Genomic DNA, 47,325 nt, shown 5'->3' on the forward strand with positions numbered 1-47,325 from the left:
TGGAGGGAGAAGGATTCGAACCTTCGAAGGCAGAGCCGTCAGATTTACAGTCTGATCCCTTTGGCCGCTCGGGAACCCCTCCCCAAGTGCGAGGCGCATACTAACAGATCTGTCGCGCTTGTGAACCCCTCTGCCGGGATTTTTAATGCTTAAAGGATCGGGTTGATGGCCGATAAGCAATGAAACCTTCATTTCCAAGATTTATCTCATGCTGCCCAGTGCGATTCGTGACCGCTTGCTCGTGGATGAGGCCCAGTTGGGCCAACGGCTCAACCAGGATCTCCGTGCGGGGGACCGTGCCGACTTCAGGCTGCATCTGGCGCTGCTGACTGATGCAGTGGAAGAGCAGCCCTGGTTTGATGCCCCGCCCAAGCCTGCGTCGGGTGAGATGGATTGGCGCTCCCGTTTCGGTCTGATGCCCCGGGCGTCCCTGCAAGGCGGGGTGGAAGAGAGCGATGCCACCAGCCTCAACGAGCGTCTGCAACAGGGCGGGTGCATGACGGATGTGAGACTCTGGCTGGCGCTGCGCTCCCCGCCACTGGTGAGCCGAACGCCCGCGCTGGATCCCGCGGTGTATGACAACCTCTCGGCACTGGGTCGCGAGCGATGGCAGGCCCGCCCTATGGGCGCTAACCCCAGGGAGGAGGCTCCGCTGATGATGCTGCCGCTGCTCGATGAGCTTGCGCATGGGGTGGATGCCAGGCTGCGCTGGCTGGGGTGACGGCACGGTAGAATGCAAAAAGGCGGGATAACCCGCCTTTTGCTTTATGAGTGGTGAACCTTGTCAGGCGTCTGCTTCGTCCGGTTGGGGCACTTCCTTGCCGGCGGCACGACGGGCGATGGGTTTTTCCGTGTGACGGTTGAGCTGGCGTTCCAGCTTCTGGCCCAGGTCCGTGATGGCAGCATAGAGATCCTCGTGCTCTGCCTGCGCAAACAGTTTGCCGTTGGGAATGCCGATAGTGGCTTCGACGATATACATCAAACGCTCTTTGGAGATGATCACATGGGGTGTGATGAGAGGCACCTGAAGACGCTCGAGCTTTTCAAAACGGGATTCAATGCGCTCGCGGATGGCTGGGGTGATGTCGATGATTTTACTGGTCATTTCGATTTTCATAATGGCCCCCTTCGGGTCGTCTTGCTTGTGTCTTCACCTCCAGATTACCCATGTCGCCAAATCAAAATGTGATCTATATCACGAAAAATGCCCTTGGGAATCCCGCTGTCCATAAATTGTGAGCTTTTCCCGTTTCATGCCAAAAACCGCTTGAGCTCAGTGAAACAGGCAGGCAGTATCAGCAAATAGGATCGTTTCTGTCCCCCCTCGGCAGCGCCTTGTGTCGACCCGATGTTTGGTTTTTGCCGCATAGTCTCGAATTTTCTCCACCCACATCGCCTCATCGCATCGCAAAATCATTGCCATGCGCCGGTGGAGATATGCGCGCAAACGGATATGCTTTTCTGCAGGAATCGGGGTGGATAACGTGGTTGTAGTGGTTGGAGTCGTAGATGAAGCAGCAAGCCACCCAGATGATGTGGTTTTATGATCGGCAGCATGGGCAATGGAGCCTGTCTGATCATGTCTCTTGTGAACCCTGGGCAGGGGAGGGAACCCACCCCTGGGCCACCCAACTTGAGCGGGAAGATGAAGCGGGTTTCGCCGATTTTCTTGCAAGACTCCACGATTCCTGCCAGCCAGGCCAGTTCATCGGTCACCTGCGCGATGAGGACGGCAAGGTACACCACGCGCTCTGGTACGGTCAGTATGTGCCTGCACAGGGGCTCTGTTGTGGCTGGCTTGCCCCCCTCGAAATGATGCATCGCGAGATGGATCGCGCCAACTCCCCCGCAGGCGTGACACCGCCGCTTCCCATGTTGCAGGCCCCCTTGCTGGCCAAGCTGGCGCAGGCGCTTTCCGCCAAGACGGGGCTCGATTTTTGCCAGACCCTGGTCAACGAGCTGGCCCATATCCTGGGAGCCACTGCCGTCTGGCTGACGGAGCGGGTTGGTCTCGACAGGCTGAGAGTGCTGGCGAGCCACGGCATCGACGTCAAGGAGTATGCCCTCTGTGACATGCCCTGCCAGCAGCTCTATCGCCAGGGGTCCTCCTGCGCGGTCCCCGTGAGTGAACCCCTGACCGGGTATCCCGACCTGCCCCCGTGCCAGCACTATTACGCCCAGCCGCTGCTCGATCGCAACGGTCAGATCCTGGGTCATCTCGCCCTGCTGTTCCCGAGCCAGACCCGGACCACGGATCTGGACTCTGTCCTGACCATCTTCTCGGTGCGCATGGTGGCCGAGCTGGAGCGCCTGCAAAGCGATGCCCTGATGCGGCTGTCTGCGGTGGCCTTTGAAACTCACGAAGGGATCATCATCACGGATCCCGAGTTCAAGATCCTGCGGGTCAATTACGCCTTCAGCCAGATCACCGGCTTTGACAACCAGGGGGTGATTGGTTTGCATCTTGGTAACGATCTCTGGTCGGGGTTGGGAGGGCTGGGTTACGAGCTCAACGCCCTGGATCGCTGGCAGGGGGAAACCCTGCGCCTGCACGCCGACGGTCACGCCTATCCCCAGTGGGAGATCGTCACGCCGGTGCAGGATGAGAAGGGGGGGATCAGCCACTATGTCATCTTCTTCGAGGATATTTCCGAGCGCAAGGCGGCGGAGCGCCGCATTCAGGATCTCGCCTTCTATGACGAGCTGACCGGCCTGCCCAATCGCCGTCAGCTGCACGAAACCCTGACCCAGGCGTTCACCGATGCAAATCGCAGTCACCTCATCGGGGCCCTGCTGTTCATCGATCTCGACCACTTCAAGACCATCAATGATTCCCTGGGTCACGCCACCGGCGACTGGCTGCTCAAGGAGGTGGCCAGCCGTCTCAAGCGGCTGGTGCGCCAGGGGGATTGTCTGGCCCGTCTCGGCGGCGACGAGTTCGTGTTGTTGCTGCCAGCGCTCTCCATCAGCCCGCCCCAGGCGGAGATGCAGGCCGATCTCATCGCGGAGCGGCTGATCGGGGAGATCGCCGCCCCCTATGATTTCAGAGGCCAGGTGCTGCACATCGGCGCCAGTGTCGGCATCACCCTCTTCCCCGGTCGGGAGCAGGAGGCGGGGGATCTGCTCAAGCAGGCTGACACCGCCATGTATCAGGCGAAATCGGCGGGCCGCAAGACCCGGCGCTTCTTTGATGCCTCCATGCAGTTGCAGGCCGACCGGCGTCTGCACATTCACAACGAGCTGCGCAGTGCCCTCGACAATGGGGAGCTGACTCTCCACTACCAGCCCCAGCACATGGTGGCGGAGGGAGAGATCATCGGTGTCGAGGCGCTGATCCGCTGGCAACCCCCCGGGCGTGCCCTGGTGTCGCCTGCCGAGTTCATCCCCATTGCCGAGGAGACGGATCTCATTGTCGACATCGGCAACTGGGTATTGCACGAAGCCTGTACCCAGTACGTCTCCTGGGAGGAGAACGGGATCCACGTCCCCCAGCTCTCGGTCAACGTGAGCGCCAAACAGTTCCATGCTCCCGACTTTGTCGATCGCATTCACGATGTGCTGGCGGCCACCGGCATGGATCCCGCCTGCCTCAACCTGGAGATCACCGAGTCGGTGGTGCTGGGTCATGCGGAAGACACCATCAGCAAGATGGCGGAACTCAAGACCCTGGGCATCAGCTTTGCCATCGACGACTTCGGGGCGGGGTACTCTTCCCTGAGCTACCTCAAGCGGCTGCCGGCTGACGAACTCAAGATCGACCGCTCTTTCATCCAGGACATTCCCAAGGATGGTGACAACATGGCTATCGTCGAGGCCGTGATCGCCATGGCCCGCCACATGGGGTTCAACGTGACGGCGGAGGGGGTGGAGTCCCGCCAGCAACTGGAGTTTCTGCAGGCGCAGGGCTGCCATTTCTTCCAGGGATACCTCGCCTCCAAGCCGCTCCCTGTTCCCTACCTTGAACGCTATGTCAGCCGCCAGGTACGCGGTGATCGCCCCGTCTGCACCGATAAAAATAGTGTGGCGTAGCCCCCGTGCTTAGCGGGTAGAATGAAGGTATGTCACCACCGCCCTTTGGCGGTGGTTATGCCTTCAAGGGGAGAATGCCATTCGTGAAAGTCGTGCAGGGAATCATCTTGTCTGCGCTCTGGATGCCGGGGCTGTTGGCTCCTACCTTCGCGCAGACCATGGAGCAGTCTCTCTATCGCCAGGCCCATGAGGCCGTGCGTGCCAATGATCAGGTCAAATTCAGCCAGCTTCGGGCACGCCTGATCCACTATCCACTGCTGCCCTATCTGGATTACTACCAGCTTGCGTTCCGTCCCGGGGCGGCAGACTACAACGATGTGACCCGCTTCATCCGCCAGCACGGGGACACCCCCCAGTCCAACCGGCTCGAGCGCAGCTATCTCACCTATCTTGCCCAGAGCCAGCAGTGGTCCCAGTTCCTGCGCTTCTATCCGGCCAAGCCAAGCTCCACCGATCTGCTCTGTCAGCACTATCAGGCCCGCTACTACACGGGGCACCAGAGTGAAGCCCTGCAGGAGGCAGGCAAGCTCTGGTTAAGCGGTCAATCCAGGCCTGATGCCTGCGATCCCCTGTTCCAGCTCTGGCAGCAGGCGGGTCTGCGCACTCAGGAGAAGATCTGGGAGCGCATGAACCTGGCTTTCGAGGCCCAGAACCCCAACCTCATTCGCCACCTCGGGGCCCAGCTCGGCAGCGGCATGAAGGGGTATGGCGATCAGATGATCGCCCTGTATGACCAACCCGTGCGGGCGATGAATCCGGCCAACTTCACGGCGGCGCCCCCGTCGCGGCATCTGCTCTCCCTGGGGCTGGCCCGCTACGCCAACCAGGAGCCCGACGCGGTTCTGCGCCAGCTGGGGGAGATGACCCGTCGCTTCGGCCTGAACCATGCCGAGGTGAGTCGGGTGGAGAAGGCGGCCGCCCGCCGCCTGTTACTGGACCGCTCTTCTGACCAGCGCGCCTGGCTGGATACGGCCCTGGTGCGGCTCAAGGATCCGGAGCTGGTGGAGCTGCGGGCCCGTCTTGCCATCTGGGAGCAGGATTGGCACGGTCTCGAAGGCTGGGTCAAGCGGATGCCCATGGGGCTGCAAAAAGAGGATCGCTGGCGTTACTGGATGGCGCGCTCGCTGGAGAAACAGGGGCGGCAGAAACCGGCGCGGGACCTCTATCTCGAGACTGCGAACCTGCGCGGCTTCTACGGCTTCATGGCGGCCCAGCGCACCGGTGTGCCCTATCGCATGAAGAACCAGAGCGTGGCGCACAAGGTGCCGGACTGGCAAAGTGCCAGCCGCCGCTGGCCCTTCCTGCTGCGGGTGCGTGAACTGCTGGCGATGAACGAGATCACGGCGGCCCGCTCTGAGTGGATCCACAACATGGATCGCAACAGCGTGGCCCAGCGCCTGGAGTTTGGCCACATCGCCCTCAACCAGGGCTGGCACGAGCTGGCGATCCTCTCCAGCATCCGTGCCGAGGCCTGGGATGCGCTGGACCTGCGCTTCCCACTGCCCCTCAAGCGCACCTTCTCCCAGATGGCACAAGAGCGCACCATGAACACCAGTCTGCTCTACGCCATCTCCCGTCAGGAGAGCGCACTCTATCCCCTGGCCCAGTCACCGGTCGGGGCGAGGGGGTTGATGCAGCTGATGCCTGCCACCGCGAAAGAGACGGCCGGCAAGCTTGGGGTGCCCTATCGCAACGAGCAGCAACTGTTCGACCCGGCCATGAACATTCGTCTTGGCAGCGCCTACCTCAAGCGCCTGCTGGATGTGTATGACGGCAACCGGATCCTTGCGGCGGCGGCTTACAATGCGGGTCCTGGCCGGGTCAAGCGCTGGCGCGAGCAGAGCGACAACAAGCCGATGGATGTCTGGGTGGAGAGCATCCCCTATCGGGAGACGCGCAACTATGTCCAGAACGTGCTCTCTTTCGATCTCATCTATCAACACAAGCTGCAGCAGCCTTTGCGTTTTATGTCGGAACGCGAGCTGAATCACGCCTATTGAGTTCGGGGGGCAGTCGTTGTGGCGGCGGCCTCCCATTCTTGCCCCAAAATGGTTATCATCCCTTAAGCTTTGTTACAAAAGGAAACCTGCCAGGTGATCGGGCGCCGCGTCTTGGTCTGTCAGGTTCGATACAATGCCCGATAATCACTGACAGGCTTTTCCAACAAAGGAATCGAGAGTGGCAACGATCAAAGATGTGTCTCAGCTGGCGAATGTCTCCATTTCGACAGTGTCTCGAGTGATCAACAACACGGCGCAGGTGGCGCCCGAGAAGCGCGAGGCTGTCCTCGCGGCCATGAAGGAGCTCAGCTTTCGTCCAAACAGCTTCGCCCAGGCCCTGGTGAGCAAGCGCTCCAACTGTATCGGTGTGCTGGTGGGGGATCTGTGTGGCGGCCCCTTCTTCGCCCAGATGATGCGCGGCATCGAAAGCATGGTCGACAAGGCGAACAAGTTCACCATCGTGGTGTCCGGCAACCACGACGCGACCCGTGAGCGGCACGCCATCCAGGCGCTGCTGCAGCGCCAGTGTGATGCCCTTATCCTTCACAGCAAGGCGCTGCCTGACGAAGAGCTCAGCGAGCTGGCGTCGGGCACGACCCCCATCGTCTTCATCAACCGTCAGGTGCCAGGCTGCGAGGATCGCTGCGTCTGGCTGGACAACCAGGCCGGCATCACCACGGCTTGCCAGCATCTGCTGGACGCGGGACATCGCAAGATTGCCTTCGTCACCTCCGATGACGAGGAGTTTGTGGATGGTCAGCAGCGGATGGCCGGCTATCGCTTCGCCCTGCAACGGGCAGGTATCGAGCTGGATCCTGCCCTCATCGGCCGTGCCTATGCCGACGAAAAAGGTGGCTATGTGGCCATGAGCGAGCTGCTGGCGCGCGGCGTCGAGTTCAGCGCTGTGCTGGGTTTCAACGATGCCATGGTGGCGGGGGCCATCTCCTGTCTGCTGGAGCGGGGTTACAAAATACCCCAGCAGGTCTCTGTGGTCGGTTTTGATGACATTCCCTATGCCCGATACATCTATCCCAAGCTCACCACGGTACGTTACCCCATCGAGGAGATGGGAGAGCGGGCCGCTGAGCTGGCCCTGAGGCTGCTGGATCACAAGCCGGTAGAGGGGCTGGCGCTCAAATTCGAAGCCGAACTGGTACGGCGGGAATCTGTGGCCTGAGTCATGAAGTTGGCCCCGTGCGGGTCGACTTTTTTGCAAAACAGTGAAAGCGCTTTCAGAAATCCTTTTCAACTGTGATCCGCTTCAAAGCTTTTTGACCGCGCTGCCACTAGGATAGGCCCACGAATTAGGAGCGTGCGCTCCCGATTTTCCCGCTGTGGGAGGTAACCGGTTAGTCCGGCTATTTCCTTCGTTACTTTCGACGGTCATCATTGGATGGCCGTTTTTTTTTTGTCAGGATCCGGGTATGACGAACGAATTTGAGTATCAGACGGGTATCGTGGGCGCCGGCTGGCTGGGGTTGCCCCTGGTCAGGGCATTGCAAGAGCAGGGGCAATCTATCGCGGTGACGGTCAGTACGGCCGAAAAGGCTGAACGGCTGCGGGGGGAGGGTATTGCCGCCTGGCCGCTGTTGCTCACCCCTGACATGGGGCCACTGCCTTTTCGTTGTCATGACCTAGTGATCTGCGTGCCCCCCAGCAAGACCGGTGATTACCCGGCGTCCGTGGCCAGCCTGTGTCGACAGGCGAGGGAGGCGGGTGTTCAGAGGGTTCTGTTTATCAGCGCGACTTCGGTCTGGGGGGCCGGACAGGGGGAGGATGATACGCCCGCTCCAGCCCATGACAGAGGCTTGCGGATGCGGGCGGCCGAGCTTGCCGTGCTGGAAGGGCATGTTGACTGCGCCATGATCTTGCGCCCGGCCGGACTCTATGGTCCTGACCGTCACCCCGGCCGTTTTCTGGCGGGCAAGACGCTGGCCGGGGGAGGCCAGGCTGTGAACCTGGTGCATCTGGACGACGTGGTGGCCGCCTGTGAGCTGATGCTGGCCCGGGGGCAGGATGGGGATGCCTACAATCTGAGTGCCCCCGTTCACCCACGCCGGGAGCAGCTCTACCCCTTCGCGAGCCGCCTGCTCGGGCTGGTGCCGCCGCAGTTCGTCGAGCCGGCGGGGGAGTTTGCTCCCATCGAAGGTCAGCGCATCTGCCAGCAGCTTGGTTTCGTCTATCGCTGGCCGGATCCGGCCCACTGGTTTGCGGACGGTGCGGCCTTGAAGGGCTGAACGGGTCGTCGCCATCCGGGCCCCGGAGTCGGTCATCTGGCGTGCAAACCAGATACGGCGCGCGCTCCGGGACAATTGAGGTTTGCCAAGGGGGGGATCGCCCCCTATCATGCCGCCATCCATGATAAAGAGAGCGGTAATGATGGAAGAGACCAAGCGCCACCCCGATGGGGAGCTGTTGCTGAGAACCCTGGCAATGCCAGCCGATACCAACCCCAATGGCGATATCTTCGGCGGGTGGATCATGTCCCAGATGGATATAGGTGGGGGCATCATGGCCAAGGAGCTGGCAAAAGGGCGCATCTGTACCGTCTCGGTGGAGGGGATGACCTTCCACAGCCCGGTCAAGGTGGGTGACGTGGTGTGCTGTTACGGTCGCTGCCTCAAGATTGGTCGCAGCTCCATGCGACTCAAACTGGAGGTCTGGGTCAAGCCGGTATTGCGGGAGAACGAAGCCCAGCGGTACTGCGTGACCGAGGGCGTCTTCACCTATGTGGCCATCGACGATCAGGGCAAATCTCGCCCCGTGCCGGTCTGAGTCTGCTCAGATGAGCCGGGCATTGATGATGGATATTTCCTGCTCAAGCCCGGTTTTTTGCCGTATCATGCGCTCCAGCATCTCTTCCGACCCCACGCACTGCCGGGTGTCGAACAGACAGAGATCACATTGGGGATCCCGCCTGATTTGATAGACGGTGGAAAGCTCCACTTGATGACAGGTTCCCTGTTGATCGTAAAATGTCACGCGGTACTGGTGCTGTCTCGCCATCGTTGAACTCCTTCTGGATGAGTCGGGCCGGACACGAATAATGAGACTAGTCGGCGACCGTGGCCTGTGTGAGGGCCATGTCGTCTTGCAGAGGCAGGTGATTGTTAGCCAATGAAAAATAGTTATCGGATTCTGGGAACGTCCCTGCTGACGTTGGGGCTGGTCGGTTGCTTCGAGGTACCGGATCAAGATCATCTGGTGACTGCGGCAGGTATCATACCTGGCGCAAGCTGTGACAGACCACCTCTGGTGGCGCTCGCCTCCACGGCCTTGCCGAGGGAATTTGGCATCACCGTCTGGAACCTCTACAAGGGACAACGCAAGAACTGGCGGGAAGGGCTGGATGAGTATGCCAAGTCCCAGGATCTGGTGCTGCTGCAAGAGTCGGCGACCCGGCCCGAGATGCTGGACTGGCTGAAGAGAGGCGATTTCCAATGGCAGCAGTTGCAGGCCTTCACCCAGGGAGGTGTCTCCTTTGGCGTGATGACAGTGGCGAAAACGCCGCAGGCGTTTGTCTGTGGCGTCCGTTCCCCCGAACCCCTGCTGCGTATCCCCAAGTCAGGTCTGGTCAGTCTCTATCCCTTGCAGGGGGATCCTGACGGCGTGCTGGTGGTGAATCTCCATGCGGTCAATTTCGAACTGGGCATGGCGACCTTCCGCGAGCAGCTCAACGATCTGACTGCGTTGATCCATCGCCACCAGGGGCCGGTCATCCTGGGCGGCGATTTCAACACCTGGAGCGACAAGCGCGCGTTCTGGTTGAACAAGCTGGTGGGCGAGCTTGGCCTGCAGGAGGCCATACCTGTGCCTGATCTGCGTCGCACCGCTTTTGGCCGCCCGCTGGATCACCTCTACTATCGCAATCTGGATCTGGTGGAGGTGAGTTCACCGGCTACCGATGCCTCTGACCACAACCCCATTCTGGCGCGCTTTGCGGCCCAGGCCATCACTCCCTGAGTCATCCCTCAGGGGAGAGCGGCGTCGCCGCTGGTTCATGCAGACAAAAAAATACCCCGCATCAAGCGGGGTATTTTTTGGATTGCGACGAGCGATCAGCTGTTGTTCTTCACGAACAGGGTCAACTCCTGACCCGGCTTGAGATAGTCACTCTTGCCGAGCTGGTTCCAGCGCATCACATCGTTGACGGCGACCTGGAAGCGGGCTGCGATGGAGGAGAGGGAATCACCGCGGCGCACCTGATAGACCATGGACTTGTTGCTGCTCTTGCCCTGCTTGGGCCAGACCACCAGCTTCATGCCAGGCTTGAGGGCCGACTTGGCGTTCAGGCCGTTCCACTTGGCCAGGTCGGCGTGGGTGACCCCGTGTGCCTGGCTGATGCTCCACAGGTTGTCACCGGAGCGCACCTGATAGTTCACCTTGCCACCACTGCGGCTGGCGAGCTGCTGTGGCTTGCTCTGGGCAACCTGGGTTGCGCGCCCGCCATTGGGGATGATCAGGCTCTGGCCACGGCGCAGGTTGTTGCCGCGCATGTTGTTGGCCAGCTTGAGCTGTTGCACGGTCACCCCGTGATTCTGGGCGATCCGTGACAGCGTATCACCACTGGTGACCTGATAGGAGCGCACGCCACGGGTACGTTCACGCTGGGGCAGATCGGCCAGGGCCAGCTCCAGGGTGTCGGCGTACTCGACGGGGACCAGCAGGTTGTAAGGGCCCTGCGGTGAGGTCATGCCACGCTTGAGCGCAGGATTAAGCGCCTTGAGCTGGGAGGCGGAAACGCCAGCCAGCTGGGCGGCCACGTTCAAATCAATCTGACCACCGGTATTGATGGTTCGCAATTGCGGCTTGTTGGCCAGCACCGGCAGGGTGACATTGTATTTGTCCGCATTGCGGATCATGTCGGCCATGGCCAGGATCTTGGGCACATACATCCGGGTTTCGCGGGGCAGGTCCAGCGACCAGTAGTCGGTCGGACGACCAGCCCGTTCGTTGCGGGTGATGGCGTTGCGCACCCGACCTTCACCGGCATTGTAAGCGGCCAGGGTCTGCAGCCAGTCACCGTCGAAGAACCGGTTCAGGTACTCCAGGTAATCCAGTGCAGCATTGGTGGATGCCAGGACATCGCGTCGACCGTCGTACCAGTTGTCGTGGCGCAGGCCGAAATTCTTGCCGGTTGCAGGAACGAACTGCCAAAGACCGACCGCATTGCTGCGGGAGCGGGCATTGGGATCGAACATGCTCTCGATCATGGGGATGGTAATAAGCTCCATTGGCAGCTCACGCCGTTCGATTTCCTCTACCATCAGATACAGGTAGGGCTCAGCCCGGCTGGCAATGGTCGCCATATGCTTATCATTGCGCAACAACCAATCACGCTGTTGGCGAACCCGGGCATTATCGTGCGAGTCCAGCTGCATATCATCGCTGATACGCACCCACAGGTTATCAGTGTCATCCAGCTCTTCTATCTGTTCGTCGCCGAACAGCATCCGCGAAGAGTGTTTTTTGTACGTTTTCTTGCTGACTTGGGGGGATTTGATCGGCTCGATTGCCGTTACCGCCCGGTCATCCTGATGGCTCAGGTTTTGACAGCCGCTGAGAAACAGCGCTGCCAATAAGGCCGTTCGTAGCTTCATCTCGCTCAGGTCATCTGTGGAAAAACAGCTCGCATCATAAGGGGCAATGCCCCCCTGATCAAGGTTTGTTCAAAAAACGTCCTTCCAGGCCCGCAGAACAGCGAAGGTATCCTCTGGATTTTCCAAGCATTTAAGGGCGTATTTCTCAGCATAAAATTTTACCGAGTCCTGCTCGCAGCGCAGAAAAACATTGAAATTCCGCTCATCTCCCAGCCGGGAGGGGAGACTCGGGAGGCCCTGCTGACGCAGTTTGCTGATCACGCCGATCTGCCGCTGGATCGCCAGGTTGTCGGGCTCGACCGCATGGGCGAAACGCAGGTTGGAGAGGGTGTATTCATGGGCACAATAAAGGAGGGTCTCATCGGGCAGTGCCGCGAGCCGTTGCAGGGAAGTGTGCATCTGTGCCGGGGTACCTTCGAACAGACGGCCGCAACCGGCGCTGAAGAGGGTATCGCCACAAAACAGCATGCCCTGGCCGTAATAGGCGATGTGCCCCAGGGTATGACCGGGTACATGGAGGACATCCAGACTCAGGCCATGCCAGTTGATCTGATCCCCGTCGTCGAGCCACTGGCCGTGATGGTCCGGCATGGGGTCATGCTTGGGGCCATAGAGACGAGCGTGGGGGAAGTGTTGCAGCAACTCGGATACGCCCCCGACGTGATCGCGGTGGTGATGGGTCAGGAGGATGGCATCCAGCACCAGATCCAGCGCAGCCAGCCGTTCCAGCACGGGAGCGGCCTCGCCCGGATCGACGACCAGGCAGTGATTTTCATGACGGATCAACCAGATGTAGTTGTCGCTGAAGGCGGGAACTGTGATGACGGTATACATGGGTCGAGGTCTCTTGTGTTCTCTTTAAGGAAGGGATCTTATATAACTGGATGGCATTCGCCCCGAGTTGGTCCCATTATGCAACTGGCACGTACCGAACAACAGATCGCGCTTCCGACCAGTTGGTCCGCACTGCCCATGGGGGACTGGGTGGCCGCCGAGCTTCAGGAGCGCCTCGACAACTGGTGCCCCCACCTCTTTGGCTATCACTTGCTCAAGATAGGAGCCCTGAGCGCCGAACTCTCCTGCGGCTGTTCCACCATTCGCCATCAAATAGGTGTCGCTCCCGGCGGACGGCTGCTGGACATCCAGGGGGATCCGCTCGCCTTGCCGGTGCGATCGGGGAGCGTGGATGCCTGCCTGCTGGCTCACTGCCTCGATTTCTCGCCGGATCCTCATCAGGTGCTGCGGGAGGCAGAACGGGTGCTGACCGACGATGGCTGGCTCATTGTCAGCGGTTACAACCCGCTCAGCCTGGTGGGGTTGGGCCACTATCTGCCCTTCATGCGGCGGCATCTGCCCTGGTCTGCCCGCATGTTCACGCCCGCACGGGTGACCGACTGGCTGCAACTGCTCGGCTGCGAGGTGATGTTCGACGAGCGGTTCGGTTTCTCCTTCATGGGCAGGCAGAGCAAGATCGGCTGGTGGCGGGAGAGTCTGGGGCGGGACTATTGCCGCTCCCTGGCGTCTGTTTACGTGATTGCCGCCCGCAAGCGGCGTTTCCCCGTTACTCCGGTGCGTCGCCGCTGGCGGCTGCCGGAGTCGATGGCCGCGCCAGGAATGGCGCGCCAGGGCGGCTAGCGGGCATCAGGGCTGGTAGCCGCTGTCTTCGGCAAGCTGCTTGCCGCTGGCGGCCTCACGGGCAAGCTCGTCACAGCGTTCGTTTTCCGGGTGGCCCGAGTGTCCTTTCACCCAGAGCCATTCGATCTGGTGACGGGCCACTTCCGCATCCAGGGCCTGCCAGAGATCGACGTTCTTGACCGGCTGACGGTTGGCGGTCATCCAGCCCTTCTTCTTCCAGCCGATGATCCATTGGGTGATCCCCTGGCGCACATACTGGCTGTCGGTGGTAAGCCGCACCTGGCAGGGTTCGTTCAGGGTCCGCAGCCCCATGATGGCGGCCATCAGCTCCATCCGGTTATTGGTGGTCAATCGAAAACCTGCGGAGATCTCCTTGCGATGCTTGCCATAGACCATGACGGCACCATAGCCGCCGGGGCCCGGGTTGCCTAAGCAGGAGCCATCCGTGAATAAATCAATCTGTTTCAACATGAGCAATCAATCTGTTTTAGCGAGAGGCTTGGGGTAAACTAGCGAGTAAAACCGAAGTTTGACATGGATTTGATCATGAGCACACCCCAACTGAATCGCCAGATCATTCTGGATACCGAAACCACCGGCATGAACACCGCGGGCGGCCCTGTCTATCTTGGGCACCGCATCATCGAGATCGGCTGTGTGGAGGTGATCAACCGCAAACTCACCGGCAACCATTTCCACGTCTACATCAAGCCGGATCGGCTGGTGGACCCCGAGGCCATCGCCGTGCACGGCATCACGGATGCTTTCCTGGCTGACAAGCCCTCTTTCAACCAGATAGCGGACGATTTCATCGAGTTCATTCGCGGCGCCGAGCTCATCGCCCACAACGCCCCCTTTGACGTGAGCTTCATGGACTATGAGTTCAGCAAGCTCGGTCTGAACTTCAAGACGGCGGATATCTGCGGCATCACGGATACCCTGGCGATGGCGCGGGATCTCTTCCCGGGCAAGCGCAACAACCTGGACGTGTTGTGCGATCGCTACGGCATCGACAACTCTCACCGTACCCTGCACGGCGCCTTGCTTGATGCGGAGATCCTGGCGGACGTCTACCTCCTGATGACGGGTGGCCAGACCAAACTCAATCTGGCGAGCGAAACCAGCGAGAGCGAGACCAGCCAGGATACCGGCATTCGTCGTCTGGAGAGCAATCGCCCGCCGCTCAGGGTGGTTCGCGCGAGCGACGAGGTGGCGGCTGTCCATGAAGCGAGGCTGGATCTGGTACAGAAAAAAGGAGGTGCCTGCCTGTGGCGGCAATGAGATCGCTTTGGGGGCTGCTGCTGCTGGCCTCCCTCCCGGCCGCGGCCAACGAGGTGTTTGCGCCTTCCGACATTCCTCTGCTCGACAACCGCTTTCGCATCGATTACGGCGTGAAGGAGATCACCTTCATCATCAAGCGCAAGCCGGGGACGCCTTCGGTGATCTTGGTGCGGCCCGATGGCAGCAAGCTCTATGTGGGCAAGGTCAAGCCGCCCGACGTGGGCTGGTTGCCCCTCAAGGATCAGGATCTCATCACCATCCGCGACCCCATACCCGGCCCCTGGCAGGCGATCGGAGAGGTGGACCCCGACAATCGGGTGCGCCTGCTCACCGACATCCAGGTCGAGAGCGAGCCGCTGCCGGCCCGCCTCTATCAGGGTGAGCGTGTCAAACTGCAATCCCGTCTGCTGATCGATGGCGCGGCGCCTGGGGCGGGTTACTACCTCACCGATCTGGGCATGACCGTCAAGCTGCAGCAGTTCAACGATGCCAGCCAGAGTAGCGATCCCGTGTTCGAGGAGACCCTGGGACGCTACATGGATGATGGCAAGGGGGTGGACGAAGTGCCGGGGGACGGTATCTTGACCGCCGAGGCGGTACTGGACGTCCCTGCGGGAAAATACCGAGCCCTCTTCAGCACCGGCAATGAGGTCTTCTCACGAGCCCAGTCACAGCAGGTGCTGCTCTACCCCTGGCCGGTCAGCTATTCCCTGAATCCCCCCTCCGGGGAGGGGGGAGCCAAGCTCTCTCTGGTCATCGATGTGGATGAACTGGATCCCGCCTCCGTGGTCATCCAGGGCAAGGCCATCGACGGCGGCGGCAGTAGCATGACGTTCAACGAGGTGGCGACAGCACCGCGTTTTGGCGTGGATCTCTCCGCCCTCAAGGCGGCAGGGCAGTACAAGGTGGAGGCCACCCTCTTTGGAACAACCCGGCTCGGTCGCGAGGTGCAACTGCAATTGCCGGCCAAGTCGTTCACCATAGCAACGCCTCCCCCCCCTCCCGCACCCTCTGCGGCCATGCCCGCATCCGCCGCCACCCCCGACCGGTTCGAGGAGCGGGAGAGTCCGGTCTGGCTGCCCTGGGCGCTGGGGGGAGGTGGCGTGTTGCTGCTCTTGCTGGGGGCGGGTGGTTTCATTCTGCTGCAAAAGCGCCGCACTCTGCACAAGGCGATGGCGGCGCAGAAGGCGCAACTTGAAGAGACGCCAGCAACCCCCAAACTGGATCTCAATCTGCCGGAGCAATAATTCCGCGCACATTGCAAAGAAGCCGCCCAATGGGCGGCTTCTTCATGGTGGCAAGTGGATGGGGTGCATCCGATATCAGTGAGCGCCGATATAGATGTCTTTGTACTGCTCGCGAATATCGAGGAACTTCTCCAGATTGGCCAGCATCAGGTCCACCAGGAGGGGGTCGAAGTGCTCTCCTTTCTCCTCCTTGATCAGCGCCAGCACCTGATCCAGCGGCCAGGCCTGCTTGTAGCAACGATCGGAGCCCAGAGCATCGAACACATCCGCCAGGGCGACGATGCGTCCTTCCAGCGGAATGTCCTCTCCCTTCAACCCGCGGGGATAGCCGCTGCCATTCCACTTCTCGTGATGGTTGCCCGCGATGGTGGCGCCTATCTGGAACAGGGCCAGGTCACTGCCGGAGAGCATGTCCTGCCCAAGCTGGGCGTGGGTTTTCATGATCTCCCACTCCTCGGGAGTGAGTTTGCCAGGTTTGTGCAAGATGGCGTCCGGGATCCCCACCTTGCCGATGTCGTGCAGGGGAGAGGCCCGTTTGATGAGCTCGCACCTGTCCTCATTCATGCCGAGCAGCTTGCAGAACAGTTCGGTGTAGAGGGCCACCCGCTTGACGTGCAAGCCGGACTCCTTCGAGCGGCTCTCCACCAGTTCGCCGATGCGATAGATGATCTCTCGCTGGTTGTCACCGATCACCTCGTTGAGCCGGATATTCTCCAGCGCCACTATGATGTTTTCGGTGAACAGGCTCAGCAGCCCGGTATCCATCTGGCTGAGCGGGCGAGTGGTCTCGATGTGGAACAGCAGGTGATGACGGGCATTCTGGCAATAGAGCACCATCTGGTTGCCATCGTAGACATTGGCTCCCTTGGCCATGGCACAGCGCAGGATTTCCGGCGCATCGACGAGGCGCAGCATGGGACCATCGCTGAGCAGAGGCTCGAGCACCTGATCCCGCACCTCATACGCCAAGTGCTTCACATCGTAAATCTGGGACTCTTCCAGATTGAGCAGGGCGCTGAGCTGGGTCTGGGCTCCTTCGACGAACTGGCGCAGGGCACGCTGCTCGAAGATCCCCTTGGACGCCTCGATGACCTTCTCCAGCCCTGTCGATTGCTCTCAAGGGTTCGGATGTCCCGGTAAGAGCGCAGGCTGGCGCGCAGCAGGGTGCGCAGTTTCTGGGAGGTGAGCTCGGTCTTGTCTTTGTAGTCGTTGATGTCGTAGTTTGTCACCACGTCATCTTCCGGGGCCTGGCCGGGCTGACCGGTTCGCAGCACGATGCGCACCATCTTGTTTTGCAGCTCGTCGCGCACGAACTTGACCACCTCGAGACCGGCATGGTCGACCTCCATGACGACGTCGAGCAGCAGCAGGGCGACATCCGGGGTGAGGGCGAGCAAGGCTTTGGCTTCAGCCGCAGAGTAGGCGTGCAGAAAATCGATCGGCTTGCCGTCGAATTCAAACTTGTTCAGGGTGATTTTGGTGATGCGATGCACTTCGGGTTCATCGTCCACTATCATCACCTTCCAGCCGGCGGGACGCGGTGCTGATTGGGGAAGATCTTCATCATCAATAATCAGGATTTGATCATCCATTATGCAATCCTGTGTGTGATCCTGTGCTTACCTTAACCGCTTCATTCAATATAGGAAACGGATTGATATCCAAAATATGATCCAGTCGGTTTCTCTTTCTTCGTATCGAATGCCATCCACCAGCCCTTTCATGAAAAACGCCTCCACAAGGGAGGCGTTCTGGCATCAGAGGCATCAAGCTGCCCTGTGATAGGCGGAGGCTTCAAACAGTGCCTTGTTGGCCACCAGGTCGACGGGATCGAAGTCATCGACGTTGATGGTGCGAAGGCGACTCTCCTCGGCGCGCCGCAGCAGGTCCGCTTCGGCCTGGTTGATGACACCGAGGCTCAGGCCCGCCTCTGCCACCTTGTCGAGCTGGGTGAAGGGGCGTTTGCTCCCTTCGGCTTTGCACACCTTGTCAAACAGCGGCTCTGCGGTCAGCACATCGTCCAGCGCCTGTTCCAGCAGCCCGAAGGGGTTGCCCTCCTCGCGCGTCAGATATTGGCCCTCGGCCAGACGGCTGCGAGTGGCACTTGGCACCTGGAGCAGGCGGGCCACCTGGCTGTCGAGCTTGTCGGAGGGACGCTTCAGGTCGCGACCAAGGGGCAGCACGATGGCGCGCAGGGCCAGACCAATCCAGCGGTTCGGGAAGTTGCGCAGCAACTCGTCGATCGCTTCCTGAGCCTTGAACAGGGCGTCTTGCAGTGCCCAGTGCAGCAGCGGCAGGTCGGCCTGCTGGCGTCCTTCATCCTGATAGCGCTTGAGGGCGCTGGAGGCCAGATAGAGCTGGCTCAGCACATCGCCAAGGCGGGCAGAGACCCGCTCTTTGCGCTTGAGCTCGCCACCCAGGGTGCCCATCGCCATGTCTGACAGGAAGGCCAGGTTGGCGGAGAGGCGGGATAGTTGCTGATAGTAGCCCTTGGTCTGATCCTTGTAGGGCGCGGCGGCGAAGCGGGCACTGGTCAGCCCCAGCCAGAAGCTGCGCACCAGGTTGCTGATGGCAAAGCCCACGTGGCTGAACATCGCCTTGTCGAAATCTTTCAGCGCCTGCTCTTTGTCGGGGTGGCTGGCTGCCAGCATCTCCGGCAACACGTAGGGGTGGCAACGGATGGCTCCCTGACCGTAAATGATCATGCTGCGGGTCAGGATATTGGCTCCTTCGACGGTCACGGCGATGGGCGCCCCCTGATAGCCACGGGCCAGATAGTTGTTCGGCCCCATGCAGATGGCCTTGCCGCCATGGATATCCATGGCATCAATGATGCACTTCTGGGCGCGGTCGGTGAGGTGGTACTTGACGATGGCGGAGATGACCGAGGGTTTTTCACCGAGATCGATGCCGGTGACCGTCAGTTTGGCGGCGGCGCCCATGATGTAGGCGTTGCCACCCAGGCGTGCCAGCGGCTCTTCAATCCCTTCCATCTTGCCTATCGGCAGCTTGAACTGGCGACGGATGCGGCTGTAGGCTCCGGTGGCCAGGGCCAGCATCTTGACGCCGCCCGTGCTGTTGGAGGGCAGGGTGATGCCGCGGCCGACGGAGAGACACTCCACCAGCATGCGCCAGCCCTGACCGGCCATGGCCGGACCGCCGATGATGAAGTCGAGCGGTACAAACACGTCCTTGCCGCGGGTCGGGCCGTTCTGGAACGGCACGTTGAGCGGGAAGTGGCGACGGCCGATGTCGACCCCCTTGATGTGGGTCGGAATGAGGGCGCAGGTAATGCCGAGCTCTTCTTCCTCACCCAGCAGGTGGTCAGGGTCACGCAGCTTGAAGGCGAGGCCGAGTACGGTGGCGATGGGAGCCAGGGTAATGTAGCGCTTGTTCCAGGTCAGGCGCATGCCGAGCACCTCTTCCCCTTCCCACTCGCCTTTGCAGACGATGCCGAAGTCGGGAATCGAGCCCGCATCAGAACCCGCTTCCGGGCTGGTCAGGGCGAAACAGGGGATCTCCTTGCCGACAGCCAGACGGGGCAGGTAGTAATCCTTCTGCTCGTCAGTACCGTAGTGTTGCAGCAGCTCACCCGGCCCTAAGGAGTTGGGAACGCCGACGGTGGAGGCGAGCACGGCGCTGGCGCCGCACAGCTTTTGCAGCACGCAGGACTGGGCGTAGGCGGAGAACTCCAGCCCGCCATATTTCTTCTTGATGATCATGGCGAAGAACTTGTTGTCCTTCAGGTATTGCCACACCTCGGGAGAGAGATCGGCACGCTCGTGGGTCACTTCCCAGTCGTTGACCATGCGGCACACTTCTTCAACCGGGCCGTCCATGAAGGCCTGCTCCTCGGCGCTGAGGGTGCTCACCGGAATGGCGTGCAGCTTCTTCCAGTCAGGGTTGCCGGCAAACAGATCCGCTTCCCACCAGGTCGTCCCCGCTTCGATTGCTTCCTTCTCGGTTCGGGACATCTCCGGCATGATGGACTTGTAGATCTTGAACAGCGGCTTGGTCAGCTGGTTACGGCGAAACTCCACCAGATTGAGGGGCAGGGCTATCACCGCGAACAGCGCCCACACCAGCAGGGGTACATGGCCATAGAAGGTGCCGGCGACCAGGGCGGCGGCCGTGGCAAGCGTGGCGGTGAACAGGGACGCACGGCGATAGGCCATGGCGCCGATCACCAGGATCACCCCGAGCAGAGTGAGGGTCGTCGTCATTGTTTGCTCCTTGCATGAATTGCCGAGGTTGGGAAATTGGCGTTAACTGATCCAGAGGTCTGACCTGTTGGATATGGCCCCTGTTGTAATTCATACGCACAAACTTATCAAGCTGTTTACAAGCCTGTTACCTTGGCTCTGTGATCTCCATAACGCGCTGCCCGCCCCATCTTGGCGGGCGGGGGGCGACGATTGGACTGGCTTGTGCGACAATGCCGCCACCCTATGTTGGACGACGAGATTTCAAGAACCATGTACCAAGAACTGATCCGCAACGAGTTGACCGAGGCTGCCAGCGTGCTTCAGGCGTTCCTGGCAGATGAGCAAAATCTGAAAAACATCGAGGCGGCGGCCAGGCTGCTCGCCGACTCCTTCAAGCAGGAAGGCAAGGTACTCTCCTGCGGCAACGGCGGCTCCCACTGCGATGCCATGCACTTTGCCGAAGAGCTGACCGGTCGTTATCGCGAGAACCGCCCAGGCTATGCCGGCATCGCCATCTCCGATCCCAGCCACCTCTCCTGCGTCTCCAACGACTTTGGCTATGACTATGTCTTCTCCCGCTATGTGGAGGCCGTCGGCCGCCGTGGTGACGTGCTGCTCGGCATCTCCACCAGCGGCAACTCCGGCAACATCCTCAAAGCCATCGAGGCGGCCCGTGCCAAAGGGATGAAGGTGATTGCCCTGACCGGCAAGGACGGCGGCAAGATGGCTGGTCTGGCCGATGTGGAGATCCGTGTGCCGCACTTCGGTTATGCCGACCGCATCCAGGAAGTGCACATCAAGGTGATCCACATCCTGATCCAGCTGGTTGAAAAAGAGATGGCCAAGTAATCAACGATCCGGGATTGAGAGGGGGGATGGGTGACCATACCGGCCCTCTCGTCCAGCCGTGACGGTTGATTGACGAAACCAGAGTCAAGACATTCAGGGAGTGGATGGTATATGTGCGAACTGCTCGGCATGAGTGCCAATGTGCCGACCGACATCTGCTTCAGCTTTACCGGGCTGATGCTGCGGGGAGGCAAGACAGGTCCCCACAAGGATGGCTGGGGGATCACCTTCTATGAGGGGCGGGGTTTTCGCACCTTCAAGGATCCCGAACCCAGTGCCCAGTCTCCCATCGCCAAGCTGGTCCAGGCACTGCCCATCAAGAGCCGTGCCGTGGTCAGCCATATCCGGCAGGCGAACCGGGGGTGTGTCTCCCTGGAAAACACCCACCCCTTTACCCGCGAACTGTGGGGCCGTTACTGGACCTTTGCCCACAATGGCCAGTTGACCGGTTACAAGAGGCTGCCCACGGGGCGGCACCGCCCGGTAGGCGACACCGACAGCGAGCACGCCTTCTGCTGGCTGCTCGACAGGCTGGAGCACAAGTACCCCAAACGGCCGGCAAATTTCCCCGCCATGTTCCGCTACCTCGCGACCCTGTGCGACGAGCTGCGCGGGCTCGGGGTGTTCAACATGCTGCTGTCGGACGGAGAGTTCGTGATGACCTATTGCAGCAACAACCTTTACTGGTTGACGCGCAGGGCTCCCTTTGGCGAAGCCCGTCTGCTGGATGAGGATGTGGCCATCGACTTTCAGAGTGAAACCACGCCGAACGATGTGGTGACCCTGATCGCCACCCGGCCGCTCACCGGCAACGAGAATTGGGTGAAGATGGTGCCCGGGGAGTTCTGCCTGTTCAGGCTGGGCGAGCTGGAATATGGCAATGCAGCCAACTTGTTGAACCAGAAATAAAAAATACCAGGGTAGATGTCTACCCTGGTTCTTCGCAGCAGCCATACAGGCAAAAAGGGATGAGAGAGGTGTTGCTGAGCCGCATCATTCTCATGGGTTGCATTGTTACTTTAATGTTAATTTTGTGACAACCTTTATCTCTCTCCATTCTGACTGACATACCGATAACTTGAAGCTGCTCACATTCTGGTGTCCCAAGAGCATCCGGAGCGATACGGGCATGCCCGAAGGGCGGGTGACAGCGGGGCTGTGGGTCCGCTATATTGTGGTCTGTTTGAATACCATCATAGGGAAGAGAAGATGGAGTGGCTGGATCAGAAAGTGCTGCGACAACTGGCAGATGACATCGGTCACGAGATGATGCCGGTCGTCATCTCGGTGTTTGTCGAAGAGGTAGGCGAGCAGTTGGCCCAATTAAGACCGCTTTTTGAGCAGCGGGACTGGTCAGCCCTGGCGCGTCTTGCCCACAGCATGAAATCGTCCTGTGGCAGCTATGGCGCCAAACCCAGCTATCAGCAGGTGATGGATCTGGAGTCCGCCTGTCGCCGGGAAGATGAGCAAGAGGCCGGCAGACTGCTGGCTGAGCTGGAGCACTCCCTGCCTCAGGTCTTCACCCATCTGGCCCAGTTTCACTGATCCAGAGGGGCATCAGCCCGCCATGTCGCGCTCGCCAAGCCTGCTCAGGATCACGGTGTCGAGTGCCAGACGCAGCTTGAGGCGGTCGTGGCGGTGGGGGAGGGCCGCTTCACCCAGCTCGGCCCGAACGAGGCAGTGCTGCAACTCGGGTACCTGGGGGCCCTCGGGAGCCAGAATGGCATCGATCCGGCCGCTGCCTATCCGCTCTTCCAGCCAACGATGTTGACTGGACAGTGACAACTGGCCTGCCGGACCCTCTTCGTCCACCAGATTGCTGATGAACACGACGATGGCGCGGCTGCTGCGGATCGCCTCCGCAATCTCGCGCAGCAGCAGAGGAGGCATGATGGAGGTGAGGAAGCTGCCCGGCCCCAGGATGATCATGTCGGCCTGGCTCAGCGCCTCGACCGCTTCGCGCGTGGCGGGCACGACCGGTTTCAGGCTCAGGGCCCGTGGCGGTGTGGTGAGCTGATCGATGGAGACCTCTCCCAGGATCTGATCGCCACAGACGGTGTGGGCGCACAGATCGGTGGGATGCTCGGACATGGGCAGCAGATTGGGTTCAATTTCCAGCATGTCGCTGATGAGCCGGATGGCATCCAGGGGGCGCACGCAGAGGTTGTCGAGGGCCAGCAGCATCAGGTTGCCGAGGTTGTGGCCCGCCAGCTCGCCGCGGCCGGTAAAGCGGTGCTCGAACAGCTGGCTACCGATGCTGGGGGTGGTCACCAGCTGGTTGAGGCAGTTGCGCAGATCCCCCCAGGCGATGCACTCCTGGCTTTTGCGCAGGCGTCCGGTGGAGCCGCCATCATCCGTGGTGGTGACGATGCCCGTCAGCCGGGATCCCAAGAACGACAGGGAAGAGAGCACCCGGCCCATACCGTGCCCGCCGCCGATGGCGACGACCCGGTCGAAGTCATTGATATTTTTTTGCCACATGCAGTGATCCCGTGGGAGGCCAGTGAGCACCATTCTAGTCTCCATGGCCAGGTAATTGTTTGATAAGGGTATGATTTTTGCTTGATGCCAGCATCCCGTACCCCTAGGAGACGATGTTGAACTTCCTGACGGCTCACTCGCTTGCCGAGACGACCCCACTGGCCGCCCAACAAGTTACAGAGCGGTTGCATGCCCAGTCATCCCATGTTCCATCGCTGTTGCTGGTCTATTTTACCCAAGCACACGAGGCGGCGGAACTGCGCCGTGCGCTCAAGGCACGTTTTCCCGATACCCGGCTGATCGGTTGCAGCTCCTGCGGCGGTATCCTGACCCAGGATGGCCATCATGGTCGGCATGGCTGGAGCCTGTCGGTCGCCGCCCTTTATGATGACAAGGGGGCCTATGGCGTGGCTGGCCAGATGGGGGATCAACCGGATGTGCGGGCATTGCTGCGCCGCGCCATCGCCGATGGTGGCCGACCGGGAGAGCTGCCGCAGCTCGTGTTGCTGCACACCAGCCCGGGGCTGGAGGAGGTTGTGCTCGCGGGGATCGACGCCGAGTTTGGCGCGACCGTTCCCGTCGTCGGCGGGTCGGCGGCAGACGACGGCGTGGCCGGGCAGTGGCAGCTGTGCTGGGACGAAGGGGAGGGATCACAAGGGTGCGTGTTGGCGGTGCTTTACCCCGATTGCCAACTGGCGTTCCAGTTTCATTCAGGCTATGTACCCACCGAGTGTCGCGGCATCATTACCGGGATAGACGGGCGGGAGGTGCTGACCATCGATCACGAGCCGGCGGCCCGGGTCTATGGTCGCTGGACCGAGCGTGCGACGCCCTGGCCGGTGGGCCCCATCCTCAGGGAGACGACGCTCTCGCCACTGGCCCGTCAGGTCGGCATGCTCGATGACCTGCCCTACTACAAGCTCTCCCATCCCGAGGCGGTGACGGCGCGGGAGGGGCTGCGCCTCTTTACCGAAACCCGACTGGGAGAGCGGCTGCTGCTCATGTACAGCAGCCAGGAAGGGTTGTTGCAGCGCAGCCTGAATGCGGTGAATATCGAGCCTGAATATGGCATGGCGAGCAATATGCGCCCCTTTGGCGCCCTGGTGGTGTTTTGTGCCGGTTGTCGGCTGGCACTGGGGGACAGGCTGGGGGACATCGTCAGTCAATTCAGTCAGAGGCTGGGTGAGATCCCCTTCATCACGCCCTTTACCTTCGGTGAACAGGGACGATTACCCCATGGTGAGCTGGCACACGGCAACCTCATGGTGTCGAGCGTAATCTTCCTCGAGAGCTGACACTGTGCTGGATTCAAGATGATAGGCAATAGCGAACTCGAAACCCTGGGTGACAAACTGCAAACCACGCTGGTGGAGCTGATGCGTTGCCGGGAGCGGGAGGCCAGATATCGGGAGGAGTCCCAAGCCCTGCTGTGCGGGGTGGCGACCCTGGCACAGGCCCAGAGTCTGGAGCAGGTACTGGAGAGTCTCATTCTTGCTCTCAAGCCCTTTATCGGATTCGAACAGGCGGACGTGGTCGCCTGGGAGGCCGTGAGGGGCAGCACCCATCTGAGCACCCAGCCGGACGAGGTGGGCCGGACCTGGTCGCTGACACCGCTCTTCTCCAGGGCCATCGAGGGGGAGACCCTGGTCATCTATGATCCCGCCCAACTGCCTGAGCTGGCGCCGCTGGCAGGGGCGCCGGGCTGGGCCAGCGTCATGATGACAGGCTTGCAGGGACCGGGGTTTTCCGGTGTGCTCATCTGCCGGCACAGCGTGGCGGGCACCTTCGATCTCAAGAGCAAGGCGGCGATGCAGCGTTGTCGCCCGCTCATCTCCCAGGCTCTGGTCAACATCGCCTATCGGGCTCGCCTGCAAGAACAGGTTGACCTCAAGACCCTGGCCCTGCAGGCCAGCGAACAGCGTTTTCGCAGTTTTGCCGCCATGGCCTCTGACTGGTTCTGGGAGACCGATCCCCAGCACAGGCTCAGCTATGTCTCTGCCCCTGGCTATCAGGGGGAAGTGCTGGCCCGCCAGACGGGGAGAAGCCTCTATGATTTTGCCCACGACAAGCAGGACCCGGCCTGGAGTCACTACCGGCACCTGATCGCCCACCATCTGCCGGTGCGGGGAATGCGGGCCCAGGTGATGCTGGCGGGCGGGCCTTGCTGGATGGAGATCAATGCGGAGCCTTGCCATGATGCCGGTGGCCGCTTCCTCGGCTATCGGGGTACGGCGCGGGAGATAGGCAGCCAGATCCGCCGCGAGCAGGAGCTGGCGCGGGCGCGGGACGATGCCGAGACGGCCAACCGTGCCAAATCCCAGTTCCTCGCCATGATGACCCACGAGATCCGCTCTCCCATGAACGCCGTGCTGGGGATGCTGGATCTGCTGCAGCACGGCCGGCTCGACACTCCGCAACAGACCCTCATCGGTCATGCCACCCACTCTGCGCATCTGTTGCAGACCATCATCGACGACGTGCTCGATTTCTCGAAAATAGAGTCACATACCCTGACGCTGCACTGTGAACCCTTTCAGCCAGCCGAGCTGTGCCGTGCCCTGGTGGAGCCCTTGCAGGCACAAGCCAGTGCTAAGGGAATCACACTGCATTGGCATCTGGATGAGACGCTCCCTGAACGCCTTCAAGGGGATGCCGTCCGCCTCTCCCAGGTGATAGGCAACCTGCTTGGCAATGCCGTGAAGTTCACCTCCGTCGGCAGCGTGCGTCTGGCGTTGACCTGGGAGGAGGAAAAGCTGGGGGTCATGGTCAGCGACACGGGGATCGGCATCTCCACCGAGGATCAGGCGTTGCTGTTCGAACCCTTCTATCAGGTCGACAGTTCGGCAACCCGCCGCTTCTCCGGCTCGGGGCTCGGACTGGCCATCTGCAGGCGGCTGGTGCAGCTGATGGGGGGAGACATTTGCGTGCAGAGCACGCCTGGGCTGGGAAGCTGCTTCTGGTTCGAGCTGCCCGGGATGGCCTCTCCCTGTGCTCCGGCCGCCGCCCCCGGCAGTGAAGAGTGCGCCAGACTGGAGCTGGATGTGCTGGTGGTGGAAGACAGTCCGGTCAATCAGCTGGTGGTATCCCTGATGCTGCAGAAGCTGGTGTGCAGGGTGAGGCTGGCAGGCAATGGTCTGGAGGCCTTGGCACAGGTGGCGAAGCAGCAGCCGGACCTTGTCCTGATGGATATGCGGATGCCGCAGATGGATGGGCTGGAGGCGACCCGGCGCCTGCGGGACATGGGGTGCGAGGTGCCCATCGTCGCGTTGACGGCCAATGCCATGATGGAGGACAGGGCCCGCTGCCTTGCCCAGGGCATGAACGATTTTCTGGCCAAACCCATCAGTCTTGCCAGGCTGCGAAGCTGCCTGCTCCGCCATTGCAGGTGATGTCGGCCGATTTTGGGTAAAAAAAATGGTCAACCTGGTGGTTGACCAATTCTTCAGCAAATACTGAAGAGAGCACGGGATAAATCGGGTTGTACGGTTTTATATGAAAAAGTCGTGCCAACTTTTCAAAACCTGTTATTTGCGGCCTGTAGCTGAATTGTGTGTTATTTATCGCTACCGTGATTGCAAAATGCAATTCTCATTTTTTCATTATAAGAATGCAGTGCCGAGAATTCGCGTTTTGCAAACTAACCGTTGACTCACTCTTTGACTCACTGTGCGATCAGTCGGCGCAAGAACTGGCGCGCCGCTTCACTGTTCTGTTTGGCAATCAACATCTGTTTTTCATAGATCGGCATGGGCAGGATCTCGAGCCAGCGCTGGCAGAGCCAGGCTGCATCGTCGAACTGCTTGTCCGGGTAGAGCTCATCCAGTTCCGGGTATTGTGCAAAGACCTCTCTCAATCGGCTGACCAGCTGGTTGTCGCTGACATCAGAATCCGCACTCGGCCAGTTGGGCAACGGCTCGACCTGGGCGTGCCTGAGGCCTGCGCTATCCGTTTCCATCTCGTGGATGCAGAAGCGTTCAAGGCCGAGCACGGTGACCCCGAGCAAACCGTCGTTGAGGGTATAAAAATCAGTCACCTTGACGCGGGTTCCGACCGGGAGAATCCGTCCGCAGGTGCCCGTGCTGGTGGTCTCTTCCATCACGATGCCAAAGCCACGATCCTCGAGGAAGGACTCCTTGAGCATCTGCAGGTGGCGCGGCTCGAACAGGCGAAGGGGGAGCTTGCCGCCGGGCAGAATATGGGACGGCAAGGGGAACAGTGCCAGTTGTTGAAGTTTCATGTTCCATCCTCCTAATCAGTCATTGCTGAATGTGACAATGCAGTGACCGTGCCAGAGAGAGGTGGCGTGGCGAAGGGGTGAGCTATTTCCCGTGGTTATTTTTAATATCCATTTAAAATCAATCTATTGTGATTTGATGTCGCGAATGCAAGCAAGGTAGTGCGAAAGGGATTCAGGTGAGGTGTTAGGGCGCCGAACATACCCCGTGTGCAGAATGAGTCTATTTTCGCATATTGCAAATTTGATTCATGCAAAATGCCTGTTACAGACCCATTCAGCGATTGGGGGCAAAGGCCAGGGGATCAGGTGGTCAATTCGGTGTGCTGTGTAGTGCCGGGGTAAAACCACTGCCGAGACGCCGTGCCAGTACCTGGGTCAGCGCCTGTTTGAGCAGCGCAAACTGGTGGGGTTGAACGTTGAATCGCTGGTGACGCCTGCCGAGATCGCGAATGATGAAACCCAGTGCATCCAGCTGGGAGAGGCTGGTGATGACGGTGTTCAGGGTGTCCGACACCTTGGCAACGGGCAGCTCCTGATATGGGGGAAAGAGGGCCCTGAGTTCGGGGGACAATCTGAACAGCTCTTCATACACCTCCTGGACATAGCTGTTGTTCAGGGCACTCACCCTGCCCCAGGCTTTCTGGACCAGCTCTATCTGCTCAAAGGTCATGTCGATGTTTCCTTCCCGTGCGATGTCATGAAAATAATAATCCATCTACTCAATAGAGCACCGGGTTCCGCGCCATTTGGGGAAAAGGAGAGGGGGCCAGCAAGGAGGCACGGATGGTGACCCCTTGCTGGCAGGAGGCCGGGACCTCAGTTGCGCTGTTCCAGGTACATGACGGCTGCTTCGACGCGGCTTTGGGCCTCGAGCTTTTTCAGCAGGCTCTTGACGTGGACCTTGACGGTTCCCTCGGAGATATGGAGCACGGAGGCGACCTGCTTGTTGGACAACCCCTTGGCGATTTCACGCATGATCTGCATCTCGCGTCGGGTCAGGCTCTCCAGCTTCTGCTGCAGGTGGTCCAGCTCGTAGATGTTCTCGAGATAGGGACGTAGCGGCTCGCTCAGGATCTGCTTGCCGGTCATCACGTCAGCCAGCTGGGCCAGCAGCATGTCAGGCTCGGTGTCCTTGAGCAGATAGCCGTCCGCGCCTGCCTTGAGCAGGGCAACCACATCCTGGCGGGCGTCAGAGACGGTCAGGATCACCACGCGGGAAGTCACCTCTTCGGCCCGCAGCGCCTTGAGGGTATCGAGACCTGACAACCCCTTCATGTTGAGGTCGAGCAGGATAAGGTCCGGTTCGGACTCTTTGGCCATGGCCACGGCGTCGGTGCCGTTGGAGGCCTCGCCAACCACGTCGATGTTATCTTCCAACTCCAGCAGTTGCACAATTCCCTTGCGCATCAGGGGGTGGTCATCCACGACCAGAACACTGTATTTCATCTCGTCCATCAGGCGTCTCTTGTTAGGCTGGTGGGAAAGGTCAGGTGTATGCGGGTGCCCCCGGAGGGCGGTTCACTGATGGTCAACTGGCCGCGCAATTTGCTGGCGCGTTCATTCATGATGCTGAGACCGTAGTGATTCACCGCCGAGCTTGCGCCCCTTATTCCAACACCATCGTCTGCAATCTGAACCTGGATGTTACCATCAGCCAGGGTCTCACAGCTAACGTCAATGTGCCGCGCGCTGGCATGCTTGATGGCATTGAGCACTGCCTCACGGATCAGCTGCAGGATGTGGATGTGCTGCCCCGCTTCAAGGTCGGTGTCCGTCAGTCCGTACTGGAGCCTGATGTCGGCGTGCGTCTGGGGTTTGAGCTGCTCGAGCATGACCGCGATGGCTTCACCCAGGTTGGCATCGCCGATGCTGAGGCGGAAGGTGCCGAGCAGTTCGCGCAACTGGGTATAGGCATTGCTGAGTCCCTCGTCGATCTGCTCCATGGCTGCCTCGGTCTTGGCCCTGTCCCCCTTGGCGAAGGAGCGCTTGAGCAGCGTGGCCTGGATCTTCAGGTAAGAGAGGGCCTGAGCGAGGGAGTCGTGCAGTTCACGGGCGATGACGGCGCGCTCTTCCATCAGCAGCAGGCGCTGGTGCTGCAGCAGGGTCTGATCCTTGTGCAGCACCTGGGCCAGCAACATGGAGAAGTTCTTCATCAGCCTCTCGTCGATGGGGTGGTCGCTTATCATGTCGAGCCGACCGTACTCCTCGTCATCCATCTGCAGGTAGAAGCTCACCACGGCGTCCAGATCCCCCGGCCACCCCTTGCGACCTGTGATGTAGACCGGCATCGCATTGTGCTCGAAGCGGGTTAGGCGGATGTACTCGATGTGCTGGTGGGCGGCGGCCCGCTCCAGCAGCTTTTGCAGGGTGCGGCGGCTGAGGGGCGCCGCGTGCAGTTTCTGGGCGGTGGAATAGAGGAAGGAGAGGGTGTCGTTGGCCTGTTGCAGCTTGGCCGTTTTCTCCTCCACCTTGCTCTCCAGCTCCCGGTAGAGTTTGCCAAGCTCGTCGGCCATGGTCGCGAAGGCCCCCGACAGCTCTCCCAGCTCGTTCTCACAGTGGGGGGGCAGGGTGAGATCGAATTCCTGACGCTGGATCTGGCGTGCGCAATAGACCAGCTGGTTGAGGGGCGCTACCACCTGCTGGCGGGTGAAGCGCACCGTGCACCAGGCGATGGTGATGATGGCGAGCAGCCCTAGCCCCTCTGCCAGGGCCAGCATGCGCACCTTGAACTCCACGTGGTACTGCATCTGGTTGACGAAGTCATCGATGGCGGCGACGAACTGCTCCGTATTGTCGGTATAACGGCTGGGAGTGGCATTCTCGATGTGTTCGCGCATCACTTGCCATTGCAGCAGGACTTCACCATAGGTGCGGCGCAGGGAGGCGGGCGTGATCCAGCGCTGGGTCTCCTGCAGCTCGGGGGCATGAAGGGTCTGTTCAAACTGGGCGAGCCGACCGAGGACGACCTGATCCTTCTCGATTTCATAGGCCATGCGGTAGGCCTGCATGCGCAGGGAGCCCGACAGGTTGATGGCCTTGGCATCGGGAACCGAATAGAAGAGGGTGACCATGGCCACCACGGCGATCAGGCTGGCCATGAACAGGATCAGCACCATGGAGCGACCGATGGCGCTGCTGACCGACTGCACTCTGAACCATTTTCCCATGCCGACCGGCTCCCTTTTCACCCACAAAGACCCCACAAAGTAGCATGGGAGTGTACTCCAAGTTGTGCTAGCATCGAAAAACTAGATGAACTCCGAGCGATTTTGCCTAAGTCATTGAGATAGGGGGAGATCGCCGTCAGCCGCTGTTCGAGCTGAAAGGGTCAGGAAAGAAATGCCCTGGCCTCCCGTATTTGGAAAGGTGTTTATGTTGCCACTTGAAGATGGTTTTTCCCGTCGCTTTTACTATTTGCGTCTGTCGGTCACCGACGTCTGCAATTTCCGCTGTACCTACTGTCTGCCGGACGGCTATCACCCGCCGAAAGGAGATGGTGAGGGGCGCCAGTCCTTCCTCTCCCTGGAGGAGATCCGTCGCGTTGTCTCCGGGTTTGCCGCCATGGGGACGCGCAAGGTGCGTCTGACCGGAGGCGAGCCCTCCCTGCGCCGCGACTTCACGGCCATCATCGAGACCGTGGCCAATACCCCCGGCATCGAGAAGGTGGCCATGACCACCAACGGGTATCGCCTCAAGGAGCGTGCCCGCGAGTGGTTCGATGCGGGGCTGACGGCCCTGAACGTCAGCGTCGACAGCCTGGATCCCCGTCAGTTCCACCAGATCACCGGCGAGAACAAGCTGGCGGAGGTGATGGCGGGGATAGACGCCGCCCTGAGTGCCGGTTTTCGGTCGGTCAAGATCAACGCCGTGCTGCTCAAGGGGCTCAATGATCATCAGCTCGAGACATTCCTCGCCTGGATCCGCGACAAACCCATCGAGCTTCGTTTCATCGAACTGATGCAGACCGGCGAGATGGACGCCCTGTTTCGCGATCACCATACCAGCGGTGAACTCATCAAGCAGCGCCTGCAAGAGAGCGGCTGGGTGCAGCAGCTGCGCGGCCTGGATGATGGCCCTGCCCAGGTGTTCACGCATCCGGACTCGAGGGGCGGGGTGGGGCTCATCATGCCCTACAGCAAGGATTTTTGCGCCGGTTGCAATCGGCTGCGGGTCTCCTCCAAGGGCAAGCTGCACCTGTGTCTCTTTGGCGAGAACGGGGTGGAACTGAGGGATCTGCTCACCGATGACAGCCAGCAGGAGGCGCTGCAATGGCGTATTCGCCAGGCGCTGACCGGCAAGGCCGCCACCCATCGCCTCCATGAAGGCAATGCAGGCATGACCCCCCACCTGGCCTCCATCGGCGGCTGACAGCCGCCGTGCACCTCAAATAACCTTCGATTAATTATCAATCCTCACATAGGGGTAATTTACCTTGCCCCTGTTGTGTCTAATTGCGCCAAGGGTTTGATCCAGCGCAAAAATCCCCCCTGTTTATCTCCCTGGTGGTATATCCCCTGACTTGTCAGGGCCGCAATATACACCCACGCTTATAATTGGTATTGAAAATGCCAGTCACGGGATCCGCGCGGGGGCATCCGTCCCCGAAAAGAGGAGTCGATATGACCGACGGGGTCAACTTGTCACGCAGAGGCCTGTTTCGGGGACGCCTGAGCGCCCCCAAGGCCGGGATCCAGTTGCCCTGGTCCGTCTCCTGGGACGAGTTCGTGGCTGGCTGCACCCGCTGCGGCGACTGTCTGGCGGCCTGCCCGGAGCAGATCCTGATCAAGGGGGACGGGGGCTTCCCCACGGTGGATTTTCACCGCGGCGAGTGCACCTTCTGCACCGAGTGCGTCAGCGCCTGCCAGGCGCCGGTATTCAGGCCGACAACCCAGACACCCTGGGAGTATGTGGCCCATATCGAGGCGGGCTGTCTGGCTACGGCCCAGGTGTTCTGCCAGCGCTGTCAGGACAGCTGCGAGCAGCAGGCCATCCGCTTTTCCCCCCGACTGGGGCGCGTACCCACCCCCAGCATCCATGCCGAGTCGTGCAACGGCTGCGGGGCCTGCGTGGCGGATTGCCCGGTGGGCAGCATCAGCATCGGTCTGTCTCGTGGCGAGGCTTCGCGATGACCCAAGAGACGAACAAGTTGGAAAACGGTGATATGACGCGAGAAGAGTTCCATGTATCCAGCCTGGTGGTGCTGACCCAGCCCGATCTGCGCCACGCCCTGGCAGAGCGGATTGCGACCCTGGACGGGGCCGAGATCCACGCCGTCAGCGAGGAGGGCAAGCTGGTGGTGACCCTGGAGGGGCCGAGCCAGCGCCCCATCATGGCGGCCATCGACACCATTCAGGGGTTGCCCGGGGTGCTCTCTGCGGCCCTGATCTACCACCAGTTCGATGAAATGGACGCCGAAGATGGGGAATAAGGCGTCATGTGGCAGAAGCGCAAGAGTCGTTCGCTGACCGCCATGGGTAATACACGGGATGCCGGGTCTGTTGTCTGCGTTCGATGAACGAAAAGCCCAGAGCAAAGGAATAAAGCGCCATGGAGCTGAGCCAGCGCGGCTCGTCACAATGGCTGTCATTGATGTGATTAAGCAATGCGAGGATATGTCATGAAGCTGAGTCGACGCGACTTTATGAAGGCCAATGCGGTGGCGGCAGCCGCTGCCGTGGCCGGTGTCAGTGCCCCCACTCTGGCGGCGAACCTGATCACCAGTACCGACAAGACCGCCATCACCTGGGACAAGGCGCCATGCCGCTTCTGCGGGACCGGCTGCTCCGTGCTGGTGGGCTCCCAGGCTGGCCGCGTCGTGGCGACCCAGGGGGATCCCGATGCACCGGTCAACCGCGGCCTGAACTGCATCAAGGGCTACTTCCTCTCCAAGATCATGTACGGGGAGGATCGCCTGACCCAGCCCATGCTGCGCATGACCAACGGCAAGTTCGACAAGAACGGCAACTTCGCCCCCATCAGCTGGGATCAGGCCTTCGACATCATGGCCGAGAAGTTCAAGGCGACCCTGAAAGAGAAGGGCCCGACCGCCGTCGGCATGTTCGGCTCCGGCCAGTGGACCGTCTGGGAAGGCTATGCCGCCGCCAAGCTGATGAAGGCAGGCCTGCGCTCCAACAACCTTGATCCCAATGCCCGTCACTGCATGGCCTCCGCGGTAGTGGGCTTCATGCGTACCTTCGGCATGGATGAACCCATGGGCTGCTACGACGATATCGAGCAGGCCGACGCCTTCGTGCTGTGGGGCTCCAACATGGCCGAGATGCACCCCATCCTCTGGTCGCGCATCTCCGATCGCCGTCTGTCCCACCAGGATGTGCAGGTGCACGTGCTCTCCACCTTCGAGCACCGCAGCTTCGAGCTGGCGGACAACGGCATGGTGTTCACCCCCCAGACCGATCTGGCGATCCTCAACTACATCGCCAACTACATCATCCAGAACGACAAGGTGAACTGGGATTTCGTCAACAAGCACACCCAGTTCCGCAAAGGGGTGACCGACATCGGCTACGGCCTGCGTCCCACCAACCCGCTGCAGCAAAAGGCCAAGAACCCGGACAGCGGCGACTCCACCCCCATGAGCTTCGAGGACTTCGCCAAGTTCGTGGCGGATTACGATCTGGAGTCCGTCTCCAAGCTCTCCGGTGTGCCCAAGGACAAGCTCGAGAAGCTGGCCCAGATCTATGCGGATCCGGACAAAAAAGTGGTCTCTTACTGGACCATGGGGTTCAACCAGCACACCCGTGGCGTCTGGGCCAACAACCTCTGCTACAACATCCACCTGCTGACCGGCAAGATCTCCCAGCCGGGCTCCGGCCCCTTCTCCCTGACCGGCCAGCCCTCCGCCTGTGGTACCGCCCGTGAAGTGGGTACCTTCGCCCACCGTCTGCCGGCGGACATGGTGGTCACGGATCCCAAACACCGCGCCATCGCCGAGAAGATCTGGAAGCTGCCGGAAGGCACCATCCCGGAGCAGGTGGGCTACCACGCCGTGCTGCAAAACCGCATGCTGAAAGACGGCAAGCTCAACGCCTACTGGGTGATGTGCAACAACAACATGCAGGCCGGCCCGAACATGAATGAAGAGGCGCTGCCCGGTTATCGCAACCCGGCCAACTTCATCGTGGTCTCCGACCCTTATCCGACCGTGACAGCCCAGGCGGCCGACCTCATCCTGCCCACCGCCATGTGGGTGGAGAAAGAGGGGGCCTATGGCAACGCCGAGCGTCGCACCCAGTTCTGGCACCAGCAGGTGAAGGCACCGGAAGGGGCCAAATCCGACCTGTGGCAGCTGATGGAATTCTCCAAGCGCTTCACCGTGGAAGAGGTGTGGCCGGCTGAGCTGATTGCCAAGATGCCGGAAGTGAAGGGCAAGACCCTGTTCGACGTGCTCTATGCCAACGGCCAGGTGAACCAGTTCCCGAAAGAGCAGAGCAAGGGGGCCCTGAACGACGAGGCCGAGCACTTTGGTTTCTACGTCCAGAAGGGGCTCTTTGAGGAGTACGCCTCCTTCGGTCGCGGCCATGGCCACGATCTGGCGCCGTTCGATCAGTATCACGAAGCCCGCGGCCTGCGCTGGCCTGTGGTGGACGGCAAGGAGACCCTGTGGCGCTATCGCGAAGGGTTCGACCCTTACGTGAAAGCGGGGGAGGGGGTACGCTTCTACGGCAAGCCCGACGGCAAGGCGGTCATCTTTGCGCTGCCCTATGAGCCCGCCGCCGAGGCTCCGGACAAAGAGTACGACATGTGGCTCTCTACCGGTCGCGTGCTGGAGCACTGGCACACCGGCACCATGACCCGTCGCGTGCCCGAGCTCTATCGCGCCTTCCCGGATGCGGTGCTGTTCATGCACCCGGAAGATGCCAAGGCCCGTGGCGTGCGCCGTGGTGAAGAGGTGATCGTCTCCTCCCGCCGGGGCGAGGTGAAGACCCGGGTCGAGACCCGTGGCCGCAACCGTCCGCCCAAGGGACTGGTGTTCATGCCCTTCTTCGATGCGAGCCAGCTGGTCAACAAGCTGACCCTGGACGCCACCGATCCGCTCTCCAAGGAGACGGATTACAAGAAGTGCGCCGTCAAGGTCATGAAGGCCTGAGGCGGGGGAGCGCGAGATGAGTCGTAGTCGGCGCCAGTTTCTGGCCGACATGGCCAAGGGGGTCTGCGGTGTGGGCCTGCTTGGCGTGGGGCTCGGCGGCGTGGCGCGCCAGCAGGTGCAGGCTTTGCCTGCCCAGGCGCTGCGCCCGCCGGCCGCCCTCGACGAGGCCGAGTTTCTCGGCGCCTGCGTGCGCTGCGGGCTCTGCGTCGAGGCATGCCCCTACGACACCCTCAAGCTCGCCCGGCTGTTTGAACCCGTGACCACCGGCACCCCCTACTTCAAGGCGCGCGCCGTTCCGTGCGAGATGTGTGACGACATCCCCTGCGTGGCGGCCTGCCCGAGCGGGGCGCTGGATCGGGCCATGACCGATATCGATCAGGCGCGGATGGGGGTGGCGGTGCTCATCGATCACGAGACCTGCCTCAACTACCTGGGGCTGCGCTGCGACGTTTGCTACCGGGTCTGCCCCCTCATCGACAAGGCCATTACCTTGGAGCTGCAGCACAACCCGCGCACAGGCAAGCACGCCATGTTCCTGCCCACGGTGCACAGCGATCTCTGCACCGGCTGCGGCAAGTGCGAGCACGCCTGCGTGCTGGAGGAGGCGGCCATCAAGGTGGTGCCTCGCCAGCTTGCCAAGGGGGAGCTGGGTCACCACTACCGGCTCGGCTGGGAAGAGAAGGCGAAGGCGGGCAAATCGCTCATCGGCGACAGGCTCACCCTGCCGACCCGCAAACCGGAGGGTCTATGAGTCGGTATCCAGGGGCCGAGGCCACGGCCAGGCTGGGGTGGTGGCGTGCCCACCGCTTCCTGCTGCTGCGCCGGCTTTGCCAGTTCGGGGTGCTGGGGCTGTTCCTGCTGGGGCCGCTCGCGGGCATCTGGATCCTCAAGGGCAACCTCTCCAGCTCCCTGCTGCTGGAGACGGTGCCCCTCACGGATCCCCTGACCCTGTTGCAGTCGGTGGCGGCGGGCCAGTGGCCCATCCCCACCCTGTGGCTCGGGGCCGGGCTGGTGCTCGCGGGTTACTGGCTGGTCGGGGGGCGGGTGTTCTGCTCCTGGGTCTGTCCAGTCAACCTGGTCACCGATGTCGCCGCCTGGCTCAGGGGGCGGCTCGGGCTCAAGGGCAATGGTCAGTTCAACCGCGCTACCCGCTACTGGCTGCTGGCCATGGTGCTGGTGGCGCCGGCCATCACAGGCGTGCTGGTGTGGGAGCTGGTCAATCCGGTGTCGCTCACCCTGCGGGGCCTGCTGTTTGGCATGGGGGCGGGCTGGGGCCTGCTGGCGGTGCTGTTCCTGTTCGACCTTTTTGTGGTGGAGCGGGGCTGGTGCGGCCACCTCTGTCCGGTGGGGGCCTTCTATGCCCTGGTCAACCGGGTCGGGTTCATCAAGATTGCAGCCTCGGGGCGCGAGCGGTGCAGCAACTGCATGGATTGTTATGCGGTCTGCCCGGAGCGTCCCATCCTGCGCGGCCCCGTTCACGGTGCCAGGCGTGGTCACGGGCCCTTGATTGCGGCTCAGGAGTGTACCAACTGCGGCCGTTGCATCGATGTCTGCGCGGAGCAAGTTTTTGAAATCACTGTAGGTTTTGCCGTCAAGGCAGAGAAAACGTCGGAGAACACATAATGAAGAAGCTGATTGGAGCAATGCTGGCCTGCCTGATGGCGGGTTCCTTGATGGCGGCCGTCCCCGAGATCACCAACAGCACGGGGGGCATCAAGTCGGAGCGGGGAAGCACGGATCTGGTGACGGATGCCGACGCGGCCCCTCTGAAGAACTTTCGCAAGGATGGCGACCTCTACGATCGCCAGTACATGCACCAGCCCCCGCTGATCCCCCACGACACCCGCAACTATGAAGTGGACAACAAGGTCAACAAGTGCCTGGCCTGTCACAGCTTCAAGAACGCCAGTGCCATGAAGGCCCCCAAGATAAGCCCCACCCACTTCGAGACCCGCGACGGCATGACCCTGGGCGAAGTCTCTCCGCGCCGCTACTTCTGTCTGCAGTGCCACGTGCCGCAAGCGGACGCCAAGCCGCTGGTGAACAATACCTTCAAACCGGTTGAAGCGCTGAACTGAGGAGCCCATAGATGAAATTACCCGGCTTTGTGAAGCGTCTGTGGACCACCTTCAAGTCACCGTCGAAGGCGGCCCTCTGGGTCATCCTGCTGATGGGCTTCTTCGGTGGCGTCATCTTCTGGGGCGGGTTCAACACCGCCATGGAAGCGTCCAACACCGAGGCCTTCTGCACCGGTTGCCACGAGATGAAGGACAACGTGTTCGTGGAGTACCGCGACACCATCCACTACGCCAACCGCTCCGGCGTGCGGGCCAGCTGCCCGGATTGCCACGTACCCCACGAGTGGACCTACAAGATCATCCGCAAGGTGCAGGCCTCCAAGGAGCTGTGGGGCATGATCACCGGCAAGGTGGATACCCGCGAGAAGTTTGAATCCCACCGGCGGGAGATGGCCGAGCGGGAGTGGCAGCGGATGAAGGAGACGGATTCGCGCGAGTGCCGCAACTGCCACAACTTCGAGTACATGGACTTCTCCCTGCAAGGGCGTCGGGCCGCCCAGATGCACTCCACCAACCTGGCAAGCGGGGCCAACACCTGCATCGACTGCCACAAGGGGATTGCGCACCAACTGCCTGACATGAAAGGGGTGCCAGGCTTCTGATGGGAAGGCCGCCGGATCCTCGGGATCCGGCGGCCTTCGAGATTAATGGGCAATGACGCCCCCCAGCCAGACATCTTTTGATAGAATCCCTTCCCGGCAACGCGGCGCCCACCGGCTCCTTTCATGGCTGGCACCACGGTGCGGCGCGTTCACCTCATCCTCTCGTGGTCAATGATTGACAGGAATGGCCCCAATGGCACCCAAACACAGCGAATTCATCCCTCTCAAGATCGCCGTCCTGACGGTTTCCGACAGTCGCACCGCTGCCGATGACAGCTCGGGGGACTATCTGGTCGAGGCCCTGACCCAGACCGGCCACGTGCTGGCCGATCGGGCGCTCTGTCCAGACAACCTGTTTCGCATCCGCGCCCAGGTGAGCGACTGGATTGCCGACGAGGGAGTCCAGGTGGTGCTCATCAACGGCGGCACCGGCTTCAACGAGCAGAACCGGGTGCCCGAGGCGGTCGGCGTGCTGTTCGAGCGCACGGTGCAGGGCTTTGGCGAGATGTTCCGCCAGCTCTCGTTTGCCGAGATAAAAGGCTCCGCCATGCAGAGCCGTGCCCTGGCAGGGCTCGCCAATCGCACCCTGATCTGCTGCCTGCCCGGCTCCACCGGCGCCTGCCGTCTGGGCTGGGAACAGCTTATCCGGGATCAGCTCGATGCCCGTACCCGGCCGTGCAACTTCGTGACCCATCTGTGATCCCGGGAGTAAACCCGGATCATCCATCTTATTTTTCGATAGGTGCATAGATGAACCTGACCCATCTCAACCAGAGCGGCGAGGCCCACATGGTGGATGTCACCGACAAGCAGGTGACCGAACGCGAGGCCCGCGCCGAGGCTTTCGTGACCATGGCCCCCGAGACCCTGGCGTTGATCCTGAGTGGTCAGCACCACAAGGGGGACGTGTTCGCCACCGCCCGCATCGCCGGCATCATGGCGGCCAAGAAGACCGCCGACCTCATTCCCCTGTGCCATCCCCTGGCCCTGACCCGGGTGGAGGTAGAGATAGCCCCCCAGACGGCGCACAATCGGGTCCATATCCGCACCCTGTGCAAGCTCTCGGGCAAGACCGGGGTGGAGATGGAGGCGCTCACCGCCGCCTCGGTGGCGGCCCTGACCATCTACGACATGTGCAAGGCGGTGCAAAAGGACATGGTGATCGAGCAGGTGCGTCTGGTGGAGAAAAAGGGCGGCAAGTCCGGTCATTTCCAGCTGGGTGCGACCCAAGGAGAGCAGGCATGATCAAGGTTCTGTTTTTTGCCCAGGTGCGTGAGCTGGTCGGCTGCGACGAGCTCAGCCTGCCTTGCGACTACGCCAGTGCCGATGTCCTTCGCGCCGCCTTGAGCGAGCGAGGTGACAAGTGGGCGCTGGCGCTCGAATCCGGCAAGCTCCTGGTGGCGGTCAACCAGACCCTGGTACCGCTGGATACCCCCCTCCATGACGGGGATGAGGTCGCCTTCTTCCCGCCGGTGACCGGAGGCTGATGATGAGCGAGGCAACCATGATCGATCGCATCCTGGTGCAGCGGGATGACTTCTCGCTGGCGGACGAATATGCCCGCCTCGCTGCCCGGCAGGACACAGGCGCGATTGTCAGCTTTGTCGGCAAGGTGCGCGACTTCAATCAGGGGGAGCATGTGAAGGGGCTGGCCCTCGAACACTACCCCGGCATGACCGAGAAGGCGCTGGCGAACATAGTGGCCGAGGCCCGCGGGCGCTGGCCCCTGCAGGAGTGCACCCTCATTCACCGCATCGGCGAGCTGCTGCTCGGGGATCAGATTGTGCTGGTGGTGGTGAGCAGCGCCCACCGCGAGGCGGCTTTCGAGGCCTGCCACTTCATCATGGATTTCTTGAAGACCCGGGCGCCGTTCTGGAAAAAAGAGCTGATCGCCGACGGGGTGCAACGCTGGGTCGAGGCCAGGGCGAGCGATGACGCCGCCCTGGCCCGCTGGCAACAAGGGGAGTGAGCCTCGGGCTCGCGTCAATCGATCCGGCCGTGCCGGAGCATAAGGAGCAACGGAATGAAGAGATGGGTATCCGTGTTGGTGCTGGGCGCCGGCGCCATGTACAGCAGTGCTGTGCTGGCTGACGAGGTCAAGGTGGCGGTGGCGGCCAACTTCAAGGGCACCATAGAGCGCATCGGCAAGGAGTTCACCGCCAAGACCGGCCACAGCGTCGTCATCAGTTCGGCGGCCACCGGCGTGCTCTATACCCAGATCACCCACGGTGCGCCCTTCGATCTCTTCCTCTCGGCCGACGTGGCGACCCCTCAAAAGCTGGAGTCGGAAGGCAAGGGGAGCGAGCGCTTCACCTATGCCATCGGTCAGCTCGGCCTCTGGCAGAAGGGGGGGCCTGCCCCTGACGAGGCCACCTTGCGCCACTGGCAGGGGGAGCTGGCCATCGCCAACCCCAAGACAGCGCCCTATGGCGCCGCCGCCATGGCGACCCTGGCTCATCTCATGATCGATCCCAAGCAGTATCGGGTGCTGACCGGCACCAACATCAGCCAGACCTGGCAGTTCGTCGACACCGGCAATGCGAAGCTGGGCTTCGTCGCCTGGGCCAATCTGGTGGAGGCGGGCAAGACCGGCGAAGCCTGGACGGTGCCGGCCAGCTTCTATCCCCCCATCGAGCAGCAGGCCCTGGTGCTGAAGAAAGGGGCGGCGGTGGATGCCCTGGTCGCCTGGCTCAAGGGGCCGGGACAGGCGCAGATCAAGGCGGCGGGTTACGCCCTGCCGCAGTAAGCGCCCGGCGTCTGCCGGCCCGCCCCGTGCTGGCCAAATCCGGTGCCTGACGTGTCCCAAGGCGGCGCCCGTCATGACGGCGCCCTGTTTTTTTATCGACACCCGAGAGGGGACCCTATGAGTGAAGGGGATCTGCTGGCGGTCTGGTTGACCCTGAAACTGGCGGCCAGCACCACTGCCATCTTGCTGCTGCTGTCGCCGCCGCTCGCCTGGTGGCTGTCTCGCAGCCAGCACCGGCTGCGCCCCCTGGTGGAGGCCATGGTGGCCCTGCCGCTGGTGCTGCCGCCCACCGTGCTCGGTTTCTATCTGCTGCTGGCCTTCTCCCCGGAGTACGGCCTCGGTGGCTGGTGGCGGGAGACCTTCGGGGCCCCGCTCGCCTTCAGTTTCCTCGGCCTGCTCATCGCCTCCGTCATCTACTCGCTCCCCTTCGTGGTACAGCCCCTCACCTCCGCCTTCGTCAACATGGGCAACAAGGAGCTGGAGGCTGCCGCCACCCTGGGGATGGGCCCGTTTGAGCGCTTCTTTCGCATCATCCTGCCCATGACGTTGCCCAGCTTCGTGATGGCGGCAGCGCTGGGCTTTGCCCACACCCTGGGGGAGTTCGGGGTGGTGCTGATGATTGGCGGCAACATTCCCGGGGAGACCCAGGTGCTCTCCATCGCCCTGTTTGATCACGTGGAGGCGATGGATTACCAGAATGCCCATATTCTGGCAGGCGGCCTGATGGGCTTCTCCCTGGTGATGCTGGTGCTGGTCTACGGCGTGCTGCAACGCCGACAACGGAGGCTGTTCGGATGAGCCTCTACCTCAAGGCCAGACGTGATTTCGGCCCCTTCACCCTGGCGTGCGATCTGGCACTGCCCCCCAGCCGCATCCTCGGTCTGTTCGGTCCTTCGGGCTGTGGCAAGAGCACCCTGCTGCGTATCATCGCCGGGCTCGACAGGGCCCCGGGCGATGCCCTGCGCTGGCAGGGGCGCGAGCTTGCAGCCCTGCCCCCCGAGGCGCGGCGCATCGGGCTGGTGTTTCAGGATGCTCGTCTCTTCCCCCACCTGAGCGTGCTCGGCAACCTGCAACTGGCGGCTCGCAAGGGGAGGGGGCGCTGGCAGCCACAGGCCCTTGCTGCGCGCCTCGGCTTTGCCGAGCTGCTGGGGCAACCGGCCCACGGCCTCTCCGGGGGTCAGCGTCAGCGGGTGGCACTGGCCAGGGCCTTGCTGGCCGAGCCTGATCTGCTGCTGCTGGATGAACCCTTCTCGGCGCTGGACAGGCGCAGCCGCATCCATCAGGCCCACGTGCTCAAGGGCTTGCAGCAGGAGAGCGGCATCCCCATGATCTTCGTCAGCCACGCCATGGAGGAGGTGAGCCTGCTCTGCGATGGACTGGTGCTGCTGGCAGAGGGACGGGTGGAGGCCCAGGGTACCCCCGAGGAGATCTTCGCCCGCACCGACCTGTCGCTGGCCAGTCGCGACGACGTCGGGGTCATGCTCTCGGCGACCCTGTCCCACTACGACGAGCACGAGCAGATGGCGACCCTGCGACTCGGGGAGCAGACCCTGATGGTGACCATGGAGCATGCCCCCGATGAAGCGGGCCCCTTGCAGATCAAGGTGGCGGCGCGGGATCTGGTGATCGCCACCGAGCCCATCGTGCACTCCAGCCTCTCCAACTGCCTCGAGACCCGGCTGCTGGAGGTGCGGGAGGTGCGACCGGGGCAGACCCTGTTGCAGTTGGCTCTCGGGCAGCAGATACTGCTGGCCCGGATCACCAGCCGCTCCGCGCAGCGGCTCGCCCTGACGCCGGCCATGCGCCTCTACGCCTACATCAAGGCGGTGAGCCTGGTGGGAGAGGGGTAGACAGGGGACCGGAGTGCGGATGGGCTGGTCATGAGTGGCCGGCATGGCGTCGAGAAAGGGGGGACGGGTGCGTCGCAATCAGGTAATGAAATCCCATGGCTTGGCCCTGCGCAGTGCGGGGGAGGGGCCCTTGCTGCTCTTGCTGCACGGGCTGGGCTCTTCCAGCCTCGACTGGCAGGCGCAGATCGAGCGTTTTTCCGAGCGTTACCGGGTGGTGGCCATCGACTTGCGCGGCCACGGCCAGAGCATGCAGGAGGGGCCCTTTGACGTGCCCACCCTGGCGGCGGATGTGGCCCGCTGGCTCGACGAACAGCCCGAGCCTGCCTGGGTAGTGGGGTTGTCGCTCGGTGCCATGGTGGCGCTGGAGCTGGCGCTGCAACTGCCCCACAAGGTGCAGGGGCTGGTGCTGGTCAACGGCTTCAGCGAATTTCTGCTGGAGACGCCAAAGGAGCAGGAGCGCTATGCCATGCGCCTCAAGTGGCTGCGCTGGTTCGGCATGCGGCCGCTGGCGTGGTGGCTCGGTCGCGAGCTCTTTCCCGGCCCCGATCTCGCCCAGGTGCGCCACACCTTCCGGGGGCGCTTCGTGCGCAACAAAAAGAAGACCTACAAGGCGCTGCTGGAGGCGCTGCCCGGCTGGTCGGTGCGGGCTCGTCTCGGCACCCTCTGGCAGCCGGTGGCCATCATCTCCACCAGTCACGACTATCTGCCCCTGGCGCGGCGGGTGGAGCAGTTCGCCTCCCTGCCCAATGCCACCATCCACACCCCGGATGGTCACCACGCCTGGCCGGCGGAAGATCCCGCCGGGTTCAATCATCTGTTGCAGCGGATCCTCTCAACCCATTGAGGGGAGCAGACAGCAGAGGTAGATAAAAAAAGCCGAACCCCGGGGTTCGGCTTTTTTGTGGGCGCTGCTCAGGGTCTTGAGCAGACCGGGCAGTCGGGGCGCTTGGGAAGCTTCAGCTCGCGAAAGCTGCCACCCAGACCGTCGATCATCAGCAGGCGGCCGCTGTAGCTTTTGCCCATGCCCGCCAGCAGCTTGATGGCTTCGAGCGCCTGCAGGCTGCCCACCAGCCCCACCACGGGGGCCAGCACCCCCGCCTCGACACAGGTGAGGGCCTGATCGCCAAAGAGGGCGCTGAGACAGGCGTAGCAGGGTTCATCCTCCTGCCAGGTGAAGCTGCAAAGCTGCCCTTCGAGCCGGATGGCGGCGCCGCTGACCAGGGGCACCTTGTGCTGGCGGGCACGCTGGTTGAGGAGGTTGCGGATGGCGACGTTGTCGGTGCAGTCGAGCACCAGCTGATGGCCTGGCAGCAGGGCATCGAGCAGCGCCTCGTCGGCGAGGGCGGCGTGGGTCTCCACCTCGAGCCAGGGGGTGAGGGCGCGCAGGGACGTCGCCGCGGACTCCACCTTGAGCTGGCCGATGCGCGCGTCGCTGTGAAGCACCTGGCGCTGCAAATTGGAGAGCTCCACCCGATCGAAATCCACCAGAGTGAGGTGGCCGACCCCGGCCACCGCCAGATACTGGCTGGCGGCGCAGCCGAGGCCCCCGGCGCCGATGACCAGCACGCGGGATTGCTTGAGCGCCTCCTGTCCCTCGAAGTCGAAGGATTTGAGCACGATCTGGCGGTTGTAGCGAAGGAGCTCGGCGTCGCTCAGGATCTCACTCACAGCAGCAGCCCCGAGAAGGGCTCGACGGTGACCGTCTCACCGGCGGCTACCTTGCCGCGCTCCTGTTCGAGCACGATGTAGCAGTTGGCCCGGGACAGGGAGCTGAACACCCCGGAGTCCTGGGAGCCGGTGCTGCGTACCTCGAGGCCATTCGGGCCCACGCTCAGGATGCCGCGCTGAAAGTCCAGGCGCCCCGGGCTCTTCTTGAGCGGCTCTGTCGCCAGGGCCTGGAGGGGGTGCGGGCGTGCAAACTGCTGACCGGCCAGTCTGGCCAGGGCCGGTTGCACCAGCTGATCGAAGGTGACCATGGCGGAGACCGGGTTGCCCGGCAGACCGAAGAACCAGGCGTTTGGCAACCGGCCAAAGGCGAAGGGTTTGCCCGGCTTGATGGCGAGCTTCCAGAAGCCAATTTCCCCGAGCTCTTCGAGCAGTTGCTTGGTGAAGTCCGCTTCTCCCACCGAGACGCCCCCGGTGGTGATCAGGGTATCGGCCTCGCGGTCGGCCTGCAAGAAGGCGGCGCGCAGGGCCTCCGGATCATCGGGAATGATGCCAAGGTCCAGGCACTCACAGCCCATGCGGCTCAGCATCGCCTTGACCCCGTAGCGGTTGGAGTCGTAGATGTCCCCGTGCTGGAGCGGGGTGCCCAGAGGCTTGAGCTCGTCCCCTGTGCTGAAGATGGCGACCTTGAGGGGACGGCGCACCGTGACGTTCGCGATGCCAAGGGAGGCGAGCAGCGGCAGCTCTCTGGGGCTCAGGCGAAGGCCGCTTTCGAGCACCCTGTCACCCTGCGCCAGGTCCTCGCCGCGGCGACGGATGTTCTGGCCGGCAACGGGGCGGGTCAGGAAAGTGATCCCGTTGTCGCCGGCTTGCGTTTCTTCCTGCATCACCACTGCGTCAGCACCCGGGGGCACAGGGGCCCCGGTCATGATGCGGATGCAGTGGACGGCGGGCCACTCCCCCTCATAGGGCTGGCCCGCAAAGGCCTTGCCCGCCACGGGGAGCGGCACCCCGGCGGCGAGATCCGCCAGGCGCACGGCATAGCCGTCCATGGCGGCGTTGTCGAAGGGGGGGACGAACAGAGGGGAGCTTATCTCCTCGGCCAGGATCCGATCCAGCGCCTGGGGCAGGGGCAACCGCTCCGTCTCGCAACAGCAGGTGAGTTGTTCCAGCATCCCTTGCAGGGCCTTGTCCAAGGGGAGGAGTGCACCGGTATCGAATCCCATCATCATGACCTCTCTGGTGTGTAGGGGGCGGATTATCCCAAAAATCCGCTCCGATGGGCAGGCCGAAGGTGCGGTAATGGGGGGCAGATGCCCCGGTGTGATCGGATTCTGGGGCGCTATCCCGTTAAATTACCTCCTGATGGGTAACCAGGGCGAGGCTTGCGCGGGATGGCAGGTGGGGAAGAGGCGGCACGGCCGTGCGCCTTGCCCCCGAATGGGCAGGCCGGTGCGGACAAAACGGGGTGGTTTGGCATAAAGTCGGGCACCGGGCTTGAGTTAGACAGAATTATGACAATAATCGCCCTGTAAGATTGCGCCGCGGCACCATGCCGCAGGCCAGCACAGTCCCTGAGCGTGGGAGAGAAACACGATGACGAGCTTAAGCCAGGAAGCCCTGTTGGTCAGGGCGGCGCTCGAGGCCGAGGGCCTTGAGACACCTCTGGTGGCCAATGAATTGAGCGGCCAGCAGAAAAAGGAAAAAATCGAAGGTCATATGCGCGCCATCATGGAGACGCTGGGACTGGATCTGGCCGACGACAGTCTGGCCGAGACCCCGCACCGCATTGCCAAGATGTACGTGAACGAGATCTTCTCCGGCCTCGACTATGCCACCTTCCCCAAGGTGACGGTGATCGAGAACAAGATGAAGGTGGACGAGATGATCATGGTGCGGGACATCAGCCTCACCAGCACCTGCGAGCACCACTTCGTCACCATAGACGGCTTTGCCCACGTGGCCTACATTCCCCGCGGCAAGGTGATTGGCCTGTCGAAGATCAACCGCATCGTGCAGTTCTTCGCCCGCCGTCCCCAGGTACAGGAGCGGCTGACCCAGCAGATCCTGCTGGCGTTGCAGACCCTGCTTGGCACCAGGGACGTGGCCATCAGCATCAAGGCGACCCACTTCTGCGTGAAGGCCCGTGGCGTGATGGACTCCACCTCCTACACCACCACCACCTCCCTGGGCGGCGTCTTCAAGACCCAGCCCGACACCCGCGCCGAATTCCTCGGTGGTCTGAAAGGGTAGTGCTCCCGGGGCCTGTCGCCGACAGGCCCCGTCTCCTTTCCCTCACTTTTTTGAAAAATACGTAAAGTTGTGACCGTGCCGGTCGCTATGGCTCTCCGTGTTGTCGGACGGTCTGGTTGACGCCGACACCTCCGGGCCCGCCCTTGTGCGCTCCGACAGGGACGAGATGTGCTGCCAAGGAGGGTAGTGAAGGCGCAGGCCAGGCCTGCGCCCAGCAATGCCACTTGTTTTCCCCATGCAGGACATGCCATGAACACCATCTTAAATGCGAAAGGGGACTCCCTCCGACGTAGGTGGGAGGGGAATTTCGCCGGGGCGTCAGCCCCGCTGGTTTTGAATGTATTGCTTGATCACCTCCAACGGTGCTCCGCCGCAAGAGCCCGCAAAGTAAGAGCGTGACCAGAGTACGGGTTTGCTGTAAGCACCTCTCAAGTCCAGAAATTCATTACGCAGTCGCCTT

47 protein-coding genes, 1 tRNA gene, 1 pseudogene and 1 riboswitch are annotated in these 47,325 nt (G+C 61.8%); of the genes and pseudogenes, 33 read left to right on the plus strand and 16 right to left on the minus strand.

Annotated features, from left to right (window positions below; genetic code table 11):
• Window positions 1-82 (minus strand) — tRNA-Tyr (locus tag AB5Y50_RS05840).
• 126 nt (window positions 83-208) lie between these two features.
• Between AB5Y50_RS05840 and AB5Y50_RS05845 the strand changes: the two genes are divergently transcribed.
• On the plus strand, window positions 209-721 hold the full coding sequence (locus AB5Y50_RS05845; protein WP_180911558.1) for a VC2046/SO_2500 family protein: 513 nt from the start codon (window positions 209-211) through the stop codon (window positions 719-721).
• Window positions 722-784: 63 nt separating this feature from the next.
• Here the strand turns inward: AB5Y50_RS05845 and raiA are convergent, their stop codons facing one another.
• Window positions 785-1,117, minus strand: a complete 333-nt coding sequence (gene raiA / locus AB5Y50_RS05850; RefSeq protein ID WP_010674126.1) for a ribosome-associated translation inhibitor RaiA — start codon at window positions 1,115-1,117, stop codon at window positions 785-787.
• A gap of 392 nt (window positions 1,118-1,509) precedes the next feature.
• Between raiA and AB5Y50_RS05855 the strand changes: the two genes are divergently transcribed.
• The 5 genes from AB5Y50_RS05855 (at window position 1,510) to yciA (ending at window position 8,804) form a co-directional block, all read left to right on the plus strand.
• Complete coding sequence (locus AB5Y50_RS05855; RefSeq protein WP_052815833.1) at window positions 1,510-4,029, plus strand: bifunctional diguanylate cyclase/phosphodiesterase; 2,520 nt, start codon at window positions 1,510-1,512, stop codon at window positions 4,027-4,029.
• An 83-nt stretch (window positions 4,030-4,112) separates the two neighbouring features.
• A complete protein-coding gene (locus AB5Y50_RS05860; protein WP_109112292.1) occupies window positions 4,113-6,029 on the plus strand; it encodes a transglycosylase SLT domain-containing protein in 1,917 nt (638 codons plus the stop codon).
• 178 nt (window positions 6,030-6,207) lie between these two features.
• Entirely contained in the window at window positions 6,208-7,206 is a 999-nt protein-coding gene (locus AB5Y50_RS05865) for a LacI family DNA-binding transcriptional regulator (protein WP_039038828.1), read from the plus strand.
• A 247-nt stretch (window positions 7,207-7,453) separates the two neighbouring features.
• Window positions 7,454-8,266: an NAD-dependent epimerase/dehydratase family protein gene (locus AB5Y50_RS05870; protein WP_041212723.1), complete on the plus strand. Its 813-nt coding sequence runs from the start codon at window positions 7,454-7,456 to the stop codon at window positions 8,264-8,266.
• A 139-nt stretch (window positions 8,267-8,405) separates the two neighbouring features.
• On the plus strand, window positions 8,406-8,804 hold the full coding sequence (gene yciA / locus AB5Y50_RS05875; RefSeq protein ID WP_029314261.1) for an acyl-CoA thioester hydrolase YciA: 399 nt from the start codon (window positions 8,406-8,408) through the stop codon (window positions 8,802-8,804).
• 6 nt (window positions 8,805-8,810) lie between these two features.
• Here yciA and AB5Y50_RS05880 read toward each other — a convergent pair whose 3' ends face one another.
• Window positions 8,811-9,035: a hypothetical protein gene (locus tag AB5Y50_RS05880; protein ID WP_010674132.1), complete on the minus strand. Its 225-nt coding sequence runs from the start codon at window positions 9,033-9,035 to the stop codon at window positions 8,811-8,813.
• Window positions 9,036-9,146: 111 nt separating this feature from the next.
• Here AB5Y50_RS05880 and AB5Y50_RS05885 point away from each other — a divergent pair, with 111 nt between their 5' ends.
• Complete coding sequence (locus tag AB5Y50_RS05885; RefSeq protein ID WP_029314263.1) at window positions 9,147-9,992, plus strand: endonuclease/exonuclease/phosphatase family protein; 846 nt, start codon at window positions 9,147-9,149, stop codon at window positions 9,990-9,992.
• A 95-nt stretch (window positions 9,993-10,087) separates the two neighbouring features.
• Here AB5Y50_RS05885 and AB5Y50_RS05890 read toward each other — a convergent pair whose 3' ends face one another.
• Window positions 10,088-11,410 (minus strand): LysM peptidoglycan-binding domain-containing protein, encoded by a 1,323-nt coding sequence (locus AB5Y50_RS05890; protein ID WP_223302529.1) that lies wholly within the window; start codon window positions 11,408-11,410, stop codon window positions 10,088-10,090.
• On the opposite strand from AB5Y50_RS05890, the gene AB5Y50_RS05895 reads away from it, so the two are divergent.
• The gene (locus AB5Y50_RS05895; protein ID WP_010674135.1) at window positions 11,339-11,611 is read left to right on the plus strand and encodes a hypothetical protein; all 273 of its coding nucleotides are present in this window, start codon (window positions 11,339-11,341) and stop codon (window positions 11,609-11,611) included. The genes AB5Y50_RS05890 and AB5Y50_RS05895 overlap by 72 nt on opposite strands.
• Window positions 11,612-11,698: 87 nt before the next feature.
• On the opposite strand, the gene gloB is transcribed toward AB5Y50_RS05895, so the two are convergent.
• Window positions 11,699-12,463, minus strand: coding sequence for a hydroxyacylglutathione hydrolase (gloB, locus tag AB5Y50_RS05900; protein WP_010674136.1), 765 nt, complete (start codon window positions 12,461-12,463; stop codon window positions 11,699-11,701).
• A gap of 78 nt (window positions 12,464-12,541) precedes the next feature.
• On the opposite strand from gloB, the gene AB5Y50_RS05905 reads away from it, so the two are divergent.
• Complete coding sequence (locus AB5Y50_RS05905; protein WP_010674137.1) at window positions 12,542-13,264, plus strand: class I SAM-dependent methyltransferase; 723 nt, start codon at window positions 12,542-12,544, stop codon at window positions 13,262-13,264.
• Window positions 13,265-13,270: 6 nt separating this feature from the next.
• Here AB5Y50_RS05905 and rnhA read toward each other — a convergent pair whose 3' ends face one another.
• Window positions 13,271-13,735, minus strand: coding sequence for a ribonuclease HI (gene rnhA / locus AB5Y50_RS05910; protein ID WP_010674138.1), 465 nt, complete (start codon window positions 13,733-13,735; stop codon window positions 13,271-13,273).
• A gap of 75 nt (window positions 13,736-13,810) precedes the next feature.
• Between rnhA and dnaQ the strand changes: the two genes are divergently transcribed.
• Together dnaQ and AB5Y50_RS05920 are read left to right on the plus strand one after the other, a co-directional pair.
• Window positions 13,811-14,545, plus strand: a complete 735-nt coding sequence (gene dnaQ, locus AB5Y50_RS05915; RefSeq protein WP_010674139.1) for a DNA polymerase III subunit epsilon — start codon at window positions 13,811-13,813, stop codon at window positions 14,543-14,545.
• On the plus strand, window positions 14,542-15,792 hold the full coding sequence (locus AB5Y50_RS05920; RefSeq protein WP_010674140.1) for a TIGR03503 family protein: 1,251 nt from the start codon (window positions 14,542-14,544) through the stop codon (window positions 15,790-15,792). The genes dnaQ and AB5Y50_RS05920 overlap by 4 nt, the downstream gene beginning before the upstream one ends.
• Window positions 15,793-15,867: 75 nt before the next feature.
• Here AB5Y50_RS05920 and AB5Y50_RS05925 read toward each other — a convergent pair.
• Together AB5Y50_RS05925 and fadE are read right to left on the minus strand one after the other, a co-directional pair.
• Window positions 15,868-17,384 (minus strand): annotated as a pseudogene (locus AB5Y50_RS05925) (HD domain-containing phosphohydrolase).
• Window positions 17,385-17,558: 174 nt separating this feature from the next.
• Entirely contained in the window at window positions 17,559-20,015 is a 2,457-nt protein-coding gene (fadE, locus tag AB5Y50_RS05930) for an acyl-CoA dehydrogenase FadE (RefSeq protein WP_010674141.1), read from the minus strand.
• Window positions 20,016-20,267: 252 nt separating this feature from the next.
• Here fadE and lpcA point away from each other — a divergent pair, with 252 nt between their 5' ends.
• The 3 genes from lpcA (at window position 20,268) to AB5Y50_RS05945 (ending at window position 22,391) form a co-directional block, all read left to right on the plus strand.
• Window positions 20,268-20,846 (plus strand): D-sedoheptulose 7-phosphate isomerase, encoded by a 579-nt coding sequence (gene lpcA, locus AB5Y50_RS05935; protein WP_010674142.1) that lies wholly within the window; start codon window positions 20,268-20,270, stop codon window positions 20,844-20,846.
• Window positions 20,847-20,957: 111 nt separating this feature from the next.
• Window positions 20,958-21,755, plus strand: coding sequence for a class II glutamine amidotransferase (locus AB5Y50_RS05940; RefSeq protein ID WP_010674143.1), 798 nt, complete (start codon window positions 20,958-20,960; stop codon window positions 21,753-21,755).
• A 300-nt stretch (window positions 21,756-22,055) separates the two neighbouring features.
• Window positions 22,056-22,391 (plus strand): Hpt domain-containing protein, encoded by a 336-nt coding sequence (locus AB5Y50_RS05945; protein ID WP_010674144.1) that lies wholly within the window; start codon window positions 22,056-22,058, stop codon window positions 22,389-22,391.
• A gap of 12 nt (window positions 22,392-22,403) precedes the next feature.
• On the opposite strand, the gene yvcK is transcribed toward AB5Y50_RS05945, so the two are convergent.
• Window positions 22,404-23,327, minus strand: a complete 924-nt coding sequence (gene yvcK, locus AB5Y50_RS05950; RefSeq protein WP_029314269.1) for a uridine diphosphate-N-acetylglucosamine-binding protein YvcK — start codon at window positions 23,325-23,327, stop codon at window positions 22,404-22,406.
• A gap of 113 nt (window positions 23,328-23,440) precedes the next feature.
• Between yvcK and AB5Y50_RS05955 the strand changes: the two genes are divergently transcribed.
• A complete protein-coding gene (locus AB5Y50_RS05955; RefSeq protein WP_041201554.1) occupies window positions 23,441-24,622 on the plus strand; it encodes an FIST signal transduction protein in 1,182 nt (393 codons plus the stop codon).
• An 18-nt stretch (window positions 24,623-24,640) separates the two neighbouring features.
• Window positions 24,641-26,716: an ATP-binding protein gene (locus tag AB5Y50_RS05960; protein ID WP_010674147.1), complete on the plus strand. Its 2,076-nt coding sequence runs from the start codon at window positions 24,641-24,643 to the stop codon at window positions 26,714-26,716.
• Between the two features lie 272 nt (window positions 26,717-26,988).
• Here AB5Y50_RS05960 and AB5Y50_RS05965 read toward each other — a convergent pair whose 3' ends face one another.
• The 4 genes from AB5Y50_RS05965 to narQ form a co-directional block, all read right to left on the minus strand.
• The gene (locus AB5Y50_RS05965; protein WP_010674148.1) at window positions 26,989-27,564 is read right to left on the minus strand and encodes an LON peptidase substrate-binding domain-containing protein; all 576 of its coding nucleotides are present in this window, start codon (window positions 27,562-27,564) and stop codon (window positions 26,989-26,991) included.
• A 310-nt stretch (window positions 27,565-27,874) separates the two neighbouring features.
• Window positions 27,875-28,234: a globin domain-containing protein gene (locus AB5Y50_RS05970; protein WP_010674149.1), complete on the minus strand. Its 360-nt coding sequence runs from the start codon at window positions 28,232-28,234 to the stop codon at window positions 27,875-27,877.
• Window positions 28,235-28,380: 146 nt separating this feature from the next.
• Entirely contained in the window at window positions 28,381-29,019 is a 639-nt protein-coding gene (gene narL / locus AB5Y50_RS05975; protein WP_039038841.1) for a two-component system response regulator NarL, read from the minus strand.
• Window positions 29,019-30,731, minus strand: a complete 1,713-nt coding sequence (gene narQ, locus AB5Y50_RS05980) for a nitrate/nitrite two-component system sensor histidine kinase NarQ (RefSeq protein ID WP_041215515.1) — start codon at window positions 30,729-30,731, stop codon at window positions 29,019-29,021. The genes narL and narQ overlap by 1 nt, the downstream gene beginning before the upstream one ends.
• Window positions 30,732-30,809: 78 nt before the next feature.
• Window positions 30,810-30,949: riboswitch (molybdenum cofactor riboswitch) on the plus strand.
• Here narQ and moaA point away from each other — a divergent pair.
• The 16 genes from moaA to AB5Y50_RS06060 all read left to right on the plus strand — a co-directional run bounded on the left by moaA (window position 30,937) and on the right by AB5Y50_RS06060 (window position 43,791).
• Window positions 30,937-31,932: a GTP 3',8-cyclase MoaA gene (moaA, locus tag AB5Y50_RS05985; RefSeq protein ID WP_103858285.1), complete on the plus strand. Its 996-nt coding sequence runs from the start codon at window positions 30,937-30,939 to the stop codon at window positions 31,930-31,932. Its footprint overlaps the riboswitch before it by 13 nt.
• A gap of 251 nt (window positions 31,933-32,183) precedes the next feature.
• Window positions 32,184-32,693, plus strand: a complete 510-nt coding sequence (napF, locus tag AB5Y50_RS05990) for a ferredoxin-type protein NapF (protein ID WP_010674153.1) — start codon at window positions 32,184-32,186, stop codon at window positions 32,691-32,693.
• Window positions 32,690-32,992 carry a chaperone NapD gene (locus AB5Y50_RS05995; RefSeq protein WP_010674154.1) on the plus strand — a complete coding sequence of 101 codons (303 nt, stop codon included), beginning with the start codon at window positions 32,690-32,692 and terminating at the stop codon, window positions 32,990-32,992. Before napF ends, AB5Y50_RS05995 begins: the two co-directional genes overlap by 4 nt.
• Window positions 32,993-33,181: 189 nt before the next feature.
• A complete protein-coding gene (napA, locus tag AB5Y50_RS06000; RefSeq protein WP_103858284.1) occupies window positions 33,182-35,671 on the plus strand; it encodes a nitrate reductase catalytic subunit NapA in 2,490 nt (829 codons plus the stop codon).
• Between the two features lie 16 nt (window positions 35,672-35,687).
• A complete protein-coding gene (gene napG / locus AB5Y50_RS06005; RefSeq protein WP_049636342.1) occupies window positions 35,688-36,422 on the plus strand; it encodes a ferredoxin-type protein NapG in 735 nt (244 codons plus the stop codon).
• Window positions 36,419-37,294 carry a quinol dehydrogenase ferredoxin subunit NapH gene (gene napH / locus AB5Y50_RS06010; protein WP_049636341.1) on the plus strand — a complete coding sequence of 292 codons (876 nt, stop codon included), beginning with the start codon at window positions 36,419-36,421 and terminating at the stop codon, window positions 37,292-37,294. Before napG ends, napH begins: the two co-directional genes overlap by 4 nt.
• The gene (locus AB5Y50_RS06015; RefSeq protein ID WP_041212738.1) at window positions 37,294-37,749 is read left to right on the plus strand and encodes a nitrate reductase cytochrome c-type subunit; all 456 of its coding nucleotides are present in this window, start codon (window positions 37,294-37,296) and stop codon (window positions 37,747-37,749) included. Before napH ends, AB5Y50_RS06015 begins: the two co-directional genes overlap by 1 nt.
• Before the next feature lie 11 nt (window positions 37,750-37,760).
• Window positions 37,761-38,351, plus strand: coding sequence for a cytochrome c3 family protein (locus AB5Y50_RS06020; RefSeq protein ID WP_010674159.1), 591 nt, complete (start codon window positions 37,761-37,763; stop codon window positions 38,349-38,351).
• 193 nt (window positions 38,352-38,544) lie between these two features.
• A complete protein-coding gene (gene moaB / locus AB5Y50_RS06025; RefSeq protein ID WP_039038846.1) occupies window positions 38,545-39,051 on the plus strand; it encodes a molybdenum cofactor biosynthesis protein B in 507 nt (168 codons plus the stop codon).
• 50 nt (window positions 39,052-39,101) lie between these two features.
• Complete coding sequence (moaC, locus tag AB5Y50_RS06030) at window positions 39,102-39,596, plus strand: cyclic pyranopterin monophosphate synthase MoaC (RefSeq protein ID WP_052814825.1); 495 nt, start codon at window positions 39,102-39,104, stop codon at window positions 39,594-39,596.
• Window positions 39,593-39,838 carry a molybdopterin synthase sulfur carrier subunit gene (moaD, locus tag AB5Y50_RS06035; RefSeq protein ID WP_048207331.1) on the plus strand — a complete coding sequence of 82 codons (246 nt, stop codon included), beginning with the start codon at window positions 39,593-39,595 and terminating at the stop codon, window positions 39,836-39,838. The genes moaC and moaD overlap by 4 nt, the downstream gene beginning before the upstream one ends.
• A gap of 2 nt (window positions 39,839-39,840) precedes the next feature.
• The gene (gene moaE / locus AB5Y50_RS06040; protein WP_052814822.1) at window positions 39,841-40,320 is read left to right on the plus strand and encodes a molybdopterin synthase catalytic subunit MoaE; all 480 of its coding nucleotides are present in this window, start codon (window positions 39,841-39,843) and stop codon (window positions 40,318-40,320) included.
• 54 nt (window positions 40,321-40,374) lie between these two features.
• Window positions 40,375-41,097 carry a molybdate ABC transporter substrate-binding protein gene (modA, locus tag AB5Y50_RS06045; protein WP_052814820.1) on the plus strand — a complete coding sequence of 241 codons (723 nt, stop codon included), beginning with the start codon at window positions 40,375-40,377 and terminating at the stop codon, window positions 41,095-41,097.
• A gap of 117 nt (window positions 41,098-41,214) precedes the next feature.
• A complete protein-coding gene (modB, locus tag AB5Y50_RS06050) occupies window positions 41,215-41,895 on the plus strand; it encodes a molybdate ABC transporter permease subunit (protein ID WP_010674165.1) in 681 nt (226 codons plus the stop codon).
• Complete coding sequence (modC, locus tag AB5Y50_RS06055) at window positions 41,892-42,947, plus strand: molybdenum ABC transporter ATP-binding protein (protein ID WP_052814818.1); 1,056 nt, start codon at window positions 41,892-41,894, stop codon at window positions 42,945-42,947. Before modB ends, modC begins: the two co-directional genes overlap by 4 nt.
• A 67-nt stretch (window positions 42,948-43,014) precedes the next feature.
• Window positions 43,015-43,791 (plus strand): alpha/beta fold hydrolase, encoded by a 777-nt coding sequence (locus AB5Y50_RS06060; protein WP_049636339.1) that lies wholly within the window; start codon window positions 43,015-43,017, stop codon window positions 43,789-43,791.
• A 68-nt stretch (window positions 43,792-43,859) separates the two neighbouring features.
• Here the strand turns inward: AB5Y50_RS06060 and moeB are convergent, their stop codons facing one another.
• Both moeB and moeA read right to left on the minus strand, forming a co-directional pair.
• Entirely contained in the window at window positions 43,860-44,615 is a 756-nt protein-coding gene (gene moeB / locus AB5Y50_RS06065; protein ID WP_052814816.1) for a molybdopterin-synthase adenylyltransferase MoeB, read from the minus strand.
• Window positions 44,612-45,838, minus strand: coding sequence for a molybdopterin molybdotransferase MoeA (gene moeA / locus AB5Y50_RS06070; protein WP_052814829.1), 1,227 nt, complete (start codon window positions 45,836-45,838; stop codon window positions 44,612-44,614). Before moeA ends, moeB begins: the two co-directional genes overlap by 4 nt.
• A 370-nt stretch (window positions 45,839-46,208) precedes the next feature.
• On the opposite strand from moeA, the gene folE reads away from it, so the two are divergent.
• The gene (gene folE, locus AB5Y50_RS06075; protein WP_010674171.1) at window positions 46,209-46,865 is read left to right on the plus strand and encodes a GTP cyclohydrolase I FolE; all 657 of its coding nucleotides are present in this window, start codon (window positions 46,209-46,211) and stop codon (window positions 46,863-46,865) included.
• Window positions 46,866-47,183: 318 nt separating this feature from the next.
• On the opposite strand, the gene AB5Y50_RS06080 is transcribed toward folE, so the two are convergent.
• Window positions 47,184-47,325 (minus strand): transposase (locus AB5Y50_RS06080; protein WP_319861765.1); only part of this gene is annotated, 142 nt, incomplete at its 5' end.

It is taken from the genome of Aeromonas sp. s6 (assembly GCF_040907815.1).
Taxonomy (GTDB): Bacteria; Pseudomonadota; Gammaproteobacteria; order Enterobacterales; family Aeromonadaceae; genus Aeromonas; species Aeromonas caviae.

Coding starts and splice junctions, on each gene's coding strand:
- yvcK (WP_029314269.1), bottom strand. CDS start 23,327: ATGTGGCAAAAAAATATCAATGACTTCGACCGGGTCGTCGCCATCGGC.
- moaA (WP_103858285.1), top strand. CDS start 30,937: ATGTTGCCACTTGAAGATGGTTTTTCCCGTCGCTTTTACTATTTGCGT.
- AB5Y50_RS06020 (WP_010674159.1), top strand. CDS start 37,761: ATGAAATTACCCGGCTTTGTGAAGCGTCTGTGGACCACCTTCAAGTCA.
- napG (WP_049636342.1), top strand. CDS start 35,688: ATGAGTCGTAGTCGGCGCCAGTTTCTGGCCGACATGGCCAAGGGGGTC.
- moeA (WP_052814829.1), bottom strand. CDS start 45,838: ATGGGATTCGATACCGGTGCACTCCTCCCCTTGGACAAGGCCCTGCAA.
- AB5Y50_RS05885 (WP_029314263.1), top strand. CDS start 9,147: ATGAAAAATAGTTATCGGATTCTGGGAACGTCCCTGCTGACGTTGGGG.
- AB5Y50_RS05890 (WP_223302529.1), bottom strand. CDS start 11,410: ATGCAGCTGGACTCGCACGATAATGCCCGGGTTCGCCAACAGCGTGAT.
- moaE (WP_052814822.1), top strand. CDS start 39,841: ATGAGCGAGGCAACCATGATCGATCGCATCCTGGTGCAGCGGGATGAC.
- AB5Y50_RS05955 (WP_041201554.1), top strand. CDS start 23,441: ATGTTGAACTTCCTGACGGCTCACTCGCTTGCCGAGACGACCCCACTG.
- napF (WP_010674153.1), top strand. CDS start 32,184: ATGACCGACGGGGTCAACTTGTCACGCAGAGGCCTGTTTCGGGGACGC.
- AB5Y50_RS05855 (WP_052815833.1), top strand. CDS start 1,510: ATGAAGCAGCAAGCCACCCAGATGATGTGGTTTTATGATCGGCAGCAT.
- AB5Y50_RS06015 (WP_041212738.1), top strand. CDS start 37,294: ATGAAGAAGCTGATTGGAGCAATGCTGGCCTGCCTGATGGCGGGTTCC.
- AB5Y50_RS05845 (WP_180911558.1), top strand. CDS start 209: ATGCTGCCCAGTGCGATTCGTGACCGCTTGCTCGTGGATGAGGCCCAG.
- moaB (WP_039038846.1), top strand. CDS start 38,545: ATGGCACCCAAACACAGCGAATTCATCCCTCTCAAGATCGCCGTCCTG.
- AB5Y50_RS05970 (WP_010674149.1), bottom strand. CDS start 28,234: ATGACCTTTGAGCAGATAGAGCTGGTCCAGAAAGCCTGGGGCAGGGTG.
- gloB (WP_010674136.1), bottom strand. CDS start 12,463: ATGTATACCGTCATCACAGTTCCCGCCTTCAGCGACAACTACATCTGG.
- AB5Y50_RS05940 (WP_010674143.1), top strand. CDS start 20,958: ATGTGCGAACTGCTCGGCATGAGTGCCAATGTGCCGACCGACATCTGC.
- AB5Y50_RS05920 (WP_010674140.1), top strand. CDS start 14,542: ATGAGATCGCTTTGGGGGCTGCTGCTGCTGGCCTCCCTCCCGGCCGCG.
- raiA (WP_010674126.1), bottom strand. CDS start 1,117: ATGAAAATCGAAATGACCAGTAAAATCATCGACATCACCCCAGCCATC.
- rnhA (WP_010674138.1), bottom strand. CDS start 13,735: ATGTTGAAACAGATTGATTTATTCACGGATGGCTCCTGCTTAGGCAAC.
- modA (WP_052814820.1), top strand. CDS start 40,375: ATGAAGAGATGGGTATCCGTGTTGGTGCTGGGCGCCGGCGCCATGTAC.
- AB5Y50_RS05945 (WP_010674144.1), top strand. CDS start 22,056: ATGGAGTGGCTGGATCAGAAAGTGCTGCGACAACTGGCAGATGACATC.
- modC (WP_052814818.1), top strand. CDS start 41,892: ATGAGCCTCTACCTCAAGGCCAGACGTGATTTCGGCCCCTTCACCCTG.
- napA (WP_103858284.1), top strand. CDS start 33,182: ATGAAGCTGAGTCGACGCGACTTTATGAAGGCCAATGCGGTGGCGGCA.
- AB5Y50_RS05895 (WP_010674135.1), top strand. CDS start 11,339: ATGCTTATCATTGCGCAACAACCAATCACGCTGTTGGCGAACCCGGGC.
- AB5Y50_RS05965 (WP_010674148.1), bottom strand. CDS start 27,564: ATGAAACTTCAACAACTGGCACTGTTCCCCTTGCCGTCCCATATTCTG.
- moaD (WP_048207331.1), top strand. CDS start 39,593: ATGATCAAGGTTCTGTTTTTTGCCCAGGTGCGTGAGCTGGTCGGCTGC.
- dnaQ (WP_010674139.1), top strand. CDS start 13,811: ATGAGCACACCCCAACTGAATCGCCAGATCATTCTGGATACCGAAACC.
- moaC (WP_052814825.1), top strand. CDS start 39,102: ATGAACCTGACCCATCTCAACCAGAGCGGCGAGGCCCACATGGTGGAT.
- AB5Y50_RS05905 (WP_010674137.1), top strand. CDS start 12,542: ATGCAACTGGCACGTACCGAACAACAGATCGCGCTTCCGACCAGTTGG.
- narQ (WP_041215515.1), bottom strand. CDS start 30,731: ATGGGAAAATGGTTCAGAGTGCAGTCGGTCAGCAGCGCCATCGGTCGC.
- napH (WP_049636341.1), top strand. CDS start 36,419: ATGAGTCGGTATCCAGGGGCCGAGGCCACGGCCAGGCTGGGGTGGTGG.
- modB (WP_010674165.1), top strand. CDS start 41,215: ATGAGTGAAGGGGATCTGCTGGCGGTCTGGTTGACCCTGAAACTGGCG.
- AB5Y50_RS05995 (WP_010674154.1), top strand. CDS start 32,690: ATGACCCAAGAGACGAACAAGTTGGAAAACGGTGATATGACGCGAGAA.
- AB5Y50_RS05880 (WP_010674132.1), bottom strand. CDS start 9,035: ATGGCGAGACAGCACCAGTACCGCGTGACATTTTACGATCAACAGGGA.
- folE (WP_010674171.1), top strand. CDS start 46,209: ATGACGAGCTTAAGCCAGGAAGCCCTGTTGGTCAGGGCGGCGCTCGAG.
- fadE (WP_010674141.1), bottom strand. CDS start 20,015: ATGACGACGACCCTCACTCTGCTCGGGGTGATCCTGGTGATCGGCGCC.
- AB5Y50_RS05870 (WP_041212723.1), top strand. CDS start 7,454: ATGACGAACGAATTTGAGTATCAGACGGGTATCGTGGGCGCCGGCTGG.
- narL (WP_039038841.1), bottom strand. CDS start 29,019: ATGGACGAGATGAAATACAGTGTTCTGGTCGTGGATGACCACCCCCTG.
- AB5Y50_RS05960 (WP_010674147.1), top strand. CDS start 24,641: ATGATAGGCAATAGCGAACTCGAAACCCTGGGTGACAAACTGCAAACC.
- lpcA (WP_010674142.1), top strand. CDS start 20,268: ATGTACCAAGAACTGATCCGCAACGAGTTGACCGAGGCTGCCAGCGTG.
- yciA (WP_029314261.1), top strand. CDS start 8,406: ATGATGGAAGAGACCAAGCGCCACCCCGATGGGGAGCTGTTGCTGAGA.